Below are 57,671 nucleotides of genomic sequence, written 5' to 3'. Positions count from 1 at the left end.
TGTTCTCTTTCATTCAGAGTTTTTATAAAATGCGTGCTAATTCCTGCTTCTTCGAGCTTTTCCATGATAAAAGCACTAACATGATTATTAATTATTCCTTTGCCCTCAATAATTTCATATTTTTCCTTATTGAATGCTGTGACATCATCTTTAAAGTGCTGTATGACAGTTGATGAATCTTCAGTTTCAATAATGGCTTTCGCTTTACCTTCGTATATCGTTTTATTCAGTGACATGTTTAATTTAACTATATATTATATCAATTTACTGTTCTTAGAGTATAGCCCCAAATAACTTAAAATAAACCTTAATGGCATTCAATGTTACAATATTAACCATATTTCCAGAAATGTTCCCGGGGTTTTTGAACTATTCTCTTGCCGGAAAAGCGTTAGAAAAAAAAATATGGAACCTTGAAGTAATAAATATTCGTTCTTTTGCGAAAGATAAACATTCAACTGTGGATGATGTTCCATATGGAGGTGGAGCAGGAATGGTTATGCGTTCTGATGTAGTTGGTGATGCAGTAGATAGTATGCTCTCTGTTCATAAAAACACTAAGTTTATTTACATGACTCCATCTGGAACTAAGTTTAATCAGAATATTGCCAGAGAATTATTAGAGTTTCCTCATATAACAATATTGTGTGGTCGATTTGAAGGTATTGACCAAAGGATAATTGATGCGTATACTCCTTATGAGTTAAGTATTGGAGATTATATACTTTCAGGAGGTGAGCCAGCTGCAATGGTGGTTCTTGATGCATGCATTAGACTTCTTCCAGGTGTAGTAAATAATACCGATAGTATTACTGAAGAAAGTTTTAATTATGGTGGTGGTGTACTTGAATATCCTCAATATACTAGACCTGAGCAGTGGAAGGGATATAAAGTACCTGAGGTTTTGTTATCTGGCAATCACAAAAAAATAAGTGATTGGAGGCAGAAGCAGTCTCATGTTATAACAAAAAAGCGTAGGCCTGAATTATTGAGTGGAGAGATAAATGACAAATTTACTTAAAAAATTTAACGAACAGCAAATGCAAGTGTTAGCTAAAGAAATACCAGAATTTCGTCCTGGCGATGATTTGAAGGTCACTTTTAAAGTAGTTGACGGTACAAGTGAACGTATACAGATATTTGAAGGTGTATGTATATCAAAAAGGAACCGCGGGTTACATTCTTCTTTTGCAGTCAGAAAAGTTAGCCATGGAGAAAGTATAGTGTCTCAGTTTTTTGTTTATTCTCCTGCACTGGTTTCAGTGCAAGTGACAAGAAAAGGAAAGGTTCGTAGAGCAAAACTGTATTATCTGTGCAAACTATTTGGAAAAGCTGCAAGGATCAAAGAACGTACTACTTATGTTAAAAAGAAATCTAAGTAGATACAATAGGGAATGACATCAACGGTTATTAAACTGGACGTTTGTACAGCTGTGGGCTTGACGATGGGATCCAGGAAAAATAAATGAGTATAAAGAAAAAATTCCTTAAATTACTTCAGTCAAGGCGTGTACATGCTCGTATAAAAAGGAAAAATAAAAAGAACAGAGCGCTACGCTTTTGTTCTTTCACGGCACTAGTTATCTCACTTGGCTGTCCTGTGTGTATATTGTTGAGTATATTAGTTAACTCTTACAGTGCCTTAACAGTAACGAAAATTTTATTGCCAGTTGAAATAAATGCTGATCTTACTTTGGCGAGTAATCCTAGTGATTTGCGGTATAAGTCCATTGGCTTACTCAACGATTCTTTACGTAAGGTGTTTGGAGGAACTGATTTTAAAGACGGTGACGAAATTTTAAGTCGTAATTCTTACAAAGAACTAGAGAAATTTTTTCGTAAGAAAGTAAAAGATAGTGGTGAATATGAGATCTGGTTTACCGCGTCAAGTATAATTAATTCAATAAATAAAGATAAATATTTGAATGATCGTTATGCTAAATTACTTGATTGGCTAAAAGAAAAGAGGAGAGTGAAAAAATTTTTTAATAAGTCTTTATTCCTTAAATCTGACTCTCGTGAACCTGAGAATGCAGGGATTTTAGGAGCGTTTATCGGTTCATTAATGACAATTATAGTGTGCCTAGCATTAGCATTACCAATAGGAATTATGTCGGGCATCTGTCTTTACGAATTTATGCCTAAAAATAGGCTAATGACTAATATTGTAGAAATTAGCATAAATAATCTTGCTGCAGTGCCTTCAATAATATTTGGTGTAGTGGGCTTAACTCTCTATCTTGGCATATTTGGGCTACCACGCTCTTCACCACTTGTTGGTGGAATGACTCTTTCATTTATGATGTTACCTAATATTATAATTGCAACAAAAAATGCCTTTGCGAATGTTCCTATTACGATAAAAGATGCAGCGTTTGCGCTCGGTGCACCTCACATCAAGGTGATATTAGATCACTCTTTACCGATTGCGTTACCAAGAATAATACATGGTACTGTGCTTGCAATTGCAAGGATTTTAGGTGAATCTTCTCCTTTACTTATGATGGGTATGGTGGCATTTATTGCTGATACACCTACGTCCTTTTTCGATCCGGCAACTGTTCTACCTGTGCAAATATACATATGGTCAAGCAATCCTGAAATTGCATTTGTTGAACTTGCTGCTATCGCAATTATAGCTTTATTATTGGTGTTATTTGCGTTAAATTTAGTAGCAAATTTTGTAAAAAGGAAATTCGAATTTTTTAATTTTTAGCAATTCATGAAAATCACAGTCCTATCTGGTTATGGCTTAAATTGCGAAAAAGAAACTGCATTTGCATTTATGGAATGCAGCAGAAAACTTGGTATTGGTAATATTGAAGTAAAAATCGTTCACATTAACGATATCATAGATAATCCAGGTGAACTGAAATTAAGCAATATACTTGCAATTCCAGGGGGTTTTTCCTATGGTGATGACACTGGTGCTGGTAATGCATTTGCTTTACGCATTAAAAACAACTTGTTGGATGAGTTTCAAGAGTTTTTATCTCAGGACAAGCTGATTATAGGAATATGTAATGGTTGTCAGATATTAGTAAAATTAATTCCAGAGTTCTCTAATCTAGCTTTAATCCATAATGATATAGGCAATTATCAATGCCGTTGGATTAGAGTGAGAGTTAATTCAAAGAGTAATTCTGTTTGGCTACGGGGCCTGAGTGAACTATATCTCCCTATTGCTCATGGGGAAGGCAAATTTTTTATGGATCAAGATACTTTGAACCAATTGATTGAGAGCAATTCCGCCGCATTACGTTACATTGATGAAAATGGCAACTACGCTAACCTACAATTTCCTCACAATCCAAACGGATCTACATACGATCTGGCAGCTTTATCAGATAAAAGTGGGAGAGTATTGGCTTTAATGCCCCATCCAGAAAGGGGAATATTTTTTACTCAGCAAGATAATTGGCCTCTTGAAAAAGAAAAATGTAAACGTTTAGGAGTGGCTATGCCAAAATATGGTGATGGAATGCTTATATTTGAAAATGCACTGAAGTATTTTTGTTAAAATTTATTGATAGGGATTTATGGTCGAAATTATCCCCTGATATTGCAAAAAACTTGCTTGACAAGCCTTGCCAGTCCCCTTATCATGAAACTGAAGCTATTTATTTATCTTCTCTGTACAGATTAAATGACAAAAAAACTCACGTATCTGGCGTCCCATGTTTAATTTTTTGCACTATGTGCATCTTATGTCTTTATAAAATTCTAGGTTTTTACCTAATATAAGCTGAAATGCGCTTATAAAGCATTTAAAACATCAAAAAACGCCGATTTAAAAAATGGATAGTGAATAACTAGCTACCCTAGGGTTTCTTTTGCCTTTTTTTTATTTGGTAAATTTCTTAATATTTATAGCTAAACAACAACCGTCATCCCGCTACTTATTAGCGGCTGAGATACCGCAGCAGTATGACGGTTCGCGGCGGCATAGTAATTCGTCATCCTGCTGCTTGTTAGCGGGATCTATGTTAAGGTATAGTAGGGGATCTATGTTAAGAGATACCGCGAATGAATCGCGGTATGACGGTGTAGATGATGGTTAAGTAATTCGTCATCCCGCTGCTTGTTAGCGGGATCTAGAGATACCGCGACGTCTCACCTATAGCCTTCAGTGCTCCTTTTTTTGTCATCCCAGCGTCACGCGTTGGTTTCAACATTATATCATGAACTTTCTAAAATTCATTGAACTGTGCTTTCAAACGGTGGTGCCGGGGTGTGAGTATAATGATTATCAGTATATAAAAGTCATAGCAGACAGACTTGAAGCGGCAAATGTTGGCAAAATGAGGCGAATAATATTCAATATGCCTCCGCGTTCAATGAAGTCCCTGTGCGCTAGTGTTGCGTGGCCCGCATGGATACTGGGAAATCAGCCAACTGCAAGAATAATAGTTGCAAGCTACTCTCGGCTGCTTAGCGAAAAGCACTCGCTCGATACAAGATGCATAATGCAGTCTAGTTGGTATAGAGAGCTGTTTCCAGAGGTAGAACTATCCAAAGATCAGAATACCAAATACAAATTTCAAACAGTGCAGAGAGGATACAGAATTGCAACGTCCGTTGGAGGGACGTTAACAGGTGAAGGTGGTGATTTCATCATCGTGGATGATCCACTGAGTCCCGCCCAAGCTTTGAGTGAAACGTTTAGAAAGCGTGCTACAAATTGGTTTGACCAGACTCTAGTAACCAGGCTCAACGACAGAAAAAAAGGAGTAATTGTTCTTGTGATGCATAGGCTACATCAGGAAGATTTGACCGGACACCTTCTCTCCAAACCGAAAAACATATGGAACCATACTTGTTTACCGATGATATCTGAAAATAAGGAGATTATCTATTCAATCAAAAAGCCAGCGCCTCCTTTTCTTGTTCCTGTCACCCGAGTAACTACAAATGAGTACAAAAGCTGGATTACAGCATCAAGTGCTAGAATGACACCACCCGTAATATTATACTCAAGAGAAGAAGGTCAGTTGCTATATCCCCTCGATGGAGGAAAAGAAGAAGTTGAGATGATAAAGGTTGAACTTGGAAGTTACGCTTTTGCTGCACAATATCAACAAAACCCTCTGCCACTTTCAAGTGGTATAATTAAACGAGAGTGGCTGAAGCGCTATAGAAATTTTTCTGATAGTCTCTCATATGTCACTCAGAGCTGGGACACTGCAGTTTCAACAAGCAGCATGAGCAACTTTAGCGTCTGCACCACCTGGACAAAAGTGGGCAATAAATTCTATTTACTCGATGTATATCGCGCAAAGCTTGAGTATCCAAAGCTTAAAGAGCAAGTTCTGTCACTAGCTGCAAGATGGACACCGCACGCAATTTTAATCGAAGCAAAAACAAGTGGTCAGCAATTGGTGCAAGAGCTAAAGACAAACAGTGATTTACCAATTATCGAAATAGTACCACATGATGACAAACTCACTCGATTTTATCAAATTGTTCCGATTATAGAGTCTGGCAAGGTTTTTCTGCCGCACCAAGCAGTATGGCTGAACGATTTTGAGTATGAGATTTTAATGTTTCCTGAAACTCGACACGATGATCAAGTGGATAGTACCGTGCAATATTTGCAGTGGGTGAGAGATAGTAGCTCTAGGGTCGCAGCTTTACGGGCATTGTGATTTAAGCCTACCAGATCCAAGTAGTCAGCTACTTGCATGACACCCTAACAACCGTCATCCCGCTACGTGTTAGCGGGATCTAGAGATACCGCGAATGAATCGCGGTATGACGGTTCGTGGTGGTATGACAGTTCGTGGCGGTATGACGGTTCGCGGTGGCATGACGATAACTTCGTCATTCCGCTATGTGTTAGCGGCTAAGAGATACCGCGGCGGTATGACGGTCTGCGGCGGAATGACGGTTAAGCAATTCGTCATCCCGCTACTTGTTAGCGGGATCTCTTGTTAGCGGATGAGATACCGCGAATGAATCGCGGTATGACGGTTAAGTACGTGTTAGCGGCTAAGAGATACTGCGGCGGCATGACGTAGAGCTCGCGTTAGCTATAAGATTAGCTAAATTCTGCACGTCCATAAAAAACAAACCTTCTTTTTCGTCTTGAACGCTAATAATAGCGTGAGTGTTAAAAGGTAAAGGATCATTTGTATGTCCATGGCCTACCCCTTTCATTGTAAATACAGGAAAGTTAACACTTTTTGCAAACCTTTCTTTTACAACTTCAACAAGGTTATCGTTATAGCAGTTAACGAAATCCCCAAAGATTACTGCATGTACTCCATCAAAGATGTGAGCTTGTTTTAGGTGATCTAAACTGCGCTCTATTGCGTATGGGTAGACTCTTATGTCCTCTAAAAATAGAATTTTACCTTTCGCATTTATTTGCCAAACAGTTCCTATACTGTTTTCAACTAAAGTCATATTACCACCGATGATTTTAGACTTTAATCTGCCATCTTTTAGTCTAATGCCATTATTTATCATCTTTAGCTTATCAAATCTGATAGAATCCTGCTTGTTAAGAATTAACTCTTTCAATTTTTTAACAGAGCTTTCAGAAATGGAGTTATTTACTATCATTTCCAACATGGTGCCGTGAAGAGTTTGCCAATTATATTTAGCTTGTAGATAGGTGTGCAAGGCAGTTATATCGCTATAGCCTATGAGGATTTTTTTGTTTTGAGCAATCCTTTCTTTTTTATCATTGGGTAACTTTTCTAGATAGGGAATTAACCGAGAAGCCCCTTCTCCTCCTCTGATACACCAAATTATTTTACTGTCATTAGTTAGTGCACTAATCAAATCATTTGCTCTGAATTCATCAGAGTTGGAATAAAATGGATTATCATTACTATATATTTTCTCCGAAATATGGGGATTAAAATCCAAAGCTTCTACATATTCTTTTATAGTAGTCAGATCTGATTCTTTTCCCTTCGAAGAAGGAGCAATAATATCAACTTGGTCGATTGCATGAATACCTGTGTTAGCACATAAAGTGAGAATGAAATATAAAAGGTAAACAATCATTAAAATATCTTATAAAACTCTTTTTTTAGTATATCATCCAATTCAGAGAGTGGAACTTTCACTCCTAGTTCTTCCATTGACGTGACGCCATAATCTTGCAGTCCACAAGGAATAATACCCTTATAATGAGAGAGGTCTGGAAAGACGTTAAGCGCTATGCCATGATAAGTTACCCATTTTCTTAAACGGATACCAAAAGCTGCAATTTTTTTTTCTACTCCGTTATGGTTTACCCAAATACCTATTCTATCTTCTCTAAACTCTCCAAGTATATTAAATTGCTTTAAAACATTTATGATCCACTTACTTAGATCTCTAATATATAGCTTTATATCGCATTTGTTTCTTTTTTTAAGGTTTAACATTAAATATATAATGCGCTGTCCTGGACCATGATATGTGTGTTTACCACCCCTTCCTGTTTTATATATGGGAAATAGTTTTTCAACAATATCATCAGCTGTTGCACTGATTCCTGCAGTATAAAGTGGAGGGTGCTGGAGTAGCCATACCAATTCGTCTGCTGAATTATTGTGAATTTGTTGAATTTTCTCTTCCATGGATTTTACAGCACAGTTATAATCAATAAGCTGATTAGATATTAGCCATTCTGTCATATTCTATTTCTTTTTTTTTAGTATAGCAGTTCGTTTTTTCCTGTTATTCCAGTGTGTGACACTGGGCGCAGCCTTTCTTATTCCTAATATACTTAATACTAACTTCTGTGCTATTTCTCCTTAACAAACATAGTACATGACAAATGTTTAATTATTTGTCAACACAGGTCCTCTTTACGTATAGGCAACTTTTTTTATTGAAAAATTCAGAAAAATGTTGTATAATTATTAGTAGATTTTAGGTAAAATATATGGCAAACTCAAAATTTAGCATAACTTTCAACAACGAAATTTCAGAGTGTCTTGCTGGACTGGCTAAAATAAGAAATAAGTCCATTAAAGAACTAGCAGAGAAGCTAATACAAGAAGCAATTGAAAATGAGGAAGATAAAATACTAATTGAGCGTGCTGCTAGACGTAATGTTTCAGGTGTGAAGAAAATTAGAAGTGAGGATGTAGACTGGAATACAATATTATCTTCATAGAAAGCGTTCTTGAGAAAGACCTTCCAGCTCTTCCAAAAACAATAAGATTAAGGATCATAAATGCGATAAATAAGCGCCTTACAGTTGATCCCATTAACCTTGGTGAGCCATTATATTACAGATTTAAAGGACAAAGAAGATTAAGGGTAGGTGATTATCGCGTTATCTATTCCGTAAATATTATAAAATATGAAGTGGTTATCACAGAGATAGGACACAGAAAAGATATTTATAAGTAAGTACATCATATAAATATTAAATATATTTTTACTCCTTCCTGATTCATTTTCTACCTTAGGTGGCTTCGCTCAGCTCAAAAAAAAAGCTCATTCTTTTTGCTACCCCTTATTGTGCCTGCCATTTAACTACTGTGTAGAGATTGCTCTCAAACATAATGTTCGTACGTTAGTATATCCTTCCTGTAACACCAATTGATATAATTCTACCACAAATTCAATTTTTTAGGAGGCACATATGAATTTCAACATCTTTCAAAGAAAAAAAAGCGCAGTATTTACTAAATATTCTGCTTTGCAACTAATGATGGAGCCAAGTTGGAGTAAGCGTGATTATGTAAGTTTTGCTGAGGAAGGTTACATAAAAAATGTTATTGCCTTTCGAGCAATCAATATGATTGCAAGTGCTGCATCTTCGGTACCTCTTACTCTCTGCCAGCTTACTGAACAGGGAAAATCGCAACTAAAAGCCCATCCATTACTGAAATTACTTTATTCTCCTAATCCAATGACATCAAAATCGGAATTTATTGAGGGGATTGTAACTTATCGGTTAGTTAACGGCAATTCTTATATATTGATGGTTGAGTCGCAGAACAATAGAAAACCACCAACAGAGCTTTATCTTCTGCGCCCCGATAGGGTTGAAATTGTTCCAGGGAGAAATAACGTTCCTTATAACTATCGTTATGCCATAAATAACAACAGTTATGACTTTAAAGTTGATAAACTAACCGGACGTTCAGCAGTGTTGCACCTAAAGACCTTTAACCCTTTGAATGATTGGTATGGGTTATCACCAATTGAGGCGGCTGCATATAGTATAGATCAGCATAATCAGGCTGGTGCTTGGAATCAAGCGATGTTGCAAAACGGAGCAAGACCAAGTGGTGCAATAGTTGTAAAATCAGCAAAAGATGGAAGTGGTGGAAGTTTAAGTCAAGAGCAGTACCAACGCTTAAAAGCACAGATAAATGATCATTATTCAGGTCCTGTCAATGCTGGGAGGCCGATATTGCTTGAAGGAGGCTTGGAGTGGAAAGAAATGAGCTTATCACCAAGGGATATGGATTTTATTGAGTCCAAACACAGTTCAGCTCGTGATATTGCCCTGGCTTTTGGCGTTCCGCCGCAGTTGCTTGGCATACCAGGTGATAACACTTATAGCAATTTAGTCGAAGCACGCTTGTCCCTTTGGGAACAGACGGTTTTACCAACGCTAGAAAATATTATCTGTCACCTGAATTCTTGGCTAACACCAAAATTTGGTGAAGATCTGTGCTTGTCGTACGACAAAGATGCAATAGAGATTCTCATGGAAAAGAGACAAAAGTTGTGGAAATACGTAGAAAACGCAAGCTTCATGACGCTCAACGAAAAGAGAGAAGCATTTGGCTTGCCACCACTGCCAGGTGGTGATGAGTTAGGTTAAGTTTGTACCCGTTCAGATGAGTTCATTGTCTCCTAAACCGTACGCCTAAGTAAATCAACTATTTTTCTTGCCAACCAGAGCGGTGAAGATTTGGTCTACATCAAAACTCATCTTAGGACGCCAAATAGGGCCATCCAAATGCATATCGATATAGATTGGATTACTATAATTTGGTGGTATGAAAAAGAACCTGAATATAGAAGCTAAAGCGAAGTTAGATAAGGTTAAATTAGAAGAGATTGACCCTGATGCTTGATCAATCCCGAATTGTAAACTAGTTGAACATATACCACTCTTAATACTTGCTTTTCCGCTAATATTTTCAAAAGATGTTTTACCGTTATATATATCAACATAAGCAAGTGTGGAAATTTCAGATTTATTCTTACTGCTTAACAAATTAGTGATAAATGAATTGAAATCTACATTAGTAACTTCTATTCCTTGCGCTTGTAAGTTTACATCTCCTGATAAGTTACTAGCCCAATCATGAAAACTTTTTCCTTGAGTTTTGATTTCACCATTTAAGCTTACCTGACCATTTACATTGTCAATTCCTATAACCTTACCAATCTTTTTAGTGTCCAAATTTACAATAGAAAACCTTGTATTTATTGAGTCTGATCTTAAATAACCCTGAAAAAACACTTGCCCGTGTTCTAATACGTAACTTGCCTGCCTGATAGTGATAGTGTTGTTTCTCATTACCGCATCCAAATTAAAATCTTTTAAAACATTCTGCTCGGTTTTAAATTCTGCAGTATTGATTTGCACATTTGCATCAAAGCCTTCTTTATCATCCAAAAAATCAAGCTGCTTTGTTGACCATTGAATTTGATCTATCTCATTTCTTGAATTTCTTTTCGTCTCTACTAAATTCGGTAATTTAAAGATATTTCCATTAAATTTACTGCCCGTAAGGTTAACATCTAATAAAGGTTTGGCGTATTTTTGATCTGCTAATATTTTTGCATTACCGGTAATATCGAAATCTTCTCCAGATAGTTTTATTTTATCTGCAACTAGCTTACCTTTTTCCATTTTCAGCAAAAAATCCAAATTTTTAATTTTCGTATCATTCAATGTAAGGTTATTAACACGGGCCTTTATATTTGCATCATACTGAAAATTTTTCAGCCATTGCATTTTAGGTAAACTGCTAAATAATGAATGATCATATTTATCTGCATCAAGATTATGCATGCTAAATTCACCATTGACCACATTGTGTTTTTTTGTATGGCTTACTCTAATTGACCCTTGCAAGGATTCCTTATTATTTAGCAGTCTAATGTCTGAGATAGATAATATTCTTGGTGCAAGGTGCAGTTTAGAACTTAGTGTAAATTGATTTTTCTGGTTTTCTTTCATCTTTATAGAAGGGAAAAAACATGAAATGAATGACTCAAAATCATTTCCTTCGACTAATAAATCACCGTTGAATTCAGATAGGACATTATTGTTTGAGATCTCTCCTGATAAGTAAGATATATTATTGATTCCAGGAAATTTAAGAAGCGTATTAACTTTTACTTTGCCATCAGTGGATTTTAGTACAGCACGGAAATTGTCCAATATTTTGTTTTGATATTGAATGTTAGAAGCTTCCATATTAAAATTTAAGCTCAAGTTCTTTGGCACAACTGCTCTAAAACATTCCAGAAGATCCTTCATATTCATTGTTCTTTGTGAATCATTTTGTATGGAATCTAAATCAACTTTACTGAAGCTAATATTGAAATTAGTGTGATTGCCTTTTCTATCATTTTGTATTGTACCGCTGGCTTGCATGCTTTTGGAATCAATTTTTAAGTCAGTTGCCGTAAACTCACTTTCATTAAGACTTATATTGGATGATATCTTGATATTTTCGCTAGGAATAACACAAGAGAGAAAGCTAAGATTAATGATTTTTGCTAAATCACTCACAGAACCGGAACTGTTATTAATTGTTAATGTTAAATTACCCTGGAGTTCTTCTTGATTTCTATTACCTGTAAATAGCAAATTTACAAAATTTGATTCAACACTAATGTGTACATTCCTTTTTGTGATATTAACCTTTCCTGAAAAATCGTAATTATTATCACCTACCTTTACTTTACCAAAAAACTGCTTATTTTTTTTTACAGCAACTTCCTTTATGTTAACAATATCAGCGAAATCATTCTTGAAACTTACTTGGCTGTCTTTTATTACTATATCGACTGTGTTACCACTGGCGTTTGTATTTATAATATTAAGTAAATTTTTTTTGTTGCTTTTCATGCCAAACAATGTGATTGACTTTGGTTGCAACGAAAATAAAAACAACGATAGGAACGATGGCCTTATTTCAATTTTTCTTACACTAATTAAATCTGACAACTTTTGCTCTTTATTTTCGTTGTATTGTACGTATACATTATAAATAGTGAGCTTTGGGGTAATCAACGAAACTTTAATTTTTCCCCCAATATGCACTTTAGCATCATACGTCTTCTCTAACTCTTTTATGATATATTTCCTGTAGCCACTCCAATCCTTAAAAGTTGCAGCAACATGCATGAGAATTAATAGCAGTGAGATTGATAATATAGCATATAAAGAAAGTCTCATAATTTACACATGCTTAAAGTTTCCCTTAAATATTAAATAGAGAATACCAAAATAAACAATAACACTCAAAGCTATTAAAGTCGTTAAATAAACAATACGAGCCAACATTTTATCAAAAAATAATCCTGCCAACAAAGAATTAAAAATATAAAGGGCTATTGACATGACTGCCGTTGCTACAAAAATTTTCATGACATTTAACAATAACGCTTGGCTAACCTTATACATTTTATTTATTGTTAAATAACTAATTAATAGAATAGAGTTTATCCAAGTGGAAACGGAAGTAGCAATAGCAATCCCCGTATGCTGATACTCGTTCATTAACAAAAGGTTTAGCACTACATTAATTCCAAGACACATTAGCGAAAATATGGTTGGTATTTTCAGATTGCCTTTAGCAAAAAATGTAGGTAGCAATACTTTATTTATAATAAATGCAGGTAAAGAAAGAGAAAATGCTATTAAAGTGGGAACAGTTTGCTGCACTGCATAATGATCAAACCGGCCGTAAGAAAAAAGCGTAAGTAAAATTATGTCGGGAATAATGATAAAGGCAGCAGTTGTTGGCATAATTAACATTAATCCTATGTTGAGAGCCTTGTTCTGTATTTTGACTATATTTTCAGTATTATCCACCTGTTTTGAAATTAAAGGAAGAAGCACTGTACCAATTGCAGTACCGATTATTCCCTGCGGTAGTTGATTTAGTCTATCGGCATAATATATATAGGACACCGCATTTGGTATAAAACTCGCCATGATTGTATCAATCCATAAGCTTATTTGAGTTACACAATTGTTGATAATTGCAGGTACCACACGCTTAAAAAACAACCTTACTTCATTGCTTAATTCAAGGCTAAAAGAAAAAGCTGCCTTTAACTTGTATGCACTAAATAGCATCAGCAACAATTGAAAAACTCCTCCTATCAGCACAGCTATAGAAAGGTTGTGCGCTGGAGTTTTTACGTAAGGCACAAATAAACTGATGATTAAACAGAGATTCAAAACAATTGGTGCAATAGCTGTTGAAGCAAAATGCTGCTTTACTTGCAGCATTCCACCAATAAGTGATGCAATTGAAACAAAGATTATGTAGGGCATCATAATTCTTGATAAAGTAACAGTAAGGGTAAACTTACTTTGGTCAAATCCAGGAGCAAAAATTTGAATCATATAAGGGGAGAAAGTTTGCATAATAAGGCAAAAAATTACTAAGATAATAAACGTAATGGATATTACACTACTTGCAAAATTAAATGCCTTTTTATTATCATATGATTCTGTCGAATATAACGGTATGAATGAGGTAGTGAACGCTCCTTCTGCAAAAAATGCTCGAAATAGATTGGCAAAGCGAAACGAAGAAAAAAATATGTCTGCAAGAGAGTTCGCACCAATAACCGTAGCAATTAATACATCCCTTATTAACCCTGAGATCCTTGAAATAGCCGTAAAAAAACTAAATGTGAAAATACTTTTAAACATACCACTACTTCATTAGTGTCAATACGATTAACTATAATGGTAAAAGTATCAATGAAAATATTTATTGGCTAAACTTAAAACCCTCTGCAAAAAGAGAGTTAAATAATCAATTGACTATTTGCGCTCTTATGTTAGAAATTTTATATCTTGGCGGGCGTAGCTCAGTTGGTAGAGCGTCAGTTTGTGGTACTGAATGTCGCCAGTTCGATCCTGGTCGCTCGCCCCACTAAAACCCGATAATTTGAAAAACCGTCATCCCGCTGCTTGTTAGCGGGATCTAGAGATACCGTGACGGTATGACGTGAGTTAGCTATACATTGGCCACTGATGATTGAAATAGTTAATTACTGTAAAATTTGACATTAACCGCTAATAGTTAGAATATTAGTAGAGTAAGAATTACTCAAGAAGGCATGCATAAATATGATGTAGTAGTAGTAGGTGGTGGTCATGCAGGGTGCGAAGCTGCTGCTGCTGCAGCTCGCCTTGGTGCAAACACGCTGCTTATAACTCATAAAATTTCAACTATAGGGGAAATGTCCTGCAATCCAGCAATCGGAGGAGTTGCAAAGGGTGTTGTAGTCAGGGAAGTTGACGCTCTTGATGGAATAATGGGAAGAGCAATCGATCAAGCAAGTATACACTCAGTCATTTTAAATAGCAGCAGAGGTGCAGCAGTATGGGGCCCGCGTGTACAGGCAGACCGAAAATTATACAAGCAAGCAATACAGGAAATTATTCTAAATTATAATAATTTGACGGTAAAAGAAGAGTCGGTTGACGATTTTCTTATAGAGAGTAATAACAATGGAGAATTGTGCATTAAAGCTGTAATAACAAGCTCAGGGGAGCATATACTGACAAGCAAAGTCGTTTTAACTACAGGGACTTTCCTGCAAGGTGTGATTCATATAGGAGAGCAAGCAACTCCTTCAGGGAGAATGGGAGATAAGTCTGCCGTAGAACTTGCAAATACGTTGAAGAAATATAATTTCAAATTAGGTAGACTGCGTACCGGAACTCCACCAAGGCTCGATCGTGGCACTATAAACTGGTCAATATTGCAAGAACAAGTGGGTGATAACCCACCTGTGCCGTTTTCTTACTTAACAGAAAAAATTAACCAACCTCAGGTATCATGCTTTATTACCCATACTAATGAAAACACGCATAAAATAATCAGAGAAAATCTCCACAGGTCAGCTTCTTCATATTTAGATGACGTTGTTGCACCAAGATACTGCCCATCAATTGAAGTTAAAGTTAAAAAATTTGCAGAAAAAAGTAGTCATCAAATATTTCTAGAGCCAGAAGGCCTGAATGATGATACTATATACCCGAACGGAATTTCAAATTCATTGCCTATTGAAGTGCAGTGTGAAATGATAAAGAGTATCAAGGGACTTGAAAATGCAGAAATACTAAGACCTGGATATGCAGTTGAGTATGACTATATTGATCCACGAGAACTAAGCCATACTCTTGAAACTAAGAAAATTAAAGGCCTATATTTTGCTGGCCAAATTAATGGCACTACTGGATATGAAGAAGCAGCAGGGCAAGGAATTATTGCCGGAATTAATGCAGCACTCTCTGCATCTGAAAAAAAAGAAAGCTTTGTTCTTCATCGCACAGACTCATATATCGGCGTAATGATAGATGATCTAGTCACCAAAGGGGTGATCGAACCTTATAGATTATTTACCTCACGTGCAGAATATAGGCTAGCTATCAGGTCAGACAATGCAGATAGAAGATTAACACAAAAAGGTTATGATATTTCCCTTGTTTCGCATGAGAGATACTCTGTTTTACAGAATAAACTTGAATCCATTAAGCAGCTTGAAGAGAAGTTAGGGAGTCTGACGATTACTCCTGAGCAGCTTAGGTCTTATGGTATCAAAATATCTTATGATGGGATAAGAAAAACGGCACTAGATTTACTTAGCTATCCAAACATCGACTGGAATAAATTACAAGAAATATGGCCGGAGTTAAGCAGCATCACGCGCTGGGATGGCACCGCAATGGGTAGCATAACTAAGAATGAAATATGCGAAGCGGTTGAAATTGAAGCAAAATACAAACCTTATCTAATAAGACAAGAAGCGGATATGAAGTTTTTACGAGAGGAAATTAACACTCAAATTCCAATTGATTTTAACTATTCACAAGTTAAAGGCCTGTCAAGTGAAGTAATAGAAAAGTTGCAGACGATAAAACCAGCGACGATTGGCATTGCAAAGCAAATACAAGGCATCACTCCTGCAGCGATAGTGAGCATATTAGTGTATTTGAGAAACAGGAAAACGAAAGTGGCTGCTAATTTTGTGTGAGGTGTTCTATGTCAAAAATCGAAGAATTTCGTTCTTTTATGCGTGCAATAAATGCTGAGGCGTTTATGTTGCACACCAAAGATGAATATTTAAATGAGTATTCAGAGGAGCTAACAAAGCTGTGTGGCTTCACAGGAACAAATGGGCTGCTCATTGTTACAAAAAACAACAAGTGCCCATTTTTTACGGATGGACGCTATATCACACAAGCTCACAATCAGCTCGATCAGGGCAATTTTCAAGTATATAATATACAAGAAGAGGATCCACGCGAATGGATAAAAGCAAACTTAACATCGACTGCCTCACTAGGTTATTATTTGCAATATTTTACCATAGAAGATATAAGAAAGTATGAGAATATCTGTAAATTAATACCCTGTTTAGCTGGAAAAAAAAGTGACTATCGAAAACAAGCAGTGGTTTTACATTCTATTGAACATGCTGGTGAAAGTAGTAAGGACAAATGTGAAAAAGTTGCCAAAAGCATAGATAAAGAAGCTGAAGCAGTGCTTTTAACTGATCCAAATTCAATTTCATGGTTATTAAATTTAAGAAATGAAAATGCTAAATATACTCCATGTATATTGGGCCGTGCTATATTGTATAAAAGCGGTAATGTTAATTTGTTTATTCAAGATAAAGAACATTCAACTATAGAAGCAAATTTAGGCAATCATATAAATATTTTTGATATTAGTGAGCTAGAAAATTCGCTGCACAAGCTAAATTCAATAGTCATGGATCCAAGCACAACTCCAATGAGTATCATGGCTGTAATAAAAGATAAACAGGTAGCTGAGAGAGAAGATCCTTGTCTAATTTATAAAGCAGCAAAAAACCAAACTGAAATAGCTGGGGCTATAAATGCGCATATCAGAGATGGAGTGGCAGTTACAAATTTTCTATCTTGGCTTGAAAATAATGTTGGTACAGAACTTGAAGCTGAAGAAAAGATTTTAGAATACAGAAAAGAGCAGAATTTGTTTAAACAATTGAGCTTTCCAACAATTTCCGCATTTAATGAAAATGGTGCAATAATTCACTATCGTGCAAGCAGTAAGACGAATAAGGTAATTCAGAAAAATGGACTATATTTGATTGACTCTGGTGGCCAATACCTTAGTGGCACAACTGATGTGACAAGAACTGTAGTAGTTGGTAATCCGACCAATGAGCAAATAATCCACTATACAATAGTGTTGAAAGCTCACATTGCTATAGCAAGTGTCATCTTTCCCCCCGGCACTACTGGTGGAGAATTGGATATATTGGCACGTACGCATTTATGGAAATTTGGAATGGACTATATGCATGGTACAGGGCATGGAGTAGGAAGTTACCTATCAGTACACGAAGGACCACAAGCAATATCAAAAAGTAATAAAGTGAAACTCACGCCAGGGATGATACTTTCCAACGAACCTGGCTATTACATTCCGGGAGAGTATGGAATAAGAATTGAAAATCTGATATATGTTGACAGGCAAGAGAATGGCTTCTTAAACTTTAAACAACTGACCTCTATTCCATATGATAGAAGACTAATAAATGTGCAAATGCTTACTAAGGATGAAATTGAATGGATAAATGGCTACCATCAATTTGTCTATAAAAACTTAGAAAATAGCGTAAAAGATAAGGAATGGTTAAAGAAGGTATGTGACCCTTTATAAGCAAAGGAGCATTTTTTATTATTTAAAAAGTATTAATGCAATTGTGACAGGTATTTTGTATTGTTTTTAATTTTAAAATAATATATAATAAAGAACACGTATTTTTAGGTAGGTTATAATTATGATAGACAAAGGGCAAGAAGATGAATTTATGAAGCAGTATATGGATACTTGCAAAGAGCAAATAGAAAAATTAGCCAAGGATCCTGAATTGCTTAATCAGACTTTAAAACCATTTATGCAAATGTCTCAGCAGCTTATGGCTGGCGGTATGTTAGAAGGGGCTATGCCTGGCATGATACCTGATTTGGGCAGTATGGATGTTAACAAGATGATTGCTCAGATGAAGGAAATGATTGACTACATAAGAGGTAACTATAAGGAACTAATGAAAGAGCATAGCTCGCAGATTCAAGAGCTTGATGAATCCAGTAAAAAGCTAAGAGGCTTAGTTAAAAAATTGATAGAAAAGATCGAAAGTAAATAAATAACATCTGGATTTCTGTCATTCTATATACAACTTTCTAGTTGGACGGTAAGTCGAGGTCAATTATTGATGCCATGCAAGTAGTGTAGCTACTTGCATGGCATTTATACCAGTTTTCGTAAATAAATAAGGTACGTTGCTTAAGGCTGCAGTTATAGTGAGGTATTTTTTCTAGTTTGTTTTCTTATTTCTGAGGTTTATAGCTAAGGTTTTCCCTACGTCATACCGCGATTCATTCGCGGTATCTCAGCCGCTAACGAGTAGCGGAATGACGGTTTTTCAAATCGTCGATGAACCTAAGTTACTTTATCTGTAGTATCGGGAACGTAATTGCACATTGGTTTTACAAATTTGAAAATTAGTGTTAAATAAAAATATAAACGCAAAAGGAAAAGAAATGATTGAACTTAAAGGCCCAGAAATTTGTGCAGGCGGAAATAAGAAAAATTTGATTATTTTTTTACATGGTTGGGGCTCAAGTGGCGATAATTTCATTCACCTTGCTAAAGTTATGAGCAAGTTTTTACTGGGTTCATATTTTGCAGTACCCAATGCTCCGTTTGAAAGAGAAATAGGTGATGGTTATCAGTGGTTCAGCTTGGAAGATCGTAGTGAGGAAGCGCTATATAATGGAGTAAAAAATGCTACATCAATTGTAAATCATTTCATTGATACAAAATTAAAGGAGCTTAATTTAAAAGATACGCAACTTTCTTTAGTTGGATTTTCTCAAGGAGCAATGCTTGCAATACATACAGCTCTCACCCGCTCTCAATCCTGTGCATCAGTTGTTGCATACTCTGGTAGATTTCTTTCACCTTCAAAAACTGCACCAGAGATCAAGTCAAAACCTAACATATGTGTTATCCATGGTGATGCTGACGACGTGGTATCTTTTTCGTCCCTCGACTTAGCGGTTAAAGCTCTGAAAGAAAATGGAGTAAATGTTGAAGGACACCCAATTCATGCATTAGGGCATATTATTAATGAAGAGGGAATAAAATTAGGAGTAGAATTTATCAAGAAGAATTTTAAAAATTAATTTTCATGCACTTGTTTTGCTTTGGTTATGGATATGTAGCTAAATTTTTATCGAAAAAACTACTGAACTTAGGTTGGAAAGTTAGTGGCACATCAAGAAGTAAAAATATACAAGATGTAATCCTCTTTAATTATGAGAAAGTTAGTCAAGATCTGCTTAAAAGCGCAACGCACGTTTTAATTTCTATTCCTCCAGATGGCGATGATGTTGTGGAGAGATACGGTGATTGCCTGCAAAATGTAAAATGGCTTGGTTATTTGTCTGCAACTAGCGTCTATGGTGATCACTCTGGTAATTGGGTGAATGAGGAATCTGAAACAAAACCTATAGAAATCAGAGGAGAAAAGCGCCTTAAATCTGAAAGGAAGTGGCTGAATAGCAGATTGCCTGTACATATTTTTCGTTTAGCTGGAATATACGGCCCTAGTAGGAACGTGTTAATTGACTTGCAGCTTGGCAAAGCAAGAAATGTGAAAAAAGAAGGGCATTTTTTTTCTCGTATTCACGTTGAAGATATATCAAATATTTTATTTTCTTCCATGCAAAACATAAAACCTGGTGAAATATACAATTGTGCAGACGATTTACCCACTACACAATCTGAAGTGGTAATATATGCAACCAAACTTCTCAATGTTAGCCCTCCAGAACCAATTGAGTTACCAGATTATGCACAGAGTTTTTATTTAGGATCAAAGAGAGTAAGTAATGTTAAAATTAAAAAAGATCTTAATGTCTCTCTAATTTATCCTAACTACAAGGTGGGATTAGAGAGTTTGCACGTAAACAAAACTGAAATCACATCAGAATGATAGATAGGCTTATTGTCACTGCCATTAAGTTAAGGAAAGAATGGTTAAAAACTGAACTAAAAAGTCAGAAATAATTAAGGATTTATGACAAATGCTGAAACAGAATAGAGTAAACTTTAAAGCAGATAAACTCTGAAGTGTAAATTACTTAACAAATAGTGACCTTACCCAGAAAAAGTGGAGAGAAAGAAAGGAGTTTTTTTGGGTAAAATAAAATTTTGGAGGATTAGAAATGGCAAGAGAATATACGGCAGAATTCAAATTGGAAGCTGTTAAGCTGACAAATGAACAAAGAAAGGTAGGTCAACCAGTTGCAAAAGTAGCAAGAGATCTAGGAATAAGGGATAGTGTATTAGGAAAATGGATGAAGAAATATAACGAAAAAAAGTCAGCGGCAAATGCATTTCCAGATGTAGCACCTTATGACAAAGAGAGATTTGATTTACAGAAAGAGTTAGCAAAAGTAACAAGAGAAAGAGACATTTTAAAAAAAGCCCTGGCCAGTCAAAAAGAGTAAAATATTTTTTCATAAAAGAGCATAGTAAACACTATAAAGTGCAGGAATTATGTAGGGTTTTCTGCTAGTGGCTACTATAAGTGGACTACAAGGAAAATAAGCAGTAGAGAATCAGCAAATAAAGAGTTATTAGCAGATATTCAAAAAATATATCAAGCTTCTAAATGTAGATATGGAGCTCCTAAAATTCATGCTGAATTAAAGGCTTTGGGTAAAAGTTGCAACTTAAAAACAGTGCAAAGTATTATGCAGAAAAATGGTATTCAGGCTATATTGAGAAGAAAATTTAAAATTAAGAAACAACAAACGGACAGTAGCTCCCAATATATTAGACCAAAACTTTATTGTCGATCAACCAAATAAAGTATGGGATTACTTATATAAAAACCAAAGAAGGATGACTATATTTGGCAACAATAATCGATCTATATTCACGCATGGTAGTTAATGAGCAGTTCAATAAATAAACAATTGGTTATGGACTCTTTATTAATGGCCGTTAACAAGCGTAAACCTGCCAAAAATCTACTATTACATAGTGATCAAGGTTCACAATATACTTCGCAAGGTTATCAATATCTCTTAGCTGTAAAGAATATAGATGAGTAATAAAGGCTGTTGTTACGACAATTCTGTTGCAGAAAGCTTCTTTAGCTCATTGAAAAGAGAAATACTTATTGATACTTCACAACACTCTGCTCAACAAACTAGAACTGCAATATTTGAATACATAGAAATTTTTTATAACAAACAACGTCACTATTAACTATTGCATTCCAGAACAATTTGATGCATCATTCTTTTTGTAAAAAACATTCCAAACTTTCTCTCCACTTTTTCTGGGTAAGGTCATATGTGTACATCCCCATCATGAATGCTATTTTCGGTAAAATCTCTTACAACGCTCAAAAGCAGAAAAACAAAAACTTGATTTTCTCAGCTAAATAGTGGACCATCAAAAGCACGCATAAATATCTACAATGAAAGAAAAAACTTTCACAATCATCGATGGCTATGGTTTTCTTTTCAGAGCTTACTATGTACTACCTCACTTAATTACCACAACAGGAATGCCAATAGGTGGTGTATATGGCTTTCTGAATATGGTTCTTAAGTACATTGCCCATTCGGACTATTTAACTATAGCACTTGATGCAGGAAAAAAGAATTTTAGGCACGATTTATATCCTGAGTACAAAGCGAACAGAGTAACGCCTCCTGAGGATCTAACTCCACAGTTTACCATACTGAGAGAAGCGGTAGAAGCTTTTAACCTCAGCTATGAAGAGATTGAAGGTTATGAAGCAGATGATATAATCGCAACACTAGCTGCAAAATACGCCAACCACCAAGACTTTAAAGTGGTAGTCGTTTCATCAGATAAAGATTTATTTCAACTCTTGAACCACAATATTTTAATATTCGACCCCATTAAAAATATATATATAGATGAAAAACAAGTAATAGAAAAATTTGGTGTAAACTCACACAAGCTTCTTGATTTATTTTCTCTAACTGGTGATGCATCTGACAACATTCCAGGCGTTCCGGGAATAGGTCCGAAGACTGCAGCTAAATTACTAGATGAATTTGATTCATTGAATAATATTATAGAGAACATTGATAATATCGAGCAAACGAGGATTCGTAATATTCTCACCGAACATAAGGAAAAAGCTCTAATTTCAAGAGAACTTTTATCACTATGCGAAAAAGTAGACCTTCAACATGATATTGCAAAATATGAAGTCCATTCTCCAAATATGGAAAAACTATTATCCTTTTTAAAGAAGTATGAATTCAATTCTTTAATAGGTAAAATGGAAAAGCTTTTTTCCTATAATGGGTCTAGCACAAAAGAGAAAATAGAATATAATAGTGAAGAGTTAGAGAAATTTTTGGAGCATTGTAGATATGAAGGCAGAATTGCAATTCATTGCCACTTTGAAGACAACTTATTAAATAAAATTTCCTTATCTTATAGCGAAAGTAATATTTTTTATATAGAGCAAGACAGCATACAAGATGCACTTATTACAATTAACTCAACTTTACTCTCAAATGGAGTGCTTAAAATAATACATAACATTAAAGAGATCAGGAAAATCTTCCCTGCAATAGAGAAGATGTTAGATTCAGTTGATGATTTGATGATAATGTCGTATAGCTTGGATACAGGAAAGCATGATCACAGTATTCCAAACATAGTTGCACATAATTTGAGTGGAGATGTAGAAATTTTCTCGGCAAAAACTTTAATAGCAATTCGCGAAAAGCTAAAGCAAAGGTTGTTTCAGGAAAAATTGTTCACAATTTACGAGCGCTTCGATAAGCCACTTATGAAAGTAATATTTGATATGGAGAAAAATGGGATATTACTGAACATACAAAAATTACAGGAATTGTCCGATAAATTTCAGCAGGTAATTGCCGTGCTTGAAGATGAGATATATAACTTAGCAGGGGAAAGATTTAATATTGCGTCGCCAAAACAATTAAGTGATGTTTTATTTAATAAAATGGGGCTTAATAAAAAGAAAAAGTCAAAAAAATCTGGATCGTATAGCACCAATTATGAAGTTCTAGAGGCACTCGAAGAAGAAGGGGTAGAAATCGCAAGTAAAATCTTAAATTGGCGACATTTAAGTAAATTAAAAGGCACCTACACTGATGCGCTAATAAAGCAAGTTGATTCCATTGATGGTAGAATACACACAAGCTTTTCAACGACTGCAACTGCAACTGGAAGGCTGAGCTCCAGCAATCCTAATTTACAGAATATTCCTATCAGAAGCGAAGAGGGAAATCTTATCAGACAAGCATTTATTGCGCCAAAAGGGCATAAGATAATTTCTGCTGACTATTCACAAATAGAATTGAGACTCCTGGCACACGTTGCAAACGTTGCAGCATTTAAAGAAGCTTTTGCAAACGGACAAGATATTCATGAGATCACCGCTAGGCAAGTTTTTGGAGTGCAAGAAATAGATGAGCAATTAAGACGCAAAGCAAAATCCATCAATTTTGGAATTATATATGGCATTAGCCCATTTGGTCTTGCAAAGCGGCTTGGAATTACCATTGCGGAAGCTGCTGAATACATTAATTACTATTTTTCCTGTTACCCAGAAATAAAGGCCTATATGGAAAAAGCAGTGTCTATCGCAAGATTGCATGGTTATGTAGAAACTTTGTTTGGCAGAAGATGCTTTGTAAGAGACATAAACAATACAATTCCTTATATAAGACAATTTGCAGAAAGGGCAGCAATAAACGCACCACTGCAAGGAACCGCTGCTGATATAATAAAACGTGCGACAATTCAGCTTTTTGATCAATTGAAAGTAGGTAAAATAATCCTCCAGGTTCACGATGAACTACTGGTTGAAGTAGAAGACGAAAAGGTGCAAGAAACAGCAAAACTTGTGAAAAATATAATGGAAGGTGTAGTAGAAATTTCTATACCACTTGAAGTAGAAATAAAAGTTGGCGACAACTGGGCTCTTAATTATGACTTAAACATGGCGGATTCTAAGAGTATAGATTATTTGAATTAATATGAAAAATATGCTACAATTGAAGTATAGTAAATGTGAGTAACTCAGTTATGACAAAAATATTAACTCCACAAACAAAGAATTTGGAACCTTCAAATCAGGTAACTAACAAAGATGAGAAAATTTTTGAAAAAGAGGAACATCAGGTAATCTATGATTACTTTGTAAAAGTATTAGAAGGTAAAGCCGAATTAAAGGAGAACAAAGAAATAACTGATTATTTTATATCAGCTTATAAGGACATACTACTTAATAATGTCAATCCAAAAGATATAAAACCACTCAGTGAAGAGAATTTTTCTCAGTTTTTACTTTCCGTATTTGAGAAAATTAGAGAGAAAAAATTAGCTAATGAGGAGAATCTCAAGAATGGTAAAATAAAAGAAGTAGTAGATGACTGTGTAGCTGATATACGCGGTACAGAAGCTAAAGATTCATCCATAAAGTTTGTATTGGAAATGCTGCTGCTGCTAATTGGAGGGATCAAAATAGACCCGAAAAATATTTCTGGCTCCTTTATGGATGGGATGAAAGAAAAAATACCATTCTTAGGTAAAGACAAGAAAGAAGAGGATGAACCACCACTCAGTGATGAAGAGATGGTAACAACGTTCTTAAGCAAGATCTTTTTTCCTGTCCTTCTTTCCACTATTCCAATGTTAATTTTTGGTCCTACTACACTCGGAGTAGTTCTTACTGCTATCGGCACAATATTTGCCATAAAAGGAGGAGTGGAGGTTCTTTTTTCAAATAACAAAAAAGGTACTTTGTATGACCCTAGCTCACAAGATAAAGATGATACAGAAAAGAGAGCAAAACTGAATGGAAAAATTCTCGAGGGCATTGATGATATTTTAAAAACCCCAGTTACAGAAGTTGAGAAAGGCACCTCTGTTTCTGAACAAATTTCCCAAGGAAAAGAAAAGAGTGAACAACAACCTGTTCCTGAGCAAATTTCCCAGGAAAACAACAGGGGAAACGAAGAAAGCAAACAGCAAGATCAACCTTGGACAAGAAAGGAAAACAAACGAAGGGAAGAAAACACAAGCAACAAACAAGCAGGGATTACCTAAGTTTGCCAAAAAGTGAGTTGTGTAAGAGGTCTACTATTATTCTATAGCACATACAACAGGAGTATGGTCAGACGGATTTTCTAGCTTACGCAATCTATCATCTATGTAGCATGTTTCCAATTTATCTACAGCTTGTGGTGATAACAGCATATAATCTATTCGCATTCCTTGATTATTTCTGAGTGAATTGCCTTGATAATGCCACCAAGTGAATTGTTGCAAATTTGGGTGAGATATTCTAAACGCATCTTTAAACCCAAGATTCAAGATCGCTCTTAACTTCTCACGTTCTCTTATATGAAAGCACACTTGGCCATTCAATAAGTTTGAATCAAAGACATCAATTTCATCCGGTGCAACATTATAATCGCCAGCTATAATAGTTAACTCTTCATTCTTTAACAAAGTGCTCATCCTTTCATATAGATTATCAAAAAACTTGAGTTTATATTCAAATGCTTGAGAGTCCGGGCTTTGACCGTTTGGAACGTATACACTTCCTACCCTTACCTTATGATTGGTGTGTTTTATCACACACTCTATATAACGTGCTTCTTGATGACTTTCCACAATGTCAATTTTAAACTTCTCCAGTATCGGATATTTAGATAAGACACAAACGCCATTTCTTGCAACTTGTCCATAGATAGCATATTCATATCCTAACTTTTCTATCTCTGCGTAAGGAAATTGCTCTTCTGTACATTTTATCTCTTGCAGCAAAATTATATCTACCTGACTATCAACTATAAAACTACAAAGTTGGTTAACTCTTTTGCGTATAGAGTTTACGTTCCAAGTTGCAATCTTTAGCATCAACAATCCTTATTAATTATATCAATTAAACTCTCCCCAGTAGGCAACCTCGATGTTATAATTTTTTTCCATTTGATTAACTTTAAACTATCAGCAATGTTTTTACTCATGGTATATGCAGTTATATTGCTCATCACATGAGATAGCCCACTTTTTAGAACTAATGAACAAAATACCCTTGCTGTCTGTGAGGAAAAAAAAGCAACACTATCAATTTTACCATCCAACAGCAAATTTTTACACCTATTAGTTAGACTCCTTTTAATAATTGTTTTATAGAGTACAACTTCTCTTATGTTAAAATCTTCTTCAGATAATCTCTTTTTTAGATCACATGATACTTCTTGTCCCCTTATATACAAGAACTTTATTGCGTTTGAATAATGAGCTTTTATGAATGATATCAGACCATCAACGTTGCTGTCTGCTGAGATTATATCAGAAAATCCCAAATTTTTTGCAGCCTGCATGGTTGAATTACCAACTGTAATAATCGGAAAGTCATCCTCTTTGCATATTTGACTAAGAGCCTTTACACTGTTTTTACTTGTAGATATCACAACGTCAAATTCGTACGCAGATATATCAGGATTTAAGTACTTTATTGTGAATACTGGTTCTATAAAAACTTTGTATCCATACTTTCTCAATATATTTCTTGTATTGAACGAGTCCAATAAAGGCCTCGTTAATAAAATAGACTTCATTCTGATTTATTTCACTACTAGTAAAATAGTACCCTTTATACACAAATTACTGAATAAAAACTTTTATTTTGATAGCTTGAGCAATTATTCAAGTAATTGATGTGGAAGTAGGAGTACTAAGCGCTCCTACCCCAATAAGCCCACAATTTCTGCTTACACTTTTTTGACGCTAATTACATCGAACTCTTTTGAATGGCTCTCTTCAGTGGAATTATATAGCTAATATTCCTGTATAAGTTAATACTTAAGCTGCTTTTGCAGTTAGGGAGTGGTCATCAGTAGGTTTTTTTGCCTGTGGTTCGCTAATCCTAGTCCGAACGATATTAGTTGCCATAAAGGCACAGCCTAGAATAAAAAAGGCAGTGGAAACAAAAGGAATGATAGGAGATTCAAAGGGCAATATAGGTGTAATTCCTCCTATTAAAAACAAAACGTTAGATGTAATATCAAGACAGATCTTCGTTAGTTTTTCTTGTCCAGGAGTGTTTTCTACACCAAGCTGCTTATTAAGATCACGCTGCCTAAAATGATCAGCTAATGACCATATGTTTAAGGTAGATGAAAGTACACTTAATATAGTGCAGGCAATACTAAAATACAGACTTAAGACAGGAATATTCAAGACCAATGCCGCTATGTATCCAATGAAAGAGATAGTAGATAGTGTAGTAACTAAGCGTTTCGAGTAAGTTCGTACCTTCTTTCTGCAGGCTAACTTATTTTTTTCACTATACATAGCATGAATATTACCTAATATGTTATATTATAACATTAATTAATTCAATAAGCAATATGGAAGCTAAGAGTGCCCGAGAGAAGACTTGAACTTCCACAACTTAAAAAGTTACTAGCACCTGAAGCTAGCGCGTCTACCAATTCCGCCACCCGGGCTTTTTATAGTTTACTATGTTAAAGTTAAATAATATACTTAAACAATTTTTAGTTCAAAGGTAATGCCAAATCTAGATCAAATATTTTTTGCTCAAAACAATGTTAATATTAATAACGTATATAAAATAGTCAATAACGCTTTGAGCAATAGCGATGGTGGTGAGCTGTTTCTAGAATTTTGCCAGTCGGAGTCCCTGGTTTTTGAGGATAACATATTAAAACACATGGACTTGAATACTAGAAGGGGATTTGGTTTAAGGTCTTTTTGTGAAGATAGTACATCTTTCGTTTGTTCTTCTGAGATCAGCGAAAAAGAAATTAGTAATGCTGCTTCTATGGTAAAAAGCTCAGTGTCTTTAAACAAGACAAATTCAATAAATTTAAACGAAGAGACAAAAAGCCTATATTCGAGGATTAACCCTATAAATGAAATGGATCTGAATTCAAAGATTAAGCTACTCAATGAGGTTAATGAGTATGTAAGGTCCAAAAATAACTGCGTGAAGCAAGTAAAAATAACTCTAAGTGGAGAATGGCAAGTTGTACAAATAATAAAGGGTGATCACAGATTAAGCGATATCAGGCCTCTGGTACGTTTTAATGTGCTAGTCATTGTAGAAAAAGATGGCCGTACCGAAAGAGGTTCTGCAGGGCATGGTGGAAGGGACTCTTATAGTAAGTTTATTTCTGAGAAAAAGTGGAAAGAAGTTGCAAACCAAGCGTTAGAACAAGCACTGGTAAATCTTGAAGCAATTCCAACTCCAGCCGGAGAAATGACAGTCGTTTTAGGTCCAGGCTGGCCAGGAATATTGTTACACGAAGCCGTGGGTCATGGACTTGAGGGCGACTTCAATCGCAAAAAAGTCTCAGCATTTTCAAATTCTGTGGGTAAACAAGTAGCAGCTAGTGACATCACAGTAGTTGATGACGGAACTCTGCCCAATTTGCGCGGCTCTATCAGCGTAGACGATGAAGGCACTCCACCCAGTTATAATATATTGATAGAGGATGGGATCCTAAAAGGATACATGCAGGATCATATGAACGCTAAACTCATGGGTGTAAGCCCAACTGGTAATGGTAGAAGAGAAAGTTATAAAGAAGTTATTATGCCGCGCATGACAAACACCTATATGTTGCCCGGAAAGTATACACCGAAGGAAATAATATCTAGCGTAAAGAAAGGTCTATATGCAGTAAATTTCGGTGGTGGGCAGGTTGATATAACGTCAGGAAAATTTGTTTTTTCATCTTCGGAAGCTTACCTAATAGAAAATGGCAAAATTACACAGCCAGTAAAAGGAGCAACACTAATTGGTGACGGTCAAACAGTGTTGAAAAAAGTATCTATGGTTGGTAATGACTTAAAGTTAGATCCTGGTGTTGGCACATGCTCGAAAGATGGACAAAATGTGCCCGTTGGAGTTGGTCAGCCGACACTCAAAGTCGACGCAATAACTGTTGGTGGAACTGAGATATAGATAAGGGCTAAAACGGATTCCAGCGCACGGCGCACAGCTGTACAAACATTATGATTTGGAAGCAATTGCCACCAATAGGGTGTCATCCCAGTGTCTGGGCACTGCCTTTGTGTTTGAGGCAAAACTGGCTATAACATTTAACACACTGCTTTCGCAAATAAATGTTCGTACAGTTATGTGTCAGCTACTTGGATGACACTTTTGTACTTGATGCAAGATTATATCTTGAAAAAATTAAGTTTTAATGCTATAAAATAATTGTAAATTTTGTCTCCGTGGTAGCTTTATGAATGTTGAAAGTAAAAAAATACACGATGCTAAAATAAAATTACCAATATTTCTTGATTATCAATCTACTACTAAAGTAGATCCCCGTGTTTTAGAGGTGATGATACCTTACTTTGGTGAGTTCAGTAATGCACACTCTCGCAGCCATTCATTTGGTTGGACTGCTGAAGAAGCAGTGGAAAAAGCAAGGAAACACATCGCTGATCTGGTGAACGCAGATAGCAAAGAAATTATCTTTACCTCAGGTGCAACTGAGTCAAATAATACGGCAATCAAGGGCGTTGCTCACTTTTATAAAAATAAAGGAAATCATATAATAACTGTCTGCACGGAGCATAAGTGTGTTCTGGATTCTTGTCGGCATCTGGAAAATGAAGGCTTTAAAGTTACATATTTGCCTGTTAAGCAAAACGGAATTATAGATTTATTAAAGCTTGAGGAAGCAATTACTGATAAAACAATCCTGGTTTCAGTGATGATGGTAAATAATGAAATCGGAGTAATTCAGCCTGTAAAGGAGATTGGTGAAATATGCAGGAAGCGTAATATATTTTTCCACACAGATGCAGCTCAAAGCTTTGGAAAAGTTCCAATTGATGTTAATGAGATGTGCATTGATCTTATGAGTCTCTCTAGCCACAAAATTTATGGGCCTATGGGAATAGGTGCATTATATGTCCGTAGAAAGAATCCTCGTGTTAGGCTGATACCACTAATTAGTGGTGGTGGACAGGAAAGAGGCATGCGTTCTGGAACAGTTCCAACACCTCTTGCAGTTGGTTTTGGTGAAGCGGCACGTATTGCTAAAGAAGAAATGAAAAAAGAAACAACTAGAGTGGAAGAATTAAGGGATATTTTGTATAACAAGATAAAAGAAGCGTTTCCTGATATCGTTTTAAATGGTGATTATGAAAATAGAATTCCTGGCAACCTAAACTTGAGCTTTCCCTATGTTGAGGGTGAGTCTCTCATCATGGCAATCAAGGATTTAGCAGTAAGTTCTGGTTCTGCGTGCACGTCTGCGTCTCTTGAGCCTTCCTATGTCGTACGGTCGCTAAATAATGGCCATGACCTTGAGCATTCATCAATTAGATTTGGCCTAGGCCGATTTACAACTAAAGAAGAAGTTTTGTATGCAGCAGATCTTGTTGCTAAAAATGTTGGCCGACTGAGAGAAATGAGCCCACTTTGGGAGATGGTACAAGAAGGAGTAGATTTGAACACCGTGAAATGGGACTCTCATTAAATGTATCCGTTCCAACTGCAAATGCACTTTGAAATTACTCTGTACCGTTCACACTTAATTCTTCAATCTCACTAATAGAAAGGCCAGTAAACTTGACAATAGTGTTAACATCAACATTATTAGCCAGCATTGCTTTTGCGACTTCGATTTTCCCTTCAATTTTGCCTTCAATTTTGCCTTCCTCTTTACCAATTTTTTTGCCTTTTTCAGTAGCAAGATCAAGTCTGTATTCAAGAATGGCTTCTTCTTTCCGTAGATCCATTATTCTTTCTTCGTAAGCTACTAAATCTTTTTCATTCCAGCTAAACCTGTCTAATTCATCGTAGGCTAACTTTATTATTGGTGCTTTTTCTGCTATTTTCCTTAAGTCTTCTTCCGTAGTTTCATCTGCATATTTGAAGAAAAATAACCAACGATCCACTATGCTTTCTAGCTGTTCTTCCTTATTCTTAGGAAATTTAGGTAGTTCAATAAATATAAATTGAAAATCTTTTAAGTCATGCTCATTGGTTTTCTCATCTCTTATAGTGTGGTTGGATATATAATCAACTTCTTCAGGAAGTAAGTTACAATTTGATATAGCAATAAAGAAGACTTTCTTTAAATCAATGTAGTTGCCAGATTTATCTAATTGTCTTGAGTAAGCCTTAGCAGCATACAGTTGAGCTCGTTTTTCGAAGCCTTTATCGCGAGTAAGCTGCATTTCAATCACATACCTGGTCCCACTAGAATCCCTGCAAAGAACATCAACTATACTTTGCTTATCAGAGGCAATTTCAGGATCCATTATAGTACTGAGGAATTCCACTTCTTGTATAGTATTTATCTCGGTAAACCCTAAAATATCATTCAAAAAATGTATGAGAATATTCTTATTTTTTTCAGTGCCAAAGATTCTTTTAAAGGTTAAATCCAGCTTAGGGTCGAGAAACTTAGATAAAGCCATAGCCAAAGTGCTTAAAAATATTAATAATTATACACTATTATTAACAATTATTCAACCATATTTTTGAAGATAGCTATGCCGCCGCGAACCGTCATACCGCCGCGGTATCTCTTAGCCGCTAACAAGTAGCGGGATGACGAATTACTTAACCGTCATACCGCCGCGGTATCTCGGCATAGATTCCGCTAACTAGTAGCGGAATGACGATTGTGTATCGTGCTTTGCTAAAAAAAAATCACAGAATGCAGTCTGGTTACATTACTCTAGCTATACGCAACAACTTTACTTTCAACAATTTTGTGAGCAATAATACGACTTTCACAATCAATATTTATTATATCAGATAGTGAATTAATATCAGTATAACTATCAAAACTTTCCATTGTTGATTCCACTACTTCTACTATTTTTAAAAAGCCGATTCGTGACTTCAAAAATTCATTAACAGCTATTTCATTTGCAGCATTGAGCACAATACTGTTTGTTTGTGGAGCAGAAGAGTTTAACACTGCCATGCTAAGCTTTAGCGCAGGAAAACGCTTATGGTCTGGTTCTTGAAAGGTCAATTTTCCTTGCTTTGTTAAATCTAATTTACGATTTAAAGCTGATCTTTCCGGCCAAGACAAAGCATATGAAATGGGAATTGCCATGTCAGTCTCTGCAAGCACAGCAAAGTTGAACCCATCCTTATAAGTTACAATTCCATGTACTATTGACTCAGGATGCACTATTGCTTCAATTTTATCCGGGCTGATGTTAAACAAGTTATGTGCTTCTATTATCTCTAGTGCCTTATTCATCATTGTTGCGCTATCAATCGAGATTTTCTTTCCCATATTCCAAGTGGGGTGACTAAGCGCCTGATCTACTATGACATTTCTTAATTGCTCAGAACTATAATTTAAGAATGGTCCACCAGAAGCAGTAAGTATGATCTTTTCTATGCATTTGTCGTCATTTTGCAAAATTTGAAAAATTGCGTTGTGCTCAGAGTCAATAGAGATTATTTGTACGTTTTTTTCTTTAGCTTTTTTAAGTAATAACTTTCCACCGCAAACAATGCTTTCTTTGTTTGCCAATGCAATGACTTTGGTACCGCTTTCTATAACCTCCATAACTGGCTCAAGGCCTGCAATGCCAACTATTGCAACAACTGAGAGATCAACAGGTATGGTAGCAATATTTGTAGCACCAATTGCTATTTTTACATCTGTACCAAGTAGATTTTCTTTTAAATCTTTGTAAAGCCTTTCATCGGAGATAGCAACATATTTTGCATTTAGCAGTTTTGCTTGGTGTGCCAGTAGAGCAAAGTTCGAATGGGCACTTAGTGCTTCCACTTGGTATTCTTCTTTTCTCTTTGAGAGCAAATCTACAGTCTTTTTTCCAACACTTCCTGTTGACCCTAAAACTGAAACCTTTTTCACTAAGACAAACTCATGTTAATTATAACAACAGCAACTTTTCTTATTAGGCCTTCTCGCATACTATTCAGCAGTTTTTAAGCGTTTAACCAAGTTCATGTCCGTGGTCATCGCCAACAGATGGTGAAGGACCAGGTGAAAAAGATTGACCATGGTGATCACCTGCATCATGCATGTCTTGCAAACCATCAGCATTATGAGCTATTTCGTTATTGGCATGAGGGTAATCATCTGAGTGATGTCCATCATCACCATGAGCCATATCCATTCCTTCTGATGGCATATCTTCCCCACCTCCACCTGAAAAATATTCTGCAAGGCCTTCAAGAAATTTTATGCCAAACATATTACCTGATTTTCCAAACAGCGTTACTAGACTACTACCACTCACCAAACCTTCAAACACGTTACTATAAGCAGCAATTGCTCCTTCATGAAAGTTGAACAACCATTTCATTCCATCCACGACTGTTGAAACAGAGTCACTATGACCAAGACCAAAACCACTTTTCTCACCAGCAGCCTCTTGGTGTTGCTGCTGCGCTTGCCATTCTGCAATATTTGGACCTTGAGCTTCACTCATAAATTTTTACTCTCAACCTTAAGCTATTATTTTATCACAAATATTGCAAAATATCAATAGAGCTTTTGAATATAGCTAATACAAACAATTTCTGTCATCCTATATATAGCTAAACTGACTTACGACAATTTGAAAAACGACAAATTCGTCATTCCGCTACTAGTTAGCGGAATCTATGCCGAGATACCGCGAATGAATCGCGGTATGACGTGTTAGCTATAGGATCCAGTTTGAAAAAAATCTGAATTCCAATGTCCACTACCTTTTACAAAGTTAAAACTTAAAAATATGACTGTTAGCAATAGTGTATATATCTTTAGCTATATATAATGAATGAATTTTTTTATATATTCGTTATTAGTATTTTGTATTTCCTGAACAGTTCCATGGGAAATGATCTCCCCTTCATATAATACTGCTATTTTATCAGCTATTTTAAATGCGCTATGAATATCATGTGTAATCGTGATAATTGTAGGGTTAAGATCTCTAGATAATTTTATTATTATCTCGTTTACTATATCTGACATAATTGGGTCCAATCCTGAAGTTGGTTCATCCAAAATAATGATTTCTGGATTGTGTGCAATCGCCCTTGCAAGTGCCACTCTTTTTTTCATTCCACCTGATAGCTCTATTGGAAACATATCTGCTATGCTTTCCTCCAGTCCAACATCATTTAACTTCTCGATTGCTAGCTGTTTTGCCTCTTTTTTGCTGATATTAAAGCGCTTTTTATAATTAAAAGATATATTTTCCCACACTGTAACGTAGTCAAATAAAGCGGAATTTTGAAATAAAACCCCAAATTTATTTTTGCTTTTACTATTTATTTTAACAGACCCTGAGTCTGGAGCAAGCAAGCCGATAATTGTTTTTGTTAATACAGATTTGCCGCTTCCTGAGCCACCAAGTATGACTAATGATTCCCCTTTTAATATATCAAAATTTAGATCTTTTAGTACTGTCCTATCATCAAAAGATAAGCTTAAGTTCAATATTGATATTATGGGGTTACGCATGTATCAAAGTAATCATGTAGTTTGCTAAAATGATCAGTATGGACGATAAAACAACAGTTGATGTTGTAGCAACACCTACTCCTCGTGCACCTTCTTTGCAATGGTAACCGTAATAGCAGCTTGAGACAGAAATTATGGCGCCAAATACAGTTGCTTTTATTAGCCCAGTTATAAAATCATACGTATTAAAGAACTGAGCTGTGTGTTTAATGTATATATTTAAATTGTGGTTAAATTCGAAGACTGCAGTGATACATCCTCCAAATATTCCTATTAAATCTGCACATACTGTAAGTATGGGAAATACTATGATTGACGCTAAAATCCTTGGTGCAATTAAATATTTAAAAGGGTTGATGTTCAAGGTTGTAAGTGCATCTATTTGCTCGGTGATGCGCATTGTACCAATTTCTGCTGCAACTGATGATCCAACCTTTCCTACCATTATTAAGCTGATCAAAACTGGTCCTAACTCTTTAATGATAGTGATCGTAACAAGTTTGGGTATTATCTGTTCTTGGTTAATTAATGGGTCACTCAAGCTACTTTGTAAAACTATTGCCGCTCCTATAAAAACTCCAGTGAGCCCAACAATTGGCAGAGAGAAAAAGCCTATCTCTATAATTTGTCTTGCTATGTTGCTAAAATAATATGGTGGCACAAGGCAGTGGTATAGAGATTGAATAAAAAATATGAATGCACTACCAAGCCTTAACAAAAAATTGATAAAGTACCTACCAATTATTCTAACACTATTTATATCAAAAAAGCTCACTTTGTATTCATTTTAGCTAGAGGTTAGTCTTACTGATTTTATTAAAATTTTTATTAACTTTATCGCAAAGTATAGCTGAGATATGTTTTAAGTTCAATATACTTGATGTTTTAATTTAAAGCTTAACCCAAGAAAGGTTTCCCTACGTCATACCGCAATTCATTCGCGGTATAGATTCCGCTAACGAGTAGCGGAATGACGGTTTTTCAAATTGTAGAGCCACTTTAGCTATAGAACTCAATTACATAAGCAAACCTTACTTATTTTACTATCCCTGTTTACTTCCTGTAAAAAACATGTTACTAATGAATTGAATTTTGTAGTAGAATGGAGGAAGTTTTGGCAGTTCCAAAAAGAAAAAAGTCAAAGTCAAGGCGTAATATGCATCGTTCTCATCATGCTATTGAGCCTAAGAATATTGTGGTATGTTCAACAACTGGGGAATTCATGTTGCCTCATAACGTAGCAGTTGATGGCAGTTACAAAGGAAAACGGGTTTTCATCAAGCAACAGGCAGAGTGACTATTATGATATGTTACCTACGGTCAATAATAATATAGTTATTGCACTTGACGCTATGGGGGGCGATTTTGCGCCTCTTTCCGTAATTCATGGTGCTGGTTTTTTTTTAGACAACCTTGTTGACCCAGGCATTAAAGTTTTTTTTCATATTTATGGAGATAAGGAAGAAGTATCTCCTTTGCTTTCAAAATACAAAAAAGTAAGTAACAATTCTGAGTTTACTCATTGTTCTGACAATGTTCTTGCAAATGATAAGCCATCTTTTGCACTGAGGCATCGTAAAGACTCAAGTATGAAAGCTGCCATTGAGGCAGTAAAAAAAGGTAAAGCTTTCGGAGTGGTGTCTTCAGGCAACACCGGAGCATTGATGGCAATTTCCAGATTTATTTTAGGAACATTACCAAACATTTATCGTCCTGCTATTGCCTCTATCTGTCCAACTAAGACAAAAAGCTTCGCTTTGCTTGACCTTGGTGCAAATGTTGATTGTAATGCCGACTCATTATTTCAATTTGCGTTAATGGGTAGTATATTTGCAAAAATAGCATTAAAAATTGACAATCCTGAAGTTGCTTTGCTAAATATCGGCACAGAAGAAGTTAAAGGTAATGACTCAGTGCGCGGCGCTTTTGAGTTGCTTAAAAACGCTCCAGGCATTAATTTCAAAGGGTATATAGAGGCAAGTGAATTTTTAGAGGGTAGTATAGATGTGATTGTTGCTGATGGTTTTGTTGGCAATGTAATGCTCAAAACGGCTGAGGCAACCGCTAGTACCTTTATCAATCTAATAAAGCAGGAAGTATTCAATTCGTGGATAGCGAAAATGCTTGTTGGTATATTGTTAAAATCCAAACTAAATAAAGCTTTAACGCGTTTTAATCCCAAAATTAGAAGTGGAGCTATGTTTTTAGGGCTGAATGGTATCATCATTAAAAGTCATGGAAATTCTGATGCTATTTCTTTTGCCCATGCCATAAAATTTGCAGTAAATGCAATTAGTGAAAATTTAAATCAAAAGATAATTAACGGGGTAAGTCATATTGAATAAAAGTTTCATATTAAGCACTGGATCTTACCTACCAAGAAAAATGTTGAGTAACAACGAAATTGCATCGATAGTTGAGACGAGCGATGAATGGATAAGGCAGAGAACAGGAATAGTTCAAAGGCATATAGCAGATGAAGGAGAACTAACGTCAGATCTAGCTGTAAATGCAGCAAAAAGTGCTATAGAAAAAGCTAAAATTTCAGTAGATGAAATTGACTTGATTATAGTTGCTACAACAACTCCTGATAAAACTTTTCCTAGCTGTGCAACGATTGTACAAAGTAAGTTAAAATGTAAAAACGCATTTGCTTTTGATGTACAAGCAGCATGCTCTGGTTTTATATATGCAGTTACAGTTGCTGATTCGCTCATAAAATCTAACAATAGAATTAAATATGCATTGGTTATAGGTGCTGAAATAATGTCTAGGATTGTTGATTGGGAAGATAGGTCAACTTGTGTACTCTTTGGTGATGGTGCTGGTGCAGTGGTGATGAAATCAGAAATGGGTAGAAGCGGCATCATATCAACAAACTTATACTCTGACGGCAATGTGGACATACTATGTACGAACGGAGGGGTATCCTCTACTGGTGATTCTGGAAAAATATGCATGAATGGAAGAGAAGTGTTTAAACATGCAGTGGATAAGTTAACAGCCTCAGTAGAGGAAACTCTGAAATGCAATAATTTGAAAATCACTGATATTGACTGGTTAATTCCCCATCAAGCAAACATTCGTATTATTGAAGCAGTAGTAAAGAAATTAGATTTTCCTATAGAGAAAGTGATTAATACCGTTGATAAGCATGCAAACACCTCAGCGGCATCAATTCCACTGGCCTTAGACTATGCAATACAAGAATCAAAAATAAAATCAGGAAATCTGGTACTGCTGATTTCAATAGGTGCAGGCCTGACCTGGGGTTCCGTGTTGCTGCACTATTAGACTTCCTGCATTACCTCCTGTCATCCAAGTACCCTCTTTGTCATTCCAGTGCCTCTTTCTCCTGTCATCCCAGTAGCCCCTTCGGTGTCATTCCAGTCTGGAATCCAGTTCTTATTGTACATTCACCTGGTGTAAAGTTAAGTTTCCTGGATCCCAGTGTCAGCTACTCGGATGACAAAAAAAGGAGCACTGGAATGACAGCAATCTACGTCATACCGCGATTCATTCGCGGTATCTCAGCCGCTAACAAGAGATCCCGCTAACAAGCAGCGGGATGACGGTTGTCGTTTAGCCATAAACATTAAGAAATTTACCAAATAAAAAAAAAGGCAAAAGAAGCCCTGGGGTTATTATCTGCTTTAAAATATTGGCGTTTTTTATGTTTTAAACGCTTGACAAGCAAGATTTAGCTGCTTTTAATTGCAACTAACCTACGCTGCAAATGTTTAAGAAATTTACTAAGCAGAAAAAAAGACAAAGAATCCCCGAGTTAGCTAGTCTTTTACTATCTCTGTCGAGTATTGGCATTTTTTGATGTCTTGTAACGCTTTATAAGCGCGTTCAGCTTATTTAGATAAAAATCTAGATGTAGATGAAGTTTTGTAAAGACATACAGTATCTATATACTGCAAAAAATTGAACATAAGACGCCGATACATTAAGTAATCCTTACCTTTTAATCTGCAGATTGGCGAAAGCAAATACAATAGCTTCAGTTTCATGATAAGGGAGCTGGTGAGGTTTGTCAAGGAAGTTTTTCTTTCCCGTGAATTCCCTTCGAAGTCGAGTATTGAAAATTGACTGGAGAATTGTGGATTACTTTGTATATGTCATGACAAGCCATGGCACTCTCAGCAAAACCACTTAATATTAACTTTAGTTTGCCTGAATAAATAGCTATATCTCCGATTGCATATATCCTATCTCTACTGGTTTTAAGTGTAGCTGGGTCGACAACTATGCGGCTATGTTCTAACTGTATACCCCAATTGTTTATTGGACCAAGATTCATTGACAATCCAAAAAATGGCAGCAAAAAATCAGCGGATATTTCTTTTTCTTCCTTAGAGGCAATGTTTTTTACTATCACTGTACTCAATTGCCCATTACCTCCTGCTAGTTCGTGTAATTGATATGGCACTACCAGTTCTATCTTTCCATCACTTTCAAGTGATTCTAATTTATTTCTAGTTTCAGGAGTGCAGCGAAATTCCTTTCTCCTATGTATCACATAAATTTTCTTCGCAACTTTAGAAAGTTCTACAGTCCAATCAGCCGCAGAATCACCCCCCCCTGCAATGACTATAGTTTTATCCTGAAAATCAGAAATTTTATTTACACTGTAAAATACAGATTTATTTTCATATTCTAATATACCATTCAAGGGCGGACGGTTAGGTTCAAACATTCCGTTACCTGCAGCAACAATAACGGCTTTGCATTTTACCTCTGTACCTGTATTAGTTATGATAATAAAGCTTTGATCGCAGTTATTCGAAATCTTTTCTACTTTTTGACTTAAATGGTAAATAGGCTTAAATGGCGAAGCTTGCTCCATTAGCTGCTCAATTAATTTTTGGGCAGTAATTACAGGATAACCAGGTATATCATATATTGGCTTTTCTGGGTAAAGAGCTGTGCATTGTCCTCCTGCTTGATCCAAAACATCTATTATATGACATTTCATATCAAGCATTCCCGCTTGAAAAGCAGTGAATATTCCAACAGGTCCTGCACCTATTATTACTATATCGGTTTTCATATTCAGATGGTGATCTATTTATAGATATTAGCTTTCTTTGCTAACAAGGTCAATTTACAAAGGGATGTATTTTTAAAAGATGTGGCTAGATTAGACAAGATTTCCAGCGTTATGAACCACATAGTCCAAATAAGCTCTAAAAATCAGCTAGCATAGCGAGATGCTGTGCGGACGGAATGGGATTCGAACCCATGGTACGCTCATCACGTACGTCAGTTTTCAAGACTGGTGCCTTAAACCGCTCGGCCATCCGTCCATTTCTTTTCTATCACAACATTTGATTTTAAGCAATCTATAAAAGCTTTACTTGCCCACGCAAAAGTTGCTAAACACACTACTCAATATTTCCTCAACATCAATAATTCCAATCACCGCACCAAGTTCAAATGCAGCAAGCCTCAAATCTTCAGATATCAACTCAATTGGATTATCGATATTAAAACGTTGTAAATGTTCCAGTGCTTTCTTCATGTGATTCCTATGTCTTTGCCGAGTGATTACAGGGGTGTCTCTATCATGCCCAAATTTTTCCTCTGCCTTCTCTTTTATGAGAGAGATCAATTTGTTTGTACCTATTTCCTTTAGAATAGAAATGGGTAAAAGATCTATGCCATTAATTTTTATATTGTGATTATTGATAACATCGTCAGCTTTGCTCAATACATAAATAGTATCGCTATTTACAACGTTGCAATTGATATTATGACGCTGTTCAAAAGGAAATAGTTCTATTCTTAAATCAGCTTCAAAAGACCTCTTTTTCGCTCGACTTATACCTTCTGATTCTATTGGATCTGAACTCTCACGAATTCCAGCAGTATCAGAGAGAATGATTGGGTATCCGCCAATGTCAATATGAGCTTCAAGTATATCTCTTGTTGTGCCTGCATATTCAGAAACAATAGCAATATCACGCTTGGCTAAGAAATTAAACAGAGTTGATTTACCGACATTTGGTTTACCAGTTATTACAATATGTAAACCCTCACGCAACCTTTCGCCCCGTCTATTATCATTTAAATGCTCTTGTATCAATCGCACGAGAGATTGCACTTCATTATTAATTTTTTCCAACTCACTTTTTTCTGCCCAAATGTCCTCTGGAAAGTCTATATATGCTTCGATTTTGGATTGTATCGTTATCAATCTTTGCCTCCAATTGCTGTATAGTCTCTCCAATTCTCCTGATATCTGCTTAATCGCTTGTTTAGCTTGCATTTTCGTCTCAGCGTCAATTAAGTCTGCAATTCCTTCTATTTGAGTTAAGTCAAATTTACCATTTAGAAAAGCCCTAAGTGAGAATTCTCCAGGCCTGGCCATAACGAAAATTTTTGATAATTCCTCCAAGATGATTTTTATGACTGCCTTACTTCCATGCACTTGTAACTCTATAACATTCTCGCCAGTGAAACTGTTTGGAGCAGGGAAATAGATGATTATTCCATTATCTATCAATTGATTGAAATCATCATATAGATCAACTAAAGTAGCAAATCTTGGTTTAATTTCTTTCTTAATATGAAAATGATTTAAAGCTTTAAGCGCGTAATTGCCTGAAATTCTGATTACTGCAACTCCTGACTTACCAAATACGGTCGACAAAGCGAAAATAGTTTCATTTGTGTTTGTCATTATTTATATAAACTACTTAGCAATATTACACTTAAGAAACCAAAATACCTAATTTGAAAATATTCAAAATTTTTATCTATCTTGCTAGTTTATATTAATGCAGTACTATCATACTAGTGAATGTATTATATAGAAAAGCTGTAAAAGTCACCCAGGTGAAAATATTTATTTTGAAAACTGATAATATGATTTATAATGACTGACACAAGTTTTAAATATTTTATGCTCAAGAAATTAGCTTGGTATTGGTCTTTTGCAGAGTTAATCAAAGGGTTTGCTATTACATTGAAATATATGTTCAAACCAAAGGTTACGTTAAGATATCCTATGGAGAAGGGCCCTTTAAGTCCAAGGTTTCGTGGTGAGCATGCGTTGCGTAGGTATCCAAACGGTGAAGAACGGTGCATAGCTTGTAAATTATGCGAAGTTATCTGCCCTGCTCAAGCAATAGTTATTGAAGCAGAGGAAAGAGAAGACGGTAGTCGTCGCACCACACGCTATGATATTGACATGACAAAATGCATATACTGCGGGCTTTGCCAAGAGGCATGTCCAGTTGATGCAATTGTGGAGGGTCCTAACTTTGAATTTGCTACTGAAACGAGAGAGGAGCTAATGTACAATAAAGAAAAGTTATTGCGTAATGGTGAAATTTGGGAAGACGCAATTGCACTCAGGTTAAAAAAGAATAGACCTTATTATTAATGTTCAGAGCTTATAACCCTGTTATCCATTATGATTTAGGGGCAGTGCCCACTAGGGGTGGTGTCATCCAAGTAGCTGATACACAACTGTACGAACATTTGTTTGCGAGGGCAGTATGTTAAATGTTATGGCCTGTTTTGCCTCAAACACAAAGGTGTCATCCCAGTGCGTGACACTGGGATCCAGGTATAAAAATATTTGCAAATTGTGCAATGGACAACAGATTTTAGGAGCATACGTTAAACTAATTTCCATTATAAAAATAAGATGGATCCCAGTGTCACGCACTGGGATGACAAAGAGAGGGTTAGACAAAAGGGTCGATAAATGATTAGGATTACTTTCTCAACCGAACAAAAAGTAAAAGAATACAGTGGTAAAGTCACTGGCTTTGATATACTACAGCCGAATGTTTTAAAGGAAGCAGTTGCATTGAAAGTAAATGGTGAGTTATATGATCTCTCACGTGAAATTGAATCTGATACAGAGATAGAGGTAATACAACTGAGTGACGAAGCGGGTTTAGATATAATAAGGCATGATGCTGCTCATATAATGGCGCAGGCAGTGAAAGAGCTATTTCCTAATACTCAGATTACTATCGGCCCAACAATTCAGGACGGTTTTTACTATGATTTTGCTACAGATCGTACCTTCACTACGGACGATCTTACCGCAATAGAAAAGAAAATGAAAGAGATTGTAAAAAGTAACCACAGATTTGTTCGAGAAGTTTGGACTCGCAAGCAGGCAATTGATTTCTTTAGTGGTATAGGCGAAAAATATAAGGTTGATATTATCTCATCCATACCAGAGGGTGAAAACCTAACTGTTTATAGGCAAGGTGATTTTATTGACCTATGTCGTGGTCCGCACTCACCATCAACCGGCAGAGTTAAAGCGTTTAAACTTATGAAAGTAGCGGGTGCATACTGGCGAGGTGATGCAAAGGGCCCAATGTTGCAGCGAATATATGGCACAGCATGGAGAAATAAGGATGAATTAAACGCTTATCTTGAGTGTCTCAAAGAAGCAGAGAAACGTGATCACCGCAAAATTGCCAAGGATATGGATTTATTTCACATCCAAGAGGAAGCTGTTGGGCAGGTTTTTTGGCATGAACAAGGATATATTCTATATAATGTTCTTGAGTCTTACATCAGAAAGAAGCTAATAAATAATGGCTATTTTGAGGTAAAAACTCCTATTTTAGTAAGCAAAGAGCTGTGGGAAAAATCTGGACATTGGGATAAGTTTCGTGAAAATATGTTTATTGTTGATGAATCTGAAAGCAAAAAGCTAGCAATAAAACCCATGAATTGTCCTTGTCATGTGCAGATTTTTAATTCTCACACCAGAAGCTATCGTGATTTACCAATACGTATGGCAGAGTTTGGCACATGCCATAGAAATGAAAGCTCAGGCTCATTGCACGGACTGATGCGAGTGCGTGGTTTTACGCAAGACGATGCACACATTTTTTGTATGGAAGAACAAGTGAATTCTGAGACTATAAAGTTTTGTGACCTTTTAAAAGAAGTATATTCAGAGCTTGGGTTCAATGAAATTTCTGTGAAATTTTCAGACCGTCCAGGTATTAGAGCAGGTAATGATGAAGTATGGGATAGAGCTGAAAAAGCGCTGCTTGAAGCCGTTAAAGAAGCGGGCTTGAGTTATAAACTTAATCCTGGTGAAGGTGCATTTTATGGTCCAAAGCTAGAGTTTGTTTTAAAAGATGCAATAGGCAGAAGCTGGCAATGTGGAACATTGCAAGTTGATTTCATTTTACCAGAACGTCTGGGAGCTTTTTATATAGGGGCAGATGGACACAAGCATCACCCTGTTATGCTACATAGGGCAATTCTTGGGACTTTTGAGCGTTTTATTGGAATTTTGATAGAAAATTATGCAGGAAAATTTCCAGTTTGGCTTGCTCCAACGCAACTTGCTATTCTGACCATTACAAATGAGGCTGACGGTTACGCCACAGAAATCAGCAATGTCTTAAAAGAACAAGGTGTGAGAGTCAAGACTGATTTGACCAATGAAAAAATTAGTTATAAGATACGTTTGCATAGTCTAAACAAGGTTCCTATATTGTGGATTGTAGGCAAAAATGAAGTTACAAGTAAAACTGTGTCAGTGAGAAATTTAGGATCGGAAAGACAGGAGTCTTTTTCTTTGGAAAAGGCTAATGAATCGCTGTTAAAAAGTATTAATTTGAATTAAGGGAGTTAAAGTTTGCAAGTTAAAAAGAACAATAAAAACAGAATTAATGGATTCATCACAGCTAAGGAGGTACGCTTAGTTGATCACAGTGGTGAAATGGTCGGAATCGTGCTAATAGAACGAGCTTTGGAACTTGCACAGGGTGTTGGTTTAGACTTGGTAGAAATTGCACCTAATTCAACTCCTCCAGTATGTAAAATACTGGATTATAGCAAACAAAAGTATGATATAAAAAAGAAAGCAAGTGAAGCAAAAAAGAAACAAAAAACATTAACTATAAAAGAAATTAAACTGGGTCCCAATATTGGTGATCACGATTACGGAACAAAATTGCGTCAAGCAAGAGACTTACTTGCCCACGGACATAAAATCAAAGTTACAATGAGATTTAAGGGCAGAGAGCTTATAAACACTGAAGTTGGATTGGAAAAATTAGAACGGCTAATTAGAGACACTGAAGATATCGCAAAGGTAGAATTAGCACCTAAAAGGGAAGGGAATCAATATTTTTTAGCTCTGGTTGCTAAGTAGCAAGACGGCTTAAGAAGTATAAGTAGAGTTAAACTATCGCTCTCTCTTTGATAACATGGCGAAAATGTCTTATTAATCCTTGAATCGGCCAAGCTGCAGCATCGCCAAGCGCGCAAATTGTATGTCCTTCTATTTGAGTTGTAAGGTCAAGCAGCTTATCTATTTCATCAGGTTTAATATCTCCTGCCACCATCCTCTTCATAATCCTCCACATCCATCCAGTACCTTCACGGCATGGTGTGCATTGCCCACAGGACTCATGCATATAAAAGTGTGATAACCTCTCTATTGCAGCTATTATATCAGTTGATTTATCCATCACTATTACAGCAGCAGTACCAAGCCCTGATTGTGCAGTTCTTAATGAATCAAAATCCATTTCAATAGTATCGCATATAGATTTTGGAATTAATGGCACTGAAGACCCACCAGGTATTACAGCAAGTAAATTATCCCAACCCCCTCGCACTCCACCTGCGTATTTTTCAATCAATTCACGTAATGGAATTCCGAGCTCTTCTTCAACATTACACGGGTTGTTTACGTGCCCTGAAATACAAAAGACCTTGGTACCAGTATTATTTGGTTTACCAAGAGATGCAAACCATTCTCCTCCGCGATTCAGAATATCTGGAACCATGGCTATAGTTTCAACGTTGTTTATTGTAGTTGGGCAGCCAAAAAGTCCAACACCTGCAGGAAATGGAGGTTTCATGCGAGGAAAGCCCTTTTTTCCTTCAATTGATTCAAGTTGAGCTGTTTCTTCTCCACATATGTAAGCTCCTGCACCCCTATGGATAAACACATCAAGATCATAGCCTGATTTGCAGGCATTTTTTCCAATTAAACCTTCTTTATAGGCTTCCTCAAGTGCCTTTTTTAGAACTAAATATTCATTATAAAATTCACCCCTGATATAAATATATGCAACTGATGCGCTGATCGCTCTGCCGGCCAGGAGAATTCCCTCAAGTAACTTATGTGGCTCATATCGCAATATATCTCTATCTTTACATGTACCAGGTTCTGACTCATCTGCATTGACTACTAAATATGTTGGTTGTTTTTTTGGAAGATTTTTGGGCATAAAGCTCCACTTAAGGCCGGTAGAAAATCCTGCACCTCCTCGACCTCTCAAACCAGATTTCTTTACTTCATCAATGATTTTTTCTGATCCTAAATCTAGTAACTCCTTTGTTTTTTGCCAGCTACCACGTTTTTTTGCACCCTCAAGTAGTGGAGTTTCTTTACCATTTAGGTTGGTGAATATTTTGTCTTGTTCTTTTAGCATGTTTTTCAAAATTTGTGAGTGATCCCGACGCGATTCGAACGCGTGACCCACTGATTAAAAGTCAGTTGCTCTACCGGCTGAGCTACGGGATCATTTCATTTTTCAGCTATACTAAACATCAATACAGTTTTTATCCATTTTAATCAAACTAAAATTTTCATGTGTGGTTAAATAAATTATATAATATACTGCGTTAGTGATAATTTAGTTAAAAAATTTTTAAAGGAAAACTTCTTGTTAATTTTCAATTCACAGATTCATTTGGCAAAGCTTATAGTGTGATGTAAAAATCTGAGAAGACAAAAAGATAGAGAATTGTACATAACTGCAGAATTTGTGCACTATTTAGCAATAGCCTAACAGATAAATATTTCTTGCATTTCAGCCTGAGTGATTTATGCTTTAAGCAAGAATTACCTGGGGGTATAGCTCAGCTGGTAGAGCATCTGTTTTGCACGCAGAAGGTCAGCGGTTCGATCCCGCTTGCCTCCACCAGTCTATATTAGCTCTAGCCGCCACAAAACCTGTCAAAGCAGCTTATTTTAATCTATGAGGATTTTATACTACTTCCCTGAAAATCCCTATTTCTTTTCGTAACTTTTCTCTACACAAGTAATGTTGGTTATTACAATTGTAATATATACCAACTTAACAATAAATTAATCAATAAATGTTAGAATACTAACAATTAATTTATTGGTAACGCCTATGAGTGGAAAAAAGCATGTTTTTAAGATGGTACCTGGAAAAGAGGTGTTTAGAAAAACCCCGACTAAATTGATAAAGTGGCCTGAAGGTTATGATCCTACAATGTCTATTAAAAAAGTTGAGCTTGTATCGCTGGATGATAAAAACGATGTAGCACTAGGCTTATTACCTATAAAACTTTGCGGCAGTTCTTGCCTAGACAGTTACATATGTCTGGAGGAAGAAAATGAAGGAAATCTGGTAGCCAAAGATTATAAAAGTGATTCTAACTTAGATTATGTAAAAAGTAACCATACATTTGTATATTACGGTAATGAGTTGGCTAAGTTATCATATACAAGAGAACTTGTGCAGCCTTTCAAAACTATGTGTAGCAGTTCTATTAAATCAAAAAAATTGGAATACAAATATGTAACATGGGAAGATTCAGATACTGGCAACAATAAATATTATTTTTCAGACGAGGCAGGAAATATAATCGATTCACCTGACAATGAGGTATTACAAGACATTATGTTATACTACGGTGAGAGACATATAAGAGATGTGCTACTGTTGCTATCAAGCACGTTTACCAAAGTTTTTATTCAGGGCCTAACAGACGACCAACTAAAAACTCTTACCAATACTCTTAGTAACGAGCAACTGCAAAAAATAATTCCTGAACTGAGCTCAAGCCAACTACAGACCTTAGCAAAGAACTTAACAGATGAACAACTCCAAGCTTTAGTGGATCATCTAACCAATCACCAATTACAAACTCTTGCTCAGGAACTAAATCCAGAAAAGTTACAAATAATTGTTCCTATTTTAAATGATGCTCAGCTTGAAGCTCTAGTTAGAGACTTAAATCCAGAGCAAGTAAAAGAAATTTTACCTCACTTAAAAGTGGATCAGTTCAAAGCACTTATTAAAACTTTAAATGACGAACAATTTACAGTGCTTGCAAAAGACTTGGCTGAGCACCACTTGACAATACTTTCTAAAGAATTAGAAGGTGACCAGTTGAAAGCTTTAGTAAATAGTCTGCAAGAAGACCAACTGAAAGACTTAGTTAATAAGCTTGATCATGATAAACTTGGCATAATTGCTCAGGATTTAACTGATTCTAATAGGATCCAGATTATCATTAAGTCTTTAGCTAACAACCCAGAAAAACTTCAAGCTTTTGCTCGCAATATGTCTAATGAGCAGTTTAAGGAACTTTTGGATAACGTGGGTGCAGAAGAGCTTAAAGATATCATTCACAAACTGCCTTATGAGAAAGTGACAGCTGTGATTGGTGATCTCGGCAGTAAGGATCAGTCTAAAGCTATTATTGATGCATTAAAAGAGAAACTTGAAGAGCAAAATGGAAAGATAGGAGAGCTTATGGATAAGATTGACCAGATGCTTCCTGAGCAAAGTGAAGCAAATTGGGATAATGCACATCTATCACCTTACGTCTTTCAAGATACTAATACTGAATTTACAGTAATAGATGTTTAGTGCGAACTTGGATACTTATAAATTAATGTTTATAAGTTAAAAGAAAAAACAGTTTGCATGTGAAACTAAAAAATAATTTAAACTTTAATAATTTATGGAGGTAATTTATATGAGCAAGAACTCGCAAAACCTTGTACAAAATGAGGATAATTTTACTACTGGTAATAAAGAAAAACTTATAAGCGCTCTTGATCTTATTATACTTAAGACAGGTACTGATAAGGATATACAAGACCTTGGCAAAACAGCAAGTGGTCATACTGTTAAAAAAGCAGTTGATGCATTAGTTAATAATATAAATGAACAACTTATTAGTGGGTTGAATATTATGTTAGGAGAAGAGCAAGCTAAAGTTAAAAGTTTGGAAGATATTATAGGCAACGATGATGCAGGATTAAAAAAAGATCTAAGTGAGTTAGCAGGTAAGGTAAATAGTATGTTACCTGAGGAGGCACCAACCCATCCTGATATATTGTAGTAGTTAGGAAAGTAACAGCCTGATACAGGCTGTTACTCTTTCCACATACCATTTCAGTGTAGCTGAGTTGATTTTAAAAGTATAATTTTTTATAGGAGTTAATATGAGTAATTACAGTGTAAAAGAAAGCGAAAAAGACTATGAATCAATAGGAAGAATAGTCGAAGACGAATATAGAATAATAGATGACATAGAAGTCAAAATTAAGCCTAAATCTTTTGAGAGCAATAAAGAAAAGAATGCGTCGGTTGGTTATGTTCACAAAGTTCTAGACAAACTAATCACAGAATTAAACGACACATTTGTTTCTGACTTGGATTACCAATTGAGGCTTAATGCAAACTATGTTCAGAATAAATTGAGTAAGGATTTATATGATTTGGACAAGGTAGTTATCGATACTAGTAAGAATTATGAAATTTTGGAAAAAAACTTTAATAATCTAAGAGAAGAAGTTGAAAAATTAAAAATAGGAACGGTTAGTGATGACAACATAGATGAATGGGAAGCACCAACTCACCATGATATATTATAGTAGTTAAGAAAGTCACAGCTTGCTAGCAGGCTGTGACTCTCTCTACATACCGTTTCAATACAGCCAGGTTAAGGAATCTATTTTAAAACTTTCGGCATATAGTTCTCATCATGTTTTGCAAACACCGTATCTGCAAGAAAGGTATTATTATCAAACATTTTACCTTGCACAACAACACCACTTTTTTCTGAAAACATTGGTGGAAGTATTCCCTGGTATTTTACCACAACGCTTTTGTTAAAATCTGTCATTTGAAAAACTACTTCACTTTCGCTCCGTATCACACTATCTTCAACAACCATTCCACCAATATGGATTGGCTTTTGACTATTTGGTAAAACTATTGCCTCACTTACTGTATAGAAAAATGAGATATTTTCTTTGAGCGTTGTTAAAATAAAAAAGACTATGCAGCTTAAAAAGCAGAAAATTCCTGAAGTTATAAGTAATCGCTTATGTTTCTTCTTCATTATTATCTTTCAGGCTTTCTAGAATTTTTTTACTTTTAATATAGCAAGAAATGGTAAAAATCAGTTCTCCGGTAATCAACGTAAAACTAATAAGGTAAGCAAAAATTACATATGTATTCATAATGCACTGCCAATAAATAACTCACCTGCATCAAAATAAATTAAGCTTCCATCCTTTTGCTGCAACACCAATTTACCACTTTTATCTATATCAGCAAAAATTCCTTCATACAATTTGTCAGCTAACTTTACACTGATTTGTTCATGCATTTTGAATGCTTTTTTTAACCACATTTCTCTTATAGCATAAAACCCATCAAATAGCCATTGCTTTCTTAGCTTATTAAAATTTATTATTAATTTTTTTAGTAGATCTATGTTAGACACAGACTCACCGTAATTGCTAATGCACGTTGTTCCTGGAAGTGGTGCATGATTGACATTAATTCCAATTCCTATAATGAGCCAATTCGAATTGGATCTTTTTTCAAGCAATATTCCACTTATTTTCTTGCCATCGATTAGAATGTCATTTGGCCATTTATACTGGAGATTTAGACCATTTATAAATGACAGTATAGTATTTCCAACAGCAAGAGCAGTAACAAAAGTCAATTCTGTTAATTTGCTGACATCCGCAATTTTATTCACCAAACCCCTCTCTGTCATCCCAATGCCCTCTGATGTCATCCCAGTGCTTGACACTGGGATCCATTCTTCTTTTTTTCTAGATTCCAGCGTCACGCGCTGGAATGACACCGAAAGCTGGCTTTCATTAAGATAATCGTTAAAGAGGTTTATTACCAAACTCGCATAAAAATTACCCTCTGGAGAAATCCAGTTTTTTCCAGTGCGCCCTCTACCCTCTGTTTGTTTATCGGCAATAATAACGGTTTCATTTGATATTCCTCTCCCAATTAAATCCAACGCTTCTTTATTAGTGCTTGAAACTTCTTTGTAATGATGAATATGAAAACCCTCAGGGATCACCTTGTCAGTCCTTTAGTTCAATGAGTGAGTAAAACGTACAAGAAAAGAACGAGGTTGATCAGTGAAGCCACTGAAGTAATAATGAATAGACCCTTAGAATAAGCAACCTTATTACCACTAGCTTTATCAAAATACATAACTTTCATGATATTTAAATAATAGTAGCATGATATCACACTCGCTATTACAAGGATCAAGGACAGGCTGATAAAGCCAGAATTTATTAAACTTTTGAATATAAAAAATTTAGCGATAAAACCTGCAAGTGGAGGTATTCCCGACATCGAGAGTAACAGCACAGAAAGATGAAATGCTACAATTGGGCGTTTCTTCCCTATACCAGATAAATTTGCAATATCACAATCGTCATCGTCAATTTGTACGAGATATGAGAATAGCCCTATGCTTGTGATGATATATATCACCAGATACATTAAGGCACTATCTGTTCCTGCTTGTGTAAAAATAGAAAGTGAAGCAAATATAAAACCAATGTGACCAATTGAACTGTAAGCAAGCAGCCTTTTTAAGTTTTGCTGACGCAAGGCCCCAAAAGCTGAGATAAGCACAGACAATGCTGAAACGTATAAGAAAATAGGCTGAACATAACTTTTTACATTTACTAACTCTTCATTCATCAATCGAATTAAAAATGTTACAAGTGCAGCTTTTGGAGCTGTAGAAAAAAACGCAGTTACTATGGTAGGTGCACCTTGATAGACATCTGGAGCCCACATATGAAAAGGAGCAATAGCAAGCTTGAAACACAAACCAATTAGGATAAAGACTAATCCAAAAACTATTCCATAAGTTATCTGATGGCTTTGCAAGAATGAACCGAGCTCAGAGAAATTGACTTGTCCTGTATATCCATAAAGCAGCGACATTCCATATAGCATAATGCAGGAAGATAGTGCACTAAGTGTAAAATATTTCACTCCTGCTTCACATGAATAAGCTGAATCTTTATTAAAGCTCGCAAGAACATACAAAGATATACTCATCAACTCAAAAGCTAAATAAAAAGAAATCAGACTATTTGCTGAAACCAAAGTTATCATGCCAAATAGCGCAAAAAGAATCAGTATTGAAAATTCATATTTATAGTCATATTTTGATAAATTCAGCATCAAAAGTATTAAAATTCCTGTGCTGAGAATTAACCCTTGGGCTGAACTGATGTATAAATTGAGTTTTAACAACGAATTAAAGAGAAAAATTTCATTGTTTTCTGCCGAAATAATTAAAATAATCAAAGTTACCACTGTGCAGCCAAGTGCTAATAAGTTGATAGTTCGGCGGTTAAATATAATTCCAAGCAGCAGCAACACTAACGAGGAGATAATAGAGAACGTTTCCGGCAATATCTGTATATAATTCATAGCGCATTATATTTGACTAACAAATTTGCCATACATGGCTTCAAATAATTCAGTGCAAGGGTTGGGTAGAATCCAAGCAAAATAACAAACACTGCAAGCAGAATTAAGACAGAAAATTCTATGCTATCCAAGCGGTTATTTAATAATTTAGAATAGCTAACCCCCCATATTATTTGCTTACATAAATTCAGCATATAAACTGCGCTTAAAATAGTGCCAAGTGCGATAAATCCTGTAAAAAACCCTATGCTCTTAAACATTCCAACCATAGCCAAAAACTCACCTATGAATCCAGATGTTCCAGGTAGCCCTATTGAAGCCATTGAAAATAAAATGAACATAAAACCAAATTTTGGCATTGTGTTTACTATGCCAAAATATTTTGCAATCTCCAAAGTTCCAGTTCGAGTATATAGCATTCCAACACACAAAAATAAAGCAGCAGAAATAAGGCCATGACTAATCATTTGAAATATGCTACCCAGTACTCCTTCCTCACAAAATGAAAAGAGGCCAGCAGTAACGATCCCCATATGTGCTATTGAAGAATAAGCTATTAACTTCTTTATATCATCTTGAGCAAACGCAACTAGAGAAGCATATATTACCGCAATAATGCTCAGCACAACAACGAAATTTGAAAAATACAAACTTGCCTGAGGAAGCATTGGAATAGAAAACCTTAAAAATCCATATCCCCCCATTTTAATAAGCAAGCCAGCTAAAATCACAGATCCAGAAGTTGGTGATTGCACATGCGCATCAGGAAGCCAAGTGTGAAATGGAAACATCGGTACTTTTATTGCAAAAGAAATAAAAAATGCAATCCATAGCAATGACTGCACTTCAAGATCAAGACTTGGCACTAATGTAGCTAATTTTTGTATATTAAACGTCCCAAAAGTGCTATAGATGTACACCAAGCCAAGTAGGAATAATAATGAGCCAGTTAATGTATAAAGAAACAACTTAAACGTTGCATATACCCTGTGTTTTCCTCCCCAGATGCCAATAATAAAGAACATTGGTATTAAAACAGCTTCAAAAAACACATAAAAGCTTATAGCATTCAGTGAAACGAAAAAACCGACTACAAAACTCTCAAGCAGTAGAAACAATGCCATATATGGACTGAGGGTCGTATAACTCATTTTGCAGTTGTAGAGTATACAAATTACAAACAAGAAAGTTGTAAGCAGAAGGAAAAGCAACGATATACCATCTATCCCTATTCCAACATTTCTAATTGGGTAGCTGACAAACTGAAAGTCCGCATTGTTATAATCAAATTCTATACAAGCTACAATGCTAAGCAAAAATGGAAGTACAGCAAAAAATAGGGCAAGGAATCTTAGGTGTATAGATTGATGATTAATCCTGATTAAGGATAAAATCAACGCTCCTATCAGTGGAAGCAAGAATATACTAAGTAACAACACCTTCTATTTAATTCCAATAATATATAAAGCACCGATTATTAAAGTAACAAACATAATAAGTGCATAATCAAATATATAACCAGTTTGCAACTTTATAGAACTTTTTGAACATTTATTAACCAACCTTACAACACCATTTGGTCCAAATGAATCAATAGCCTTAACATCAAACTTCCATAGAAGCCTAGATATAAACCTTATTGGTACAATTATAACAAACTCATACACCTCATCAAAGTACCATTTATTCTGCAAAAATTTAAGTAAAAATTTACTCTTAATTTGCCTAATTACTTGATATTGGTAAATTAGGTACGCAAGTGCTATTCCACTTAGGCTCGCCAAGGTTGGCAGTAGTTTTATAAAGAAATTATGAACTCCATGCTCATCAACCACCACTAAACTTGATTTCCAAAACGCATTACTAGTTATGTTCAAAATATTTGCTCCCCACACTCCAGAAAATACCGATCCAAAAGCAAGTATCAGTAATGGTATAAGCATAATCTTCTGTGCTTCATGTATATTAATTTTACTTTGTTTTTGGCTGTGGAACACAAGAAGCAATAACCTCCAAGAGTAAAACGCTGTGAAGAATGCAACAACTAAGCTTATTACAAAAGCAAAGCTATCCGTGCTATAAGCATGTTCAATTATCAAATCCTTTGAGTAAAAACCTGCAAATGGAAATATTCCAGAAAGCGCAAGAGACCCAATCCACATGAGAGTGTAAGTGCAAGGGATTTTCTTCCAGCAATTTCCCATTTTCTGAATGTTTTGCTCATGATGCATTGCATGAATCACATTGCCAGCACCAAGAAATAGTAGAGCTTTAAAAAAAGCGTGGGTCATTAAATGAAAAATAGCAACATTGTAAGCAGAAAGCCCACATGCCATGAACATATAACCAAGTTGACTGCAGGTTGAATAAGCAATTATTTTTTTTATATCATTCTGAGTAATCGCAACGGTGGCTGCAAAAAAAGCAGTAAGTGCACCAACGATAACTATTAATTCTCGTGCCACATTTGATAACTCAAACAATGAAGAACATTTTGCTATTAAAAATATACCGGCTGTTACCATCGTTGCTGCGTGAATGAGTGCAGAAACAGGGGTTGGCCCTTCCATTGCATCTGGCAACCAAACATGTAAACCAAGCTGTGCAGATTTACCCATACAGCCAATAAAAAGTAATATGCATATTATATGAATTACTTTGAATTCACAGCAGAATGCCCTAATGTTCTGCGCGCCAAGAAGATCAGCTGTGTCAAAAACTTCAGTAAATTTCAAAGAGTGAAATGTATAATAAATAAGAAAGATTCCAATCAATAGTGCAAAGTCTCCTACCCTATTCACAACAAATGCTTTAATTGCTGCATTATTTGCAGAATATTTTTGGAACCAAAATCCTATGAGTAAATAAGAACACAGGCCAACTCCTTCCCAGCCAAAAAAAAGCTGCACGAAATTATCGCTTACAACCAGCACAATCATGCAAAATGTGAACAGCGATAGGTAAGAAAAAAACCTCGACTTCCCATGCTCCATATAGCCGATAGAATAGAGATGCACTACCAGCGAAACGGTGGTAATAACAATCAGCATTAAGGATGAGAGAGCATCCACACTAATTGCCCAATTTACTTTTAATACGCTTAATGAAAATAAAGGAAATAAACTCAAGTGATAATTTTCAGAGAAGGTAAGAAAAACATACCAAGATAAAACTGCAGATATTCCAATCCCTGCCGTTGTAATTAACTGACCAAAAACATCCTTTCTAAAAAGTGCTGCAAATAGTGAACCAAAAAGTGGCAAAAATACTATTAATTTCAGTATATCCATCATACTTTCATTCTTTCATTAAGTTCGCTTGTTCAACATCTATATTGCCACGGCTTCTATAATATACAACCAATATTGCAAGTCCAACTCCTGACTCTGCTGCCGCAACAGTCAACACAAACATCACAAAGATTTGCCCAACTATATCATTCATAAAGGCAGAAAAAGCAACTAGATTGATGTTAATCGCCAACAATAATATTTCTATTGATAACAATATATTGATTATGCTCTTACGGTTGATGAAAATACCGCACACCCCAACAGTGAACAAAATAGCAGCAACTATCAAAAAATGATTTAATCCTATTTCCATTCCACTCCTTTTCCAAATTTAGCCTTAACCAATTTTACAGATGAAGATTGCGTCAATTGCTTTAATACATTCTGTTTTTTAACTCCTTTTTTCTTGTCCTGCAAAGTAAGAGCAATTGCACCGACAATTGCAACAAGTAGCAAAATTCCAGAAAGATGAAAAGCGTACATGTAGTCGGTATACAGCAAATTACCAATAGCTTTCACATTATTGGTATTATAGTTTATAACATTGCTTATATTCGGTGCTGAGCTGCGGATTACAAAGCTGATGACTAGAAAAAACACAACACACAACATAGCACCAAGAGTGCAATGCTTTGCAAAACCCTGGCGCAACCTTATGTAGTCAATATCGAGCATCATAACTACAAAGAGGAACAACACCGCAACCGCACCGATGTATACTATCAGCACCATCATAGCAATGAATTCAGCTCCAAGGAGAATAAAAAGCACTGCAGAGTTAACGAAGGTGAAAATTAAAAATAATACTGCATGCACAGGATTTCTTACACTAATTACGCATACAGCAGATAAAATGCTAAGAATTGCAAAAAAATAAAAGAAAAAAGGCATCGATACTTTAACTGCAACAATAGTTACTAATTTAAAGTAACTATCGTGGTAAAGTCAATATTATATTAAACGTTTAAAAACATTGTACTACAAAGCTCCAGCTCCATTTTAAATTATTATATAGAGCATTTTCTCAGTAATGCAATAAACACTTAACTTGTTCTTGATAATTTTAATTTATTAACGTATAATATATGTATATTCATAATTAATGGCAGCGCGAAATGTACAACATATTTGGTTATTTCAAAACTTGTAACACACAAAGTGGTAAATTAAATAGTGAAAGTTATCAGTACACTACAAGAGATTACATGACAATTTACTTCAATAACACACTAGCAAGTTTCAGTAGATCATGGAGAGAATTTAAAGAAAAAGCGTATGGATTTATGTATGATATCGGAACTTGGTTGAAAGAAACATATGAAAATCTCACTGAACGACCTGCAACGCATAACCACTATGCCTCAAAGTTCCCTGTTAAAGTTGAAGAAAGAGAAATGGAGGAGCTAAACCGTACATATAAGTCATTCCAAACTCCACCTATCCACCTAACAAACAGCAGCCTAGATCAGATCAATTTATCGTTACCCACCACATCCAAGCTGCCTAACAAAGGTATATACAAAACGTAACACTTGAGTGAAGCATTCTTTAACTGTTCTATTCAATAAAACCTTTACAATATTTCAATCATAGGTTTAACTTTACGAAGTTATAATCTATAGGGCTACGATGAACGATTATCTCTCACTGCTAAATCCAGAACAACAATCAGCTGTAACTAACATAGATGGACCAGTTTTGATACTGGCAGGAGCCGGGACGGGAAAAACAAGAACGATTACTTCAAGAATAGCACACATAATTAGAAACGGTCACGCTTATTCTGATGAGATATTAGCAGTTACATTTACAAATAAAGCAGCAAATGAGATGGTATCAAGGGTACTTGAGCTAACGGGCACAAACATACCATGGCTTGGCACTTTCCATGCAATTGCAGCAAAAATTTTGCGCATGCACGCAGAAATTGTGGGCTTAAACCCCAATTTTACAATCATTGGTGTGGATGACCAATTACAGGTAATAAAAAATATTATCAATGAAATAAATCCTGATTACCTATCAGAAAAATGTAAGACCATTATGAATATTATTCAGCAATGGAAAGAGAAGTGCTTATTGCCATCTGAAGTGGAAGATATTCAA

At 35.7% G+C, this 57,671-nt stretch carries 57 protein-coding genes and 5 tRNA genes (2 of these 62 only partly in view); 35 read left to right on the top strand and 27 right to left on the bottom strand.

Annotated elements, in window-relative coordinates:
• Positions 1 to 236: the 5' portion of a phosphoribosylaminoimidazolesuccinocarboxamide synthase gene (gene purC / locus ABWU32_RS07895; protein WP_015589337.1), read on the bottom strand. Its footprint begins 487 nt before the window's first position; the window shows 236 of its 723 coding nt (coding positions 1–236); it begins with the start codon at positions 234 to 236; its stop codon lies beyond the left edge, outside the window.
• A gap of 74 nt (positions 237 to 310) precedes the next feature.
• Here purC and trmD point away from each other — a divergent pair, with 74 nt between their 5' ends.
• The 5 genes from trmD (at position 311) to terL (ending at position 5,645) form a co-directional block, all read left to right on the top strand.
• Positions 311 to 1,021 carry a tRNA (guanosine(37)-N1)-methyltransferase TrmD gene (trmD, locus tag ABWU32_RS07890; protein ID WP_007549279.1) on the top strand — a complete coding sequence of 237 codons (711 nt, stop codon included), beginning with the start codon at positions 311 to 313 and terminating at the stop codon, positions 1,019 to 1,021.
• A complete protein-coding gene (gene rplS, locus ABWU32_RS07885; protein ID WP_006279489.1) occupies positions 1,005 to 1,382 on the top strand; it encodes a 50S ribosomal protein L19 in 378 nt (125 codons plus the stop codon). The genes trmD and rplS overlap by 17 nt, the downstream gene beginning before the upstream one ends.
• 83 nt (positions 1,383 to 1,465) lie before the next feature.
• Positions 1,466 to 2,716 carry a phosphate ABC transporter permease PstA gene (pstA, locus tag ABWU32_RS07880; protein ID WP_015589336.1) on the top strand — a complete coding sequence of 417 codons (1,251 nt, stop codon included), beginning with the start codon at positions 1,466 to 1,468 and terminating at the stop codon, positions 2,714 to 2,716.
• A gap of 6 nt (positions 2,717 to 2,722) precedes the next feature.
• Complete coding sequence (locus ABWU32_RS07875) at positions 2,723 to 3,520, top strand: phosphoribosylformylglycinamidine synthase subunit PurQ (RefSeq protein WP_141456644.1); 798 nt, start codon at positions 2,723 to 2,725, stop codon at positions 3,518 to 3,520.
• 661 nt (positions 3,521 to 4,181) lie between these two features.
• Entirely contained in the window at positions 4,182 to 5,645 is a 1,464-nt protein-coding gene (gene terL, locus ABWU32_RS07870; RefSeq protein WP_265027894.1) for a phage terminase large subunit, read from the top strand.
• Positions 5,646 to 5,988: 343 nt separating this feature from the next.
• Here the strand turns inward: terL and ABWU32_RS07865 are convergent, their stop codons facing one another.
• Positions 5,989 to 7,014: an LD-carboxypeptidase gene (locus ABWU32_RS07865; RefSeq protein WP_015589333.1), complete on the bottom strand. Its 1,026-nt coding sequence runs from the start codon at positions 7,012 to 7,014 to the stop codon at positions 5,989 to 5,991.
• Positions 7,014 to 7,631, bottom strand: coding sequence for a lipoyl(octanoyl) transferase LipB (gene lipB, locus ABWU32_RS07860; protein ID WP_141456645.1), 618 nt, complete (start codon positions 7,629 to 7,631; stop codon positions 7,014 to 7,016). Before lipB ends, ABWU32_RS07865 begins: the two co-directional genes overlap by 1 nt.
• A gap of 251 nt (positions 7,632 to 7,882) precedes the next feature.
• Here lipB and ABWU32_RS07855 point away from each other — a divergent pair, with 251 nt between their 5' ends.
• The 3 genes from ABWU32_RS07855 (at position 7,883) to ABWU32_RS07845 (ending at position 9,784) form a co-directional block, all read left to right on the top strand.
• Positions 7,883 to 8,116: a DUF6290 family protein gene (locus ABWU32_RS07855; RefSeq protein ID WP_012673333.1), complete on the top strand. Its 234-nt coding sequence runs from the start codon at positions 7,883 to 7,885 to the stop codon at positions 8,114 to 8,116.
• Positions 8,092 to 8,355, top strand: a complete 264-nt coding sequence (locus tag ABWU32_RS07850; protein ID WP_080717643.1) for a type II toxin-antitoxin system RelE family toxin — start codon at positions 8,092 to 8,094, stop codon at positions 8,353 to 8,355. The genes ABWU32_RS07855 and ABWU32_RS07850 overlap by 25 nt, the downstream gene beginning before the upstream one ends.
• Before the next feature lie 235 nt (positions 8,356 to 8,590).
• The gene (locus ABWU32_RS07845) at positions 8,591 to 9,784 is read left to right on the top strand and encodes a phage portal protein (RefSeq protein ID WP_015589331.1); all 1,194 of its coding nucleotides are present in this window, start codon (positions 8,591 to 8,593) and stop codon (positions 9,782 to 9,784) included.
• Between the two features lie 54 nt (positions 9,785 to 9,838).
• Here the strand turns inward: ABWU32_RS07845 and ABWU32_RS07840 are convergent, their stop codons facing one another.
• Together ABWU32_RS07840 and murJ are read right to left on the bottom strand one after the other, a co-directional pair.
• Positions 9,839 to 12,382, bottom strand: coding sequence for an AsmA-like C-terminal region-containing protein (locus tag ABWU32_RS07840; RefSeq protein WP_353278660.1), 2,544 nt, complete (start codon positions 12,380 to 12,382; stop codon positions 9,839 to 9,841).
• A gap of 3 nt (positions 12,383 to 12,385) precedes the next feature.
• Positions 12,386 to 13,873, bottom strand: coding sequence for a murein biosynthesis integral membrane protein MurJ (murJ, locus tag ABWU32_RS07835; protein WP_015589329.1), 1,488 nt, complete (start codon positions 13,871 to 13,873; stop codon positions 12,386 to 12,388).
• 150 nt (positions 13,874 to 14,023) lie between these two features.
• Here murJ and ABWU32_RS07830 point away from each other — a divergent pair.
• The 12 genes from ABWU32_RS07830 (at position 14,024) to ABWU32_RS07775 (ending at position 25,373) form a co-directional block, all read left to right on the top strand.
• A tRNA-His gene (locus ABWU32_RS07830) sits at positions 14,024 to 14,099 on the top strand.
• 187 nt (positions 14,100 to 14,286) lie between these two features.
• On the top strand, positions 14,287 to 16,209 hold the full coding sequence (mnmG, locus tag ABWU32_RS07825) for a tRNA uridine-5-carboxymethylaminomethyl(34) synthesis enzyme MnmG (RefSeq protein ID WP_141456648.1): 1,923 nt from the start codon (positions 14,287 to 14,289) through the stop codon (positions 16,207 to 16,209).
• Between the two features lie 8 nt (positions 16,210 to 16,217).
• Positions 16,218 to 17,885 carry an aminopeptidase P family protein gene (locus tag ABWU32_RS07820; protein ID WP_015589327.1) on the top strand — a complete coding sequence of 556 codons (1,668 nt, stop codon included), beginning with the start codon at positions 16,218 to 16,220 and terminating at the stop codon, positions 17,883 to 17,885.
• Positions 17,886 to 18,006: 121 nt separating this feature from the next.
• Positions 18,007 to 18,372, top strand: a complete 366-nt coding sequence (locus tag ABWU32_RS07815; RefSeq protein ID WP_064125381.1) for a hypothetical protein — start codon at positions 18,007 to 18,009, stop codon at positions 18,370 to 18,372.
• Between the two features lie 397 nt (positions 18,373 to 18,769).
• Complete coding sequence (locus ABWU32_RS07810) at positions 18,770 to 19,414, top strand: alpha/beta hydrolase (RefSeq protein WP_353278658.1); 645 nt, start codon at positions 18,770 to 18,772, stop codon at positions 19,412 to 19,414.
• A 5-nt stretch (positions 19,415 to 19,419) separates the two neighbouring features.
• Positions 19,420 to 20,226 (top strand): SDR family oxidoreductase, encoded by an 807-nt coding sequence (locus ABWU32_RS07805; RefSeq protein ID WP_015589324.1) that lies wholly within the window; start codon positions 19,420 to 19,422, stop codon positions 20,224 to 20,226.
• Positions 20,227 to 20,458: 232 nt separating this feature from the next.
• Positions 20,459 to 20,743: a transposase gene (locus ABWU32_RS07800; RefSeq protein WP_039964423.1), complete on the top strand. Its 285-nt coding sequence runs from the start codon at positions 20,459 to 20,461 to the stop codon at positions 20,741 to 20,743.
• A 21-nt stretch (positions 20,744 to 20,764) separates the two neighbouring features.
• Positions 20,765 to 21,106, top strand: a complete 342-nt coding sequence (locus ABWU32_RS07795; RefSeq protein WP_095866567.1) for an IS3 family transposase — start codon at positions 20,765 to 20,767, stop codon at positions 21,104 to 21,106.
• Positions 21,107 to 21,190: 84 nt separating this feature from the next.
• Positions 21,191 to 21,352 (top strand): DDE-type integrase/transposase/recombinase, encoded by a 162-nt coding sequence (locus ABWU32_RS07790; protein WP_264378153.1) that lies wholly within the window; start codon positions 21,191 to 21,193, stop codon positions 21,350 to 21,352.
• The gene (locus ABWU32_RS07785) at positions 21,345 to 21,509 is read left to right on the top strand and encodes an IS3 family transposase (protein WP_010082072.1); all 165 of its coding nucleotides are present in this window, start codon (positions 21,345 to 21,347) and stop codon (positions 21,507 to 21,509) included. The genes ABWU32_RS07790 and ABWU32_RS07785 overlap by 8 nt, the downstream gene beginning before the upstream one ends.
• A gap of 214 nt (positions 21,510 to 21,723) precedes the next feature.
• Positions 21,724 to 24,300: a DNA polymerase I gene (polA, locus tag ABWU32_RS07780; RefSeq protein ID WP_353278656.1), complete on the top strand. Its 2,577-nt coding sequence runs from the start codon at positions 21,724 to 21,726 to the stop codon at positions 24,298 to 24,300.
• A gap of 50 nt (positions 24,301 to 24,350) precedes the next feature.
• On the top strand, positions 24,351 to 25,373 hold the full coding sequence (locus ABWU32_RS07775) for a hypothetical protein (RefSeq protein WP_015589322.1): 1,023 nt from the start codon (positions 24,351 to 24,353) through the stop codon (positions 25,371 to 25,373).
• 36 nt (positions 25,374 to 25,409) lie between these two features.
• On the opposite strand, the gene ABWU32_RS07770 is transcribed toward ABWU32_RS07775, so the two are convergent.
• From ABWU32_RS07770 to ABWU32_RS07755, 4 genes are all read right to left on the bottom strand, one after another.
• A complete protein-coding gene (locus tag ABWU32_RS07770) occupies positions 25,410 to 26,189 on the bottom strand; it encodes an exodeoxyribonuclease III (RefSeq protein WP_141456649.1) in 780 nt (259 codons plus the stop codon).
• A complete protein-coding gene (locus ABWU32_RS07765) occupies positions 26,189 to 26,896 on the bottom strand; it encodes a uroporphyrinogen-III synthase (RefSeq protein WP_141456650.1) in 708 nt (235 codons plus the stop codon). Before ABWU32_RS07765 ends, ABWU32_RS07770 begins: the two co-directional genes overlap by 1 nt.
• Before the next feature lie 244 nt (positions 26,897 to 27,140).
• On the bottom strand, positions 27,141 to 27,632 hold the full coding sequence (locus ABWU32_RS07760; RefSeq protein WP_015589319.1) for a hypothetical protein: 492 nt from the start codon (positions 27,630 to 27,632) through the stop codon (positions 27,141 to 27,143).
• Positions 27,633 to 27,702: 70 nt separating this feature from the next.
• A tRNA-Leu gene (locus tag ABWU32_RS07755) sits at positions 27,703 to 27,787 on the bottom strand.
• Positions 27,788 to 27,849: 62 nt separating this feature from the next.
• On the opposite strand from ABWU32_RS07755, the gene tldD reads away from it, so the two are divergent.
• Both tldD and ABWU32_RS07745 read left to right on the top strand, forming a co-directional pair.
• On the top strand, positions 27,850 to 29,268 hold the full coding sequence (tldD, locus tag ABWU32_RS07750) for a metalloprotease TldD (protein WP_141456651.1): 1,419 nt from the start codon (positions 27,850 to 27,852) through the stop codon (positions 29,266 to 29,268).
• 286 nt (positions 29,269 to 29,554) lie between these two features.
• Positions 29,555 to 30,802, top strand: coding sequence for an IscS subfamily cysteine desulfurase (locus tag ABWU32_RS07745; RefSeq protein ID WP_015589317.1), 1,248 nt, complete (start codon positions 29,555 to 29,557; stop codon positions 30,800 to 30,802).
• A gap of 34 nt (positions 30,803 to 30,836) precedes the next feature.
• Here the strand turns inward: ABWU32_RS07745 and ABWU32_RS07740 are convergent, their stop codons facing one another.
• The 5 genes from ABWU32_RS07740 to ABWU32_RS07720 form a co-directional block, all read right to left on the bottom strand.
• Positions 30,837 to 31,748 (bottom strand): Rpn family recombination-promoting nuclease/putative transposase, encoded by a 912-nt coding sequence (locus tag ABWU32_RS07740; RefSeq protein ID WP_264378151.1) that lies wholly within the window; start codon positions 31,746 to 31,748, stop codon positions 30,837 to 30,839.
• 263 nt (positions 31,749 to 32,011) lie between these two features.
• On the bottom strand, positions 32,012 to 33,175 hold the full coding sequence (gene dxr / locus ABWU32_RS07735; RefSeq protein WP_015589315.1) for a 1-deoxy-D-xylulose-5-phosphate reductoisomerase: 1,164 nt from the start codon (positions 33,173 to 33,175) through the stop codon (positions 32,012 to 32,014).
• A gap of 82 nt (positions 33,176 to 33,257) precedes the next feature.
• Positions 33,258 to 33,755, bottom strand: coding sequence for a hypothetical protein (locus ABWU32_RS07730; RefSeq protein ID WP_007548965.1), 498 nt, complete (start codon positions 33,753 to 33,755; stop codon positions 33,258 to 33,260).
• Between the two features lie 320 nt (positions 33,756 to 34,075).
• Complete coding sequence (locus tag ABWU32_RS07725) at positions 34,076 to 34,777, bottom strand: ABC transporter ATP-binding protein (protein WP_006279859.1); 702 nt, start codon at positions 34,775 to 34,777, stop codon at positions 34,076 to 34,078.
• The gene (locus ABWU32_RS07720; protein ID WP_015589313.1) at positions 34,770 to 35,552 is read right to left on the bottom strand and encodes an MlaE family ABC transporter permease; all 783 of its coding nucleotides are present in this window, start codon (positions 35,550 to 35,552) and stop codon (positions 34,770 to 34,772) included. Before ABWU32_RS07720 ends, ABWU32_RS07725 begins: the two co-directional genes overlap by 8 nt.
• A 339-nt stretch (positions 35,553 to 35,891) precedes the next feature.
• On the opposite strand from ABWU32_RS07720, the gene rpmF reads away from it, so the two are divergent.
• From rpmF to ABWU32_RS07705, 3 genes are read left to right on the top strand one after another with little or no spacing between them, the layout of a single operon-like run.
• Complete coding sequence (gene rpmF, locus ABWU32_RS07715; RefSeq protein WP_041573607.1) at positions 35,892 to 36,074, top strand: 50S ribosomal protein L32; 183 nt, start codon at positions 35,892 to 35,894, stop codon at positions 36,072 to 36,074.
• Positions 36,075 to 36,084: 10 nt separating this feature from the next.
• A complete protein-coding gene (gene plsX, locus ABWU32_RS07710; protein WP_015589311.1) occupies positions 36,085 to 37,122 on the top strand; it encodes a phosphate acyltransferase PlsX in 1,038 nt (345 codons plus the stop codon).
• Positions 37,115 to 38,071, top strand: a complete 957-nt coding sequence (locus ABWU32_RS07705) for a beta-ketoacyl-ACP synthase III (RefSeq protein ID WP_141456654.1) — start codon at positions 37,115 to 37,117, stop codon at positions 38,069 to 38,071. The genes plsX and ABWU32_RS07705 overlap by 8 nt, the downstream gene beginning before the upstream one ends.
• A 745-nt stretch (positions 38,072 to 38,816) precedes the next feature.
• On the opposite strand, the gene ABWU32_RS07700 is transcribed toward ABWU32_RS07705, so the two are convergent.
• The 3 genes from ABWU32_RS07700 to mnmE form a co-directional block, all read right to left on the bottom strand.
• Positions 38,817 to 39,833: an NAD(P)/FAD-dependent oxidoreductase gene (locus ABWU32_RS07700; RefSeq protein WP_174516794.1), complete on the bottom strand. Its 1,017-nt coding sequence runs from the start codon at positions 39,831 to 39,833 to the stop codon at positions 38,817 to 38,819.
• 168 nt (positions 39,834 to 40,001) lie between these two features.
• A tRNA-Ser gene (locus ABWU32_RS07695) sits at positions 40,002 to 40,089 on the bottom strand.
• Between the two features lie 47 nt (positions 40,090 to 40,136).
• Complete coding sequence (mnmE, locus tag ABWU32_RS07690; RefSeq protein ID WP_015589308.1) at positions 40,137 to 41,465, bottom strand: tRNA uridine-5-carboxymethylaminomethyl(34) synthesis GTPase MnmE; 1,329 nt, start codon at positions 41,463 to 41,465, stop codon at positions 40,137 to 40,139.
• Positions 41,466 to 41,687: 222 nt separating this feature from the next.
• Between mnmE and nuoI the strand changes: the two genes are divergently transcribed.
• From nuoI to infC, 4 genes are all read left to right on the top strand, one after another.
• Complete coding sequence (gene nuoI, locus ABWU32_RS07685; protein ID WP_041573606.1) at positions 41,688 to 42,170, top strand: NADH-quinone oxidoreductase subunit NuoI; 483 nt, start codon at positions 41,688 to 41,690, stop codon at positions 42,168 to 42,170.
• 115 nt (positions 42,171 to 42,285) lie between these two features.
• Positions 42,286 to 42,501, top strand: coding sequence for a hypothetical protein (locus tag ABWU32_RS07680; RefSeq protein WP_141456656.1), 216 nt, complete (start codon positions 42,286 to 42,288; stop codon positions 42,499 to 42,501).
• On the top strand, positions 42,498 to 44,399 hold the full coding sequence (thrS, locus tag ABWU32_RS07675; RefSeq protein ID WP_141456657.1) for a threonine--tRNA ligase: 1,902 nt from the start codon (positions 42,498 to 42,500) through the stop codon (positions 44,397 to 44,399). Before ABWU32_RS07680 ends, thrS begins: the two co-directional genes overlap by 4 nt.
• 12 nt (positions 44,400 to 44,411) lie before the next feature.
• Positions 44,412 to 44,930, top strand: coding sequence for a translation initiation factor IF-3 (infC, locus tag ABWU32_RS07670; RefSeq protein WP_265027890.1), 519 nt, complete (start codon positions 44,412 to 44,414; stop codon positions 44,928 to 44,930).
• 28 nt (positions 44,931 to 44,958) lie between these two features.
• Here infC and nuoF read toward each other — a convergent pair whose 3' ends face one another.
• Together nuoF and ABWU32_RS07660 are read right to left on the bottom strand one after the other, a co-directional pair.
• Positions 44,959 to 46,221: an NADH-quinone oxidoreductase subunit NuoF gene (gene nuoF, locus ABWU32_RS07665; protein ID WP_015589304.1), complete on the bottom strand. Its 1,263-nt coding sequence runs from the start codon at positions 46,219 to 46,221 to the stop codon at positions 44,959 to 44,961.
• 19 nt (positions 46,222 to 46,240) lie between these two features.
• Positions 46,241 to 46,313, bottom strand: a tRNA-Lys gene (locus ABWU32_RS07660).
• Positions 46,314 to 46,640: 327 nt separating this feature from the next.
• On the opposite strand from ABWU32_RS07660, the gene ABWU32_RS07655 reads away from it, so the two are divergent.
• The 4 genes from ABWU32_RS07655 to ABWU32_RS07640 all read left to right on the top strand — a co-directional run bounded on the left by ABWU32_RS07655 (position 46,641) and on the right by ABWU32_RS07640 (position 49,430).
• Positions 46,641 to 46,716 (top strand) — tRNA-Ala (locus ABWU32_RS07655).
• A 213-nt stretch (positions 46,717 to 46,929) separates the two neighbouring features.
• Positions 46,930 to 48,417 (top strand): magnesium transporter MgtE N-terminal domain-containing protein, encoded by a 1,488-nt coding sequence (locus tag ABWU32_RS07650; protein WP_015589303.1) that lies wholly within the window; start codon positions 46,930 to 46,932, stop codon positions 48,415 to 48,417.
• Between the two features lie 109 nt (positions 48,418 to 48,526).
• The gene (locus ABWU32_RS07645; RefSeq protein WP_015589302.1) at positions 48,527 to 48,895 is read left to right on the top strand and encodes a hypothetical protein; all 369 of its coding nucleotides are present in this window, start codon (positions 48,527 to 48,529) and stop codon (positions 48,893 to 48,895) included.
• Between the two features lie 103 nt (positions 48,896 to 48,998).
• Complete coding sequence (locus ABWU32_RS07640; protein ID WP_174516792.1) at positions 48,999 to 49,430, top strand: hypothetical protein; 432 nt, start codon at positions 48,999 to 49,001, stop codon at positions 49,428 to 49,430.
• A 77-nt stretch (positions 49,431 to 49,507) separates the two neighbouring features.
• Here the strand turns inward: ABWU32_RS07640 and ccmE are convergent, their stop codons facing one another.
• From ccmE to ABWU32_RS07600, 8 genes are read right to left on the bottom strand one after another with little or no spacing between them, the layout of a single operon-like run.
• Positions 49,508 to 49,900 (bottom strand): cytochrome c maturation protein CcmE, encoded by a 393-nt coding sequence (gene ccmE, locus ABWU32_RS07635; protein WP_141456659.1) that lies wholly within the window; start codon positions 49,898 to 49,900, stop codon positions 49,508 to 49,510.
• The gene (locus tag ABWU32_RS07630; protein ID WP_167482792.1) at positions 49,884 to 50,021 is read right to left on the bottom strand and encodes a hypothetical protein; all 138 of its coding nucleotides are present in this window, start codon (positions 50,019 to 50,021) and stop codon (positions 49,884 to 49,886) included. Before ABWU32_RS07630 ends, ccmE begins: the two co-directional genes overlap by 17 nt.
• Positions 50,018 to 50,890 (bottom strand): biotin--[acetyl-CoA-carboxylase] ligase, encoded by an 873-nt coding sequence (locus tag ABWU32_RS07625; RefSeq protein ID WP_141456660.1) that lies wholly within the window; start codon positions 50,888 to 50,890, stop codon positions 50,018 to 50,020. Before ABWU32_RS07625 ends, ABWU32_RS07630 begins: the two co-directional genes overlap by 4 nt.
• A 17-nt stretch (positions 50,891 to 50,907) precedes the next feature.
• Positions 50,908 to 52,272, bottom strand: coding sequence for an NADH-quinone oxidoreductase subunit N (locus ABWU32_RS07620; RefSeq protein WP_353278652.1), 1,365 nt, complete (start codon positions 52,270 to 52,272; stop codon positions 50,908 to 50,910).
• Positions 52,269 to 53,711 carry a NuoM family protein gene (locus tag ABWU32_RS07615; protein ID WP_015589297.1) on the bottom strand — a complete coding sequence of 481 codons (1,443 nt, stop codon included), beginning with the start codon at positions 53,709 to 53,711 and terminating at the stop codon, positions 52,269 to 52,271. Before ABWU32_RS07615 ends, ABWU32_RS07620 begins: the two co-directional genes overlap by 4 nt.
• Positions 53,712 to 53,714: 3 nt before the next feature.
• Positions 53,715 to 55,565, bottom strand: a complete 1,851-nt coding sequence (gene nuoL, locus ABWU32_RS07610) for an NADH-quinone oxidoreductase subunit L (protein WP_353278650.1) — start codon at positions 55,563 to 55,565, stop codon at positions 53,715 to 53,717.
• A gap of 4 nt (positions 55,566 to 55,569) precedes the next feature.
• Positions 55,570 to 55,878 (bottom strand): NADH-quinone oxidoreductase subunit NuoK, encoded by a 309-nt coding sequence (gene nuoK, locus ABWU32_RS07605; RefSeq protein ID WP_010962953.1) that lies wholly within the window; start codon positions 55,876 to 55,878, stop codon positions 55,570 to 55,572.
• Positions 55,869 to 56,456, bottom strand: a complete 588-nt coding sequence (locus tag ABWU32_RS07600) for an NADH-quinone oxidoreductase subunit J (RefSeq protein ID WP_015589295.1) — start codon at positions 56,454 to 56,456, stop codon at positions 55,869 to 55,871. Before ABWU32_RS07600 ends, nuoK begins: the two co-directional genes overlap by 10 nt.
• 224 nt (positions 56,457 to 56,680) lie before the next feature.
• Here ABWU32_RS07600 and ABWU32_RS07595 point away from each other — a divergent pair, with 224 nt between their 5' ends.
• A complete protein-coding gene (locus ABWU32_RS07595; protein ID WP_015589294.1) occupies positions 56,681 to 57,094 on the top strand; it encodes a hypothetical protein in 414 nt (137 codons plus the stop codon).
• A 100-nt stretch (positions 57,095 to 57,194) separates the two neighbouring features.
• Positions 57,195 to 57,671: the beginning of an ATP-dependent helicase gene (locus tag ABWU32_RS07590; protein WP_015589293.1), read on the top strand. Its footprint extends 1,440 nt past the window's final position; 477 of the gene's 1,917 nt are visible here — the first part of the coding sequence; its start codon is at positions 57,195 to 57,197; its stop codon lies off the right edge, out of view.

Source organism: Wolbachia endosymbiont (group A) of Udea olivalis, assembly GCF_964028365.1.
In the GTDB taxonomy this organism is placed as follows: Bacteria; Pseudomonadota; Alphaproteobacteria; order Rickettsiales; family Anaplasmataceae; genus Wolbachia; species Wolbachia pipientis.
The sequence above is the reverse complement of the archived record's forward strand: the minus strand, read 5'-3'. Positions and strand labels throughout refer to the sequence as shown.

What these genes read in the sequence shown, in the direction of transcription:
- ABWU32_RS07650 (WP_015589303.1), top strand. Translation starts at nt 46,930, where the DNA reads ATGAGTGGAAAAAAGCATGTTTTTAAGATGGTACCTGGAAAAGAGGTG.
- ABWU32_RS07760 (WP_015589319.1), bottom strand. Translation starts at nt 27,632, where the DNA reads ATGTATAGTGAAAAAAATAAGTTAGCCTGCAGAAAGAAGGTACGAACT.
- mnmE (WP_015589308.1), bottom strand. Translation starts at nt 41,465, where the DNA reads ATGACAAACACAAATGAAACTATTTTCGCTTTGTCGACCGTATTTGGT.
- ABWU32_RS07820 (WP_015589327.1), top strand. Translation starts at nt 16,218, where the DNA reads ATGTCAAAAATCGAAGAATTTCGTTCTTTTATGCGTGCAATAAATGCT.
- ABWU32_RS07680 (WP_141456656.1), top strand. Translation starts at nt 42,286, where the DNA reads ATGTTAAATGTTATGGCCTGTTTTGCCTCAAACACAAAGGTGTCATCC.
- ccmE (WP_141456659.1), bottom strand. Translation starts at nt 49,900, where the DNA reads ATGAAGAAGAAACATAAGCGATTACTTATAACTTCAGGAATTTTCTGC.
- ABWU32_RS07770 (WP_141456649.1), bottom strand. Translation starts at nt 26,189, where the DNA reads ATGCTAAAGATTGCAACTTGGAACGTAAACTCTATACGCAAAAGAGTT.
- plsX (WP_015589311.1), top strand. Translation starts at nt 36,085, where the DNA reads ATGTTACCTACGGTCAATAATAATATAGTTATTGCACTTGACGCTATG.
- nuoI (WP_041573606.1), top strand. Translation starts at nt 41,688, where the DNA reads ATGCTCAAGAAATTAGCTTGGTATTGGTCTTTTGCAGAGTTAATCAAA.
- nuoK (WP_010962953.1), bottom strand. Translation starts at nt 55,878, where the DNA reads ATGGAAATAGGATTAAATCATTTTTTGATAGTTGCTGCTATTTTGTTC.
- ABWU32_RS07805 (WP_015589324.1), top strand. Translation starts at nt 19,420, where the DNA reads ATGCACTTGTTTTGCTTTGGTTATGGATATGTAGCTAAATTTTTATCG.
- ABWU32_RS07840 (WP_353278660.1), bottom strand. Translation starts at nt 12,382, where the DNA reads ATGAGACTTTCTTTATATGCTATATTATCAATCTCACTGCTATTAATT.
- ABWU32_RS07620 (WP_353278652.1), bottom strand. Translation starts at nt 52,272, where the DNA reads ATGAATTATATACAGATATTGCCGGAAACGTTCTCTATTATCTCCTCG.
- polA (WP_353278656.1), top strand. Translation starts at nt 21,724, where the DNA reads ATGAAAGAAAAAACTTTCACAATCATCGATGGCTATGGTTTTCTTTTC.
- nuoF (WP_015589304.1), bottom strand. Translation starts at nt 46,221, where the DNA reads ATGCTAAAAGAACAAGACAAAATATTCACCAACCTAAATGGTAAAGAA.
- nuoL (WP_353278650.1), bottom strand. Translation starts at nt 55,565, where the DNA reads ATGATGGATATACTGAAATTAATAGTATTTTTGCCACTTTTTGGTTCA.
- ABWU32_RS07785 (WP_010082072.1), top strand. Translation starts at nt 21,345, where the DNA reads ATGAGTAATAAAGGCTGTTGTTACGACAATTCTGTTGCAGAAAGCTTC.
- ABWU32_RS07765 (WP_141456650.1), bottom strand. Translation starts at nt 26,896, where the DNA reads ATGAAGTCTATTTTATTAACGAGGCCTTTATTGGACTCGTTCAATACA.
- ABWU32_RS07700 (WP_174516794.1), bottom strand. Translation starts at nt 39,833, where the DNA reads ATGAAAACCGATATAGTAATAATAGGTGCAGGACCTGTTGGAATATTC.
- ABWU32_RS07600 (WP_015589295.1), bottom strand. Translation starts at nt 56,456, where the DNA reads ATGCCTTTTTTCTTTTATTTTTTTGCAATTCTTAGCATTTTATCTGCT.
- ABWU32_RS07745 (WP_015589317.1), top strand. Translation starts at nt 29,555, where the DNA reads ATGAATGTTGAAAGTAAAAAAATACACGATGCTAAAATAAAATTACCA.
- ABWU32_RS07845 (WP_015589331.1), top strand. Translation starts at nt 8,591, where the DNA reads ATGAATTTCAACATCTTTCAAAGAAAAAAAAGCGCAGTATTTACTAAA.
- rplS (WP_006279489.1), top strand. Translation starts at nt 1,005, where the DNA reads ATGACAAATTTACTTAAAAAATTTAACGAACAGCAAATGCAAGTGTTA.
- ABWU32_RS07865 (WP_015589333.1), bottom strand. Translation starts at nt 7,014, where the DNA reads ATGATTGTTTACCTTTTATATTTCATTCTCACTTTATGTGCTAACACA.
- murJ (WP_015589329.1), bottom strand. Translation starts at nt 13,873, where the DNA reads ATGTTTAAAAGTATTTTCACATTTAGTTTTTTTACGGCTATTTCAAGG.
- ABWU32_RS07790 (WP_264378153.1), top strand. Translation starts at nt 21,191, where the DNA reads ATGAGCAGTTCAATAAATAAACAATTGGTTATGGACTCTTTATTAATG.
- ABWU32_RS07855 (WP_012673333.1), top strand. Translation starts at nt 7,883, where the DNA reads ATGGCAAACTCAAAATTTAGCATAACTTTCAACAACGAAATTTCAGAG.
- trmD (WP_007549279.1), top strand. Translation starts at nt 311, where the DNA reads ATGGCATTCAATGTTACAATATTAACCATATTTCCAGAAATGTTCCCG.
- thrS (WP_141456657.1), top strand. Translation starts at nt 42,498, where the DNA reads ATGATTAGGATTACTTTCTCAACCGAACAAAAAGTAAAAGAATACAGT.
- ABWU32_RS07875 (WP_141456644.1), top strand. Translation starts at nt 2,723, where the DNA reads ATGAAAATCACAGTCCTATCTGGTTATGGCTTAAATTGCGAAAAAGAA.
- ABWU32_RS07595 (WP_015589294.1), top strand. Translation starts at nt 56,681, where the DNA reads ATGTACAACATATTTGGTTATTTCAAAACTTGTAACACACAAAGTGGT.
- ABWU32_RS07800 (WP_039964423.1), top strand. Translation starts at nt 20,459, where the DNA reads ATGGCAAGAGAATATACGGCAGAATTCAAATTGGAAGCTGTTAAGCTG.
- lipB (WP_141456645.1), bottom strand. Translation starts at nt 7,631, where the DNA reads ATGACAGAATGGCTAATATCTAATCAGCTTATTGATTATAACTGTGCT.
- ABWU32_RS07815 (WP_064125381.1), top strand. Translation starts at nt 18,007, where the DNA reads ATGATAGACAAAGGGCAAGAAGATGAATTTATGAAGCAGTATATGGAT.
- ABWU32_RS07775 (WP_015589322.1), top strand. Translation starts at nt 24,351, where the DNA reads ATGACAAAAATATTAACTCCACAAACAAAGAATTTGGAACCTTCAAAT.
- ABWU32_RS07640 (WP_174516792.1), top strand. Translation starts at nt 48,999, where the DNA reads ATGAGTAATTACAGTGTAAAAGAAAGCGAAAAAGACTATGAATCAATA.
- ABWU32_RS07810 (WP_353278658.1), top strand. Translation starts at nt 18,770, where the DNA reads ATGATTGAACTTAAAGGCCCAGAAATTTGTGCAGGCGGAAATAAGAAA.
- pstA (WP_015589336.1), top strand. Translation starts at nt 1,466, where the DNA reads ATGAGTATAAAGAAAAAATTCCTTAAATTACTTCAGTCAAGGCGTGTA.
- mnmG (WP_141456648.1), top strand. Translation starts at nt 14,287, where the DNA reads ATGCATAAATATGATGTAGTAGTAGTAGGTGGTGGTCATGCAGGGTGC.
- ABWU32_RS07730 (WP_007548965.1), bottom strand. Translation starts at nt 33,755, where the DNA reads ATGAGTGAAGCTCAAGGTCCAAATATTGCAGAATGGCAAGCGCAGCAG.
- ABWU32_RS07725 (WP_006279859.1), bottom strand. Translation starts at nt 34,777, where the DNA reads ATGCGTAACCCCATAATATCAATATTGAACTTAAGCTTATCTTTTGAT.
- ABWU32_RS07645 (WP_015589302.1), top strand. Translation starts at nt 48,527, where the DNA reads ATGAGCAAGAACTCGCAAAACCTTGTACAAAATGAGGATAATTTTACT.
- tldD (WP_141456651.1), top strand. Translation starts at nt 27,850, where the DNA reads ATGCCAAATCTAGATCAAATATTTTTTGCTCAAAACAATGTTAATATT.
- ABWU32_RS07740 (WP_264378151.1), bottom strand. Translation starts at nt 31,748, where the DNA reads ATGGCTTTATCTAAGTTTCTCGACCCTAAGCTGGATTTAACCTTTAAA.
- ABWU32_RS07630 (WP_167482792.1), bottom strand. Translation starts at nt 50,021, where the DNA reads ATGAATACATATGTAATTTTTGCTTACCTTATTAGTTTTACGTTGATT.
- terL (WP_265027894.1), top strand. Translation starts at nt 4,182, where the DNA reads ATGAACTTTCTAAAATTCATTGAACTGTGCTTTCAAACGGTGGTGCCG.